The 57,671-nt window shown below is 65.4% G+C and carries 43 protein-coding genes, 1 tRNA gene, 3 rRNA genes and 1 pseudogene (2 of these 48 cut by a window edge); 23 read left to right on the top strand and 25 right to left on the bottom strand.

From position 1 onward, the window contains the following. Positions 1-16: the 5' portion of an MATE family efflux transporter gene (locus ACZ5TV_RS00515; protein WP_379779073.1), read on the bottom strand. 1,772 nt of this gene lie to the left of the window's left edge; only the first 16 of its 1,788 coding nucleotides appear in the window; the start codon lies at positions 14-16; its stop codon lies beyond the left edge, outside the window. A 72-nt stretch (positions 17-88) separates the two neighbouring features. Continuing rightward, entirely contained in the window at positions 89-1,225 is a 1,137-nt protein-coding gene (locus ACZ5TV_RS00510) for a mechanosensitive ion channel family protein (RefSeq protein ID WP_379779071.1), read from the bottom strand. A gap of 142 nt (positions 1,226-1,367) precedes the next feature. On the opposite strand from ACZ5TV_RS00510, the gene ACZ5TV_RS00505 reads away from it, so the two are divergent. The 7 genes from ACZ5TV_RS00505 to ACZ5TV_RS00475 all read left to right on the top strand — a co-directional run bounded on the left by ACZ5TV_RS00505 (position 1,368) and on the right by ACZ5TV_RS00475 (position 11,558). Then, positions 1,368-2,108, top strand: coding sequence for a proteasome assembly chaperone family protein (locus ACZ5TV_RS00505; protein ID WP_379779069.1), 741 nt, complete (start codon positions 1,368-1,370; stop codon positions 2,106-2,108). Positions 2,109-2,226: 118 nt separating this feature from the next. After that, positions 2,227-3,279, top strand: a complete 1,053-nt coding sequence (trmB, locus tag ACZ5TV_RS00500) for an HTH-type sugar sensing transcriptional regulator TrmB (protein ID WP_379779067.1) — start codon at positions 2,227-2,229, stop codon at positions 3,277-3,279. Between the two features lie 212 nt (positions 3,280-3,491). Next, positions 3,492-4,847 carry a 3-phosphoshikimate 1-carboxyvinyltransferase gene (aroA, locus tag ACZ5TV_RS00495; RefSeq protein ID WP_379779065.1) on the top strand — a complete coding sequence of 452 codons (1,356 nt, stop codon included), beginning with the start codon at positions 3,492-3,494 and terminating at the stop codon, positions 4,845-4,847. Between the two features lie 63 nt (positions 4,848-4,910). Next, positions 4,911-5,966, top strand: coding sequence for a DUF7544 domain-containing protein (locus ACZ5TV_RS00490; RefSeq protein WP_379779063.1), 1,056 nt, complete (start codon positions 4,911-4,913; stop codon positions 5,964-5,966). Between the two features lie 389 nt (positions 5,967-6,355). Beyond that, positions 6,356-8,608, top strand: coding sequence for an NADP-dependent malic enzyme (locus ACZ5TV_RS00485; protein ID WP_379779061.1), 2,253 nt, complete (start codon positions 6,356-6,358; stop codon positions 8,606-8,608). A 103-nt stretch (positions 8,609-8,711) separates the two neighbouring features. Further along, positions 8,712-9,509, top strand: coding sequence for a DUF7839 domain-containing protein (locus ACZ5TV_RS00480; protein ID WP_379779059.1), 798 nt, complete (start codon positions 8,712-8,714; stop codon positions 9,507-9,509). Positions 9,510-10,352: 843 nt separating this feature from the next. Further along, entirely contained in the window at positions 10,353-11,558 is a 1,206-nt protein-coding gene (locus ACZ5TV_RS00475) for a Cdc6/Cdc18 family protein (protein ID WP_379779057.1), read from the top strand. Positions 11,559-11,583: 25 nt separating this feature from the next. Here the strand turns inward: ACZ5TV_RS00475 and ACZ5TV_RS00470 are convergent, their stop codons facing one another. After that, positions 11,584-12,144, bottom strand: coding sequence for a TATA-box-binding protein (locus ACZ5TV_RS00470; protein WP_379779055.1), 561 nt, complete (start codon positions 12,142-12,144; stop codon positions 11,584-11,586). Positions 12,145-12,969: 825 nt separating this feature from the next. On the opposite strand from ACZ5TV_RS00470, the gene ACZ5TV_RS00465 reads away from it, so the two are divergent. The 5 genes from ACZ5TV_RS00465 (at position 12,970) to ACZ5TV_RS00445 (ending at position 19,214) form a co-directional block, all read left to right on the top strand. Next, a 16S ribosomal RNA gene (locus ACZ5TV_RS00465) occupies positions 12,970-14,440 on the top strand. A 180-nt stretch (positions 14,441-14,620) separates the two neighbouring features. After that, a tRNA-Ala gene (locus tag ACZ5TV_RS00460) sits at positions 14,621-14,692 on the top strand. A gap of 236 nt (positions 14,693-14,928) precedes the next feature. Next, positions 14,929-17,847, top strand: a 23S ribosomal RNA gene (locus ACZ5TV_RS00455). Between the two features lie 147 nt (positions 17,848-17,994). Beyond that, positions 17,995-18,116, top strand: a 5S ribosomal RNA gene (rrf, locus tag ACZ5TV_RS00450). The 16S, 23S and 5S rRNA genes sit together here with 1 tRNA gene alongside, the layout of an rRNA operon. Positions 18,117-18,335: 219 nt before the next feature. Continuing rightward, positions 18,336-19,214, top strand: coding sequence for a hypothetical protein (locus ACZ5TV_RS00445; protein ID WP_379781086.1), 879 nt, complete (start codon positions 18,336-18,338; stop codon positions 19,212-19,214). A gap of 44 nt (positions 19,215-19,258) precedes the next feature. Here the strand turns inward: ACZ5TV_RS00445 and ACZ5TV_RS00440 are convergent, their stop codons facing one another. Continuing rightward, the gene (locus ACZ5TV_RS00440; RefSeq protein WP_379781084.1) at positions 19,259-19,549 is read right to left on the bottom strand and encodes a hypothetical protein; all 291 of its coding nucleotides are present in this window, start codon (positions 19,547-19,549) and stop codon (positions 19,259-19,261) included. A gap of 141 nt (positions 19,550-19,690) precedes the next feature. Between ACZ5TV_RS00440 and ACZ5TV_RS00435 the strand changes: the two genes are divergently transcribed. Then, positions 19,691-20,557 (top strand): DMT family transporter, encoded by an 867-nt coding sequence (locus tag ACZ5TV_RS00435; RefSeq protein ID WP_379781088.1) that lies wholly within the window; start codon positions 19,691-19,693, stop codon positions 20,555-20,557. A gap of 170 nt (positions 20,558-20,727) precedes the next feature. Here the strand turns inward: ACZ5TV_RS00435 and ACZ5TV_RS00430 are convergent, their stop codons facing one another. Beyond that, positions 20,728-21,228 (bottom strand): SRPBCC family protein, encoded by a 501-nt coding sequence (locus ACZ5TV_RS00430; RefSeq protein ID WP_379781082.1) that lies wholly within the window; start codon positions 21,226-21,228, stop codon positions 20,728-20,730. Positions 21,229-21,321: 93 nt separating this feature from the next. On the opposite strand from ACZ5TV_RS00430, the gene ACZ5TV_RS00425 reads away from it, so the two are divergent. After that, complete coding sequence (locus ACZ5TV_RS00425) at positions 21,322-22,248, top strand: DNA-3-methyladenine glycosylase family protein (protein WP_379781080.1); 927 nt, start codon at positions 21,322-21,324, stop codon at positions 22,246-22,248. A 118-nt stretch (positions 22,249-22,366) separates the two neighbouring features. Beyond that, positions 22,367-22,744: a DUF555 domain-containing protein gene (locus tag ACZ5TV_RS00420; protein ID WP_379781078.1), complete on the top strand. Its 378-nt coding sequence runs from the start codon at positions 22,367-22,369 to the stop codon at positions 22,742-22,744. A gap of 188 nt (positions 22,745-22,932) precedes the next feature. Here the strand turns inward: ACZ5TV_RS00420 and ACZ5TV_RS00415 are convergent, their stop codons facing one another. The 6 genes from ACZ5TV_RS00415 to ACZ5TV_RS00390 all read right to left on the bottom strand — a co-directional run bounded on the left by ACZ5TV_RS00415 (position 22,933) and on the right by ACZ5TV_RS00390 (position 27,536). Continuing rightward, positions 22,933-23,166, bottom strand: a complete 234-nt coding sequence (locus ACZ5TV_RS00415; protein WP_379781076.1) for a UPF0058 family protein — start codon at positions 23,164-23,166, stop codon at positions 22,933-22,935. 115 nt (positions 23,167-23,281) lie between these two features. Further along, the gene (locus ACZ5TV_RS00410) at positions 23,282-23,461 is read right to left on the bottom strand and encodes a DUF7836 family putative zinc-binding protein (protein WP_379781073.1); all 180 of its coding nucleotides are present in this window, start codon (positions 23,459-23,461) and stop codon (positions 23,282-23,284) included. 86 nt (positions 23,462-23,547) lie between these two features. After that, positions 23,548-24,558, bottom strand: coding sequence for a transcription initiation factor IIB (locus tag ACZ5TV_RS00405; protein ID WP_379781071.1), 1,011 nt, complete (start codon positions 24,556-24,558; stop codon positions 23,548-23,550). Positions 24,559-24,874: 316 nt separating this feature from the next. Beyond that, positions 24,875-25,831, bottom strand: a complete 957-nt coding sequence (locus ACZ5TV_RS00400; protein ID WP_379781069.1) for a mechanosensitive ion channel family protein — start codon at positions 25,829-25,831, stop codon at positions 24,875-24,877. A gap of 45 nt (positions 25,832-25,876) precedes the next feature. After that, on the bottom strand, positions 25,877-27,172 hold the full coding sequence (locus ACZ5TV_RS00395) for a hydantoinase/carbamoylase family amidase (protein ID WP_464383993.1): 1,296 nt from the start codon (positions 27,170-27,172) through the stop codon (positions 25,877-25,879). 34 nt (positions 27,173-27,206) lie between these two features. Then, entirely contained in the window at positions 27,207-27,536 is a 330-nt protein-coding gene (locus tag ACZ5TV_RS00390; RefSeq protein ID WP_379781874.1) for a hypothetical protein, read from the bottom strand. Positions 27,537-27,629: 93 nt separating this feature from the next. On the opposite strand from ACZ5TV_RS00390, the gene ACZ5TV_RS00385 reads away from it, so the two are divergent. Both ACZ5TV_RS00385 and ACZ5TV_RS00380 read left to right on the top strand, forming a co-directional pair. Beyond that, positions 27,630-27,845, top strand: coding sequence for a PLDc N-terminal domain-containing protein (locus tag ACZ5TV_RS00385; protein ID WP_379781872.1), 216 nt, complete (start codon positions 27,630-27,632; stop codon positions 27,843-27,845). Between the two features lie 50 nt (positions 27,846-27,895). Continuing rightward, entirely contained in the window at positions 27,896-28,348 is a 453-nt protein-coding gene (locus ACZ5TV_RS00380; RefSeq protein WP_379781870.1) for a DUF7124 domain-containing protein, read from the top strand. Between the two features lie 20 nt (positions 28,349-28,368). Here ACZ5TV_RS00380 and malQ read toward each other — a convergent pair whose 3' ends face one another. The 3 genes from malQ to malA form a co-directional block, all read right to left on the bottom strand. Continuing rightward, positions 28,369-29,865 (bottom strand): 4-alpha-glucanotransferase, encoded by a 1,497-nt coding sequence (malQ, locus tag ACZ5TV_RS00375; RefSeq protein ID WP_379781868.1) that lies wholly within the window; start codon positions 29,863-29,865, stop codon positions 28,369-28,371. A gap of 142 nt (positions 29,866-30,007) precedes the next feature. Next, positions 30,008-32,758, bottom strand: coding sequence for a glucosylglycerol hydrolase (gghA, locus tag ACZ5TV_RS00370; protein WP_464383992.1), 2,751 nt, complete (start codon positions 32,756-32,758; stop codon positions 30,008-30,010). Further along, positions 32,755-34,857 carry an alpha-amylase MalA gene (gene malA, locus ACZ5TV_RS00365; protein WP_464383991.1) on the bottom strand — a complete coding sequence of 701 codons (2,103 nt, stop codon included), beginning with the start codon at positions 34,855-34,857 and terminating at the stop codon, positions 32,755-32,757. Before malA ends, gghA begins: the two co-directional genes overlap by 4 nt. A gap of 174 nt (positions 34,858-35,031) precedes the next feature. Here malA and ACZ5TV_RS00360 point away from each other — a divergent pair, with 174 nt between their 5' ends. Then, positions 35,032-39,813: a DUF7997 domain-containing protein gene (locus ACZ5TV_RS00360; RefSeq protein WP_464383990.1), complete on the top strand. Its 4,782-nt coding sequence runs from the start codon at positions 35,032-35,034 to the stop codon at positions 39,811-39,813. 25 nt (positions 39,814-39,838) lie between these two features. Here ACZ5TV_RS00360 and ACZ5TV_RS00355 read toward each other — a convergent pair whose 3' ends face one another. The 4 genes from ACZ5TV_RS00355 to ACZ5TV_RS00340 all read right to left on the bottom strand — a co-directional run bounded on the left by ACZ5TV_RS00355 (position 39,839) and on the right by ACZ5TV_RS00340 (position 43,100). After that, positions 39,839-40,294: a DUF8009 family protein gene (locus ACZ5TV_RS00355; protein ID WP_379782871.1), complete on the bottom strand. Its 456-nt coding sequence runs from the start codon at positions 40,292-40,294 to the stop codon at positions 39,839-39,841. A 2-nt stretch (positions 40,295-40,296) separates the two neighbouring features. Then, complete coding sequence (locus tag ACZ5TV_RS00350) at positions 40,297-42,072, bottom strand: MutS-related protein (RefSeq protein WP_464383989.1); 1,776 nt, start codon at positions 42,070-42,072, stop codon at positions 40,297-40,299. A gap of 63 nt (positions 42,073-42,135) precedes the next feature. After that, positions 42,136-42,615, bottom strand: coding sequence for a DUF6691 family protein (locus ACZ5TV_RS00345; protein ID WP_464383988.1), 480 nt, complete (start codon positions 42,613-42,615; stop codon positions 42,136-42,138). Beyond that, positions 42,612-43,100: a YeeE/YedE family protein gene (locus ACZ5TV_RS00340; protein WP_379783377.1), complete on the bottom strand. Its 489-nt coding sequence runs from the start codon at positions 43,098-43,100 to the stop codon at positions 42,612-42,614. Before ACZ5TV_RS00340 ends, ACZ5TV_RS00345 begins: the two co-directional genes overlap by 4 nt. A gap of 232 nt (positions 43,101-43,332) precedes the next feature. Here ACZ5TV_RS00340 and ACZ5TV_RS00335 point away from each other — a divergent pair. Then, a pseudogene (locus ACZ5TV_RS00335) lies at positions 43,333-45,015 on the top strand (methyl-accepting chemotaxis protein). A gap of 1 nt (position 45,016) precedes the next feature. Beyond that, positions 45,017-45,745 carry a bacteriorhodopsin gene (locus ACZ5TV_RS00330; RefSeq protein WP_379780651.1) on the top strand — a complete coding sequence of 243 codons (729 nt, stop codon included), beginning with the start codon at positions 45,017-45,019 and terminating at the stop codon, positions 45,743-45,745. 245 nt (positions 45,746-45,990) lie between these two features. On the opposite strand, the gene ACZ5TV_RS00325 is transcribed toward ACZ5TV_RS00330, so the two are convergent. Both ACZ5TV_RS00325 and ACZ5TV_RS00320 read right to left on the bottom strand, forming a co-directional pair. Further along, complete coding sequence (locus tag ACZ5TV_RS00325; RefSeq protein WP_379780649.1) at positions 45,991-47,139, bottom strand: acyl-CoA dehydrogenase family protein; 1,149 nt, start codon at positions 47,137-47,139, stop codon at positions 45,991-45,993. Positions 47,140-47,200: 61 nt separating this feature from the next. Further along, positions 47,201-48,553, bottom strand: a complete 1,353-nt coding sequence (locus tag ACZ5TV_RS00320; RefSeq protein ID WP_379780647.1) for an adenylosuccinate synthase — start codon at positions 48,551-48,553, stop codon at positions 47,201-47,203. 356 nt (positions 48,554-48,909) lie between these two features. On the opposite strand from ACZ5TV_RS00320, the gene ACZ5TV_RS00315 reads away from it, so the two are divergent. Further along, entirely contained in the window at positions 48,910-49,215 is a 306-nt protein-coding gene (locus tag ACZ5TV_RS00315) for a hypothetical protein (RefSeq protein ID WP_379780645.1), read from the top strand. A 100-nt stretch (positions 49,216-49,315) separates the two neighbouring features. On the opposite strand, the gene ACZ5TV_RS00310 is transcribed toward ACZ5TV_RS00315, so the two are convergent. The 4 genes from ACZ5TV_RS00310 to ACZ5TV_RS00295 all read right to left on the bottom strand — a co-directional run bounded on the left by ACZ5TV_RS00310 (position 49,316) and on the right by ACZ5TV_RS00295 (position 54,571). Further along, on the bottom strand, positions 49,316-51,736 hold the full coding sequence (locus ACZ5TV_RS00310; protein ID WP_379780643.1) for a DUF7527 domain-containing protein: 2,421 nt from the start codon (positions 51,734-51,736) through the stop codon (positions 49,316-49,318). A gap of 129 nt (positions 51,737-51,865) precedes the next feature. Then, a complete protein-coding gene (locus tag ACZ5TV_RS00305; protein WP_464383987.1) occupies positions 51,866-52,342 on the bottom strand; it encodes an NUDIX hydrolase in 477 nt (158 codons plus the stop codon). Positions 52,343-52,487: 145 nt separating this feature from the next. Further along, positions 52,488-53,465 carry a transcription initiation factor IIB gene (locus ACZ5TV_RS00300; RefSeq protein ID WP_379780639.1) on the bottom strand — a complete coding sequence of 326 codons (978 nt, stop codon included), beginning with the start codon at positions 53,463-53,465 and terminating at the stop codon, positions 52,488-52,490. Between the two features lie 221 nt (positions 53,466-53,686). Next, positions 53,687-54,571: an IS1595 family transposase gene (locus tag ACZ5TV_RS00295; protein ID WP_379783935.1), complete on the bottom strand. Its 885-nt coding sequence runs from the start codon at positions 54,569-54,571 to the stop codon at positions 53,687-53,689. Positions 54,572-54,830: 259 nt separating this feature from the next. Between ACZ5TV_RS00295 and ACZ5TV_RS00290 the strand changes: the two genes are divergently transcribed. Together ACZ5TV_RS00290 and ACZ5TV_RS00285 are read left to right on the top strand one after the other, a co-directional pair. After that, complete coding sequence (locus ACZ5TV_RS00290) at positions 54,831-56,009, top strand: M24 family metallopeptidase (RefSeq protein WP_464383986.1); 1,179 nt, start codon at positions 54,831-54,833, stop codon at positions 56,007-56,009. A 109-nt stretch (positions 56,010-56,118) separates the two neighbouring features. Continuing rightward, positions 56,119-57,303 (top strand): MFS transporter, encoded by a 1,185-nt coding sequence (locus ACZ5TV_RS00285; protein ID WP_464383985.1) that lies wholly within the window; start codon positions 56,119-56,121, stop codon positions 57,301-57,303. Positions 57,304-57,659: 356 nt separating this feature from the next. Here ACZ5TV_RS00285 and ACZ5TV_RS00280 read toward each other — a convergent pair whose 3' ends face one another. Next, positions 57,660-57,671, bottom strand: the 3' portion of a protein-coding gene (locus tag ACZ5TV_RS00280) for a DUF7120 family protein (RefSeq protein WP_379783148.1). Its footprint extends 225 nt past the window's final position; only the last 12 of its 237 coding nucleotides appear in the window; its start codon lies off the right edge, out of view — the gene reads right to left on this strand; it ends in the stop codon at positions 57,660-57,662.

The following is a 57,671-nucleotide window of genomic DNA, read 5'->3' as shown; positions in this document are numbered from 1 at the left end:
AGGGCTCGTCGCTCACTTCGTGATCCCAGACCATCTCGGCGTATCAGCGTTCCGGTGGCGGCCGAGTCGGCCTCGAAACGGTCCGCGATCAGGGGGGCCGATCGACCGAGTCGTCGGTACCGGACGACTCGGTGGTTCGGTTGACATCGGGTTCGAGACTTCCGTCGGTATCGCGATCGGGTTCGGGGGTTTCTCGGGTGTCGCTATCGGGTTCGCCTCGTCCGTCGACGCCAACGGCTGTTCCCGTCTCTCCCGCGGTCGTGACCTCCTGCTCCCCACTGGGTGTTTCGCCGGTTCCGGCCGCGTCAACCCCGTCCCGGGGCTGGTCCTCCCGGAGGCCGACCTGTGCGACCCCGGACGTGTCGTCGAAGACGAGGTGACGATGGGGGTACGCCATCTCGACGTCCGCGTCCGAGAGTCGATCGCGGATCCGCGTGTTCAGCTCGGACTGTACCTTCGCGAGCTTGTAGGGCTTTTTCACCCAGTAACGGAGCCGCAACAGGATCCCGTTGTCGCCGAACTCCTGGATCCGGCACTCCGGGCTGGCGTTGTATCGGGCCACGCCCACGCGAATATCGGGACCGCCGTTGATGATCGACTCACAGTCACGGGCCGCGCGTTCGATACGCCGACGCCCCTCGTCGATGTCCGACTCGTACGTGACGAGGACGTCCGTGCTCCGACGGGTTCGCTCGTCCTCCGCGGAGTAGTTCGTCACGTCGCGGTCGCGCATGTTCCCGTTAGGGATGACGAGGAACGTGTTGTCGAGGGTGAATATTTTCGTGTACCGGATCGTGATGTCCTCGATGAACCCCTGCGTGCCGTCGTCGAGCTCGATCATGTCGCCGATCTCGAACGGCTGGTCCGCGAGGATAAACAGGCCGTTGATGAAGTTCCCGACGAGCGGAGCGAGAATGATCCCGACCACGGCGGACAACACCGCAGTCCCGATCAGCAGGTCGGTGAACTGAAACCCGACCGCCCAGAGGCCGAACAGGAACGCGAGCGTGATCGTCCCGACGCGGACTCCACGAACGACGGTCTGTGCGACGCTCTGTCGAGAGAACTGTTTGGCGACCGGGCGGCCGATGACCCTGACGACGAACCGCGCCAGCACCGCGCCGGCAACGACCGAGAGGACGACGATGAAGAACCGTACCCCGGGGACCCCCGCTAGCCACGAGGACCACTCGGCAATCGGCGTCGTCGCCTCCAGTGGGGTCATAGCGGACACGCGTCGTCCACCCGAAAAAACGTTTCCTCCCGGATCGACGGATGGAACGCGCTTCCTTCGATCGGTGACTGGGAACGAATCGATCGACACCCCGCTGGACAAACGCTAACACCCTTCCGGTAGAAGCCAACGTATGCGAGAGCACATCACCCCCCGTCCGACCTTCGAGTTTACACATGATTCCGCTCCGAGCGACGTGCTGATCGCCGGGTTCTCCGCGTATGGACTCGGCGGACTCACCGCCGTCGATTACCTCATCGACCACCTGGAGCTGACCGAATACGGTCACGTCAGGACCGAAGGGCTCCCATCGATCACCCCCTTCGAGAAGGGTCGACCGCGACATCCAACCCGGCTGTACTCCGGTCCCGACCTCGATGTCACCGTGCTCGTCGGCGAGCAGTTCGTCCCGTCGGTGCTCGGAGAACCGCTCGCGACCTCGATACTCGAGTGGACTGTCGCCAACGACGTCTCGGAGATCGCCGTGTGCTCGGGCGTGCCGATCCCCCACGGTCCCGACGCCCACCGGACGTTCTACATCGCGACGGACGACTTCCGGGATGCCCGGATCGAGGACACAGACATTCCTCCGATGGAGTCGGGATTCCTCGACGGCACGAACGCGACGCTGCTGGAGCGCGGACTCGACTCGCCGCTTGGCGTAGGCGTGTTCGTCACGCCGGTGCACGCACAAGCACCGGACGTACAGGCCGCGGTCCGTCTCGTCGAAACCATCGACGAGGTGTACGACTTGGGCGTCGACGCCGGACCGCTTGAGGCGTTCGCGGCCGAAATACAGCGATACTACGAGGACCTCGCCGAACGGATCGAGGCGCGGGAACCCGAGGGGGCCTACGACCGGATGTACATGTGACCCGGCAGCCGGAGCCAACCGATCCGGAGCTGCTGCCCGAGAAGTAGACTGTGATATGAAAACGCGTACAACTCGGGTTATAGTGAAAACTATACCGGTGGGGTGTGTCGAGTCAACCATGACTGACGATCTCCGGGCGACGCTCGATCACGTCGGGGACCGGTTCAATCTGGGAGAGTACGAGATCGACGCGTATCTCGCAGTGTTAGCACACGGCGAGCTGACCGCGAGCGACATCGCGGACCGGACGGACATCCCGCAACCGCGGGTGTACGACACCGTCCGGAGCCTCTCCGACCGCGGACTCGTCGAGCTCCGGGAGTCCCGTCCGATGAAGATCGTCGCCGTCGACCCGGCGGACGCGTTCGGCGACCTCCGCTCGTCGTTCGCGGAGATGGTCGACGAGCTCGAAGCGCGATACACCGCGCCGACGCGCGAGACGGAGGCGGTTTCGCTGGTGAAGTCGCGCTCGACGATCCTCCGATACCTTGAGGACGTTATTCTCGGTGCCGAGTACGAGCTCGCCGTCTCGCTCACTCCCGACCTCCTGCGTCGATTTCGGGACGATCTGGCGGGGAAAATCGCGGAGGGCGTCAGCATCGAACTCCTGGTAACGCCCGCCTCACGGGCACCCGACCCAGCGGAGTTCGATTACACCGACGTCTCAACGACGGCGCGCGCGCGACGCGGCATCACGACTCCCGTCCTTGCCGTCGGCGACGGCGAGTACTCCGTATACGCGACACAGGACGCGCTGCGTGACGACCGGGAGCGATACGGTGTCATCTTCAACCGGTCGGCGCTTGGGTTCCTGGTGTCCGGCTTCTTCGGAACCGTCCTGTGGACGACGGCGGAGACGCTCTTCGCGGACGGGAAGGACCGGCCGTTCCCCCGCCGATACGCCTCTATCCGACGCGCGGTGAAGGACGTTCGTGGATTCGACGGGGAGACGTTTTATGCGGCCGTCTCCGGACGCGACATAGAGACGGGAGAGCCGATCACCGTCCGCGGACGGGTCGTCGACAGCGCGTTCGAAGACACCGAGGAGGTCGCCTCACTCGTGGTCGAAACCGAAACCGGTCCCGTCGAGATCGGCGGGCGTGTAGCGGCCTTGGAGGACATCGAAGGCCAGGAGATCGTTATCGGTCGGGGTTCTCCGCCCGAGATCTGAACGGTCGATGCCACCGAGGTAGGTTCCGCTGGTCAGGGTGGATCCGGCTCGGTGGGGCGAATCCGGCTTGTCAGGGTGGATCCGGCTCGGCGAGGCGAATCCGGCTTGTCAGGGTGGATCCGGCTCGGCGAGGCGAATCCGGCTCGTCCGAGATCGGTCGTAGCAGTGCCGCAGCCGGTACCCACTTATCGCCGCGCGCGACAGGGACGGGTATGGATGTCCGCCTAACTCGCTCGAACCTCTCCGGAACCGTCCGTGCACCCCCGTCGAAGAGTTACACCCACCGCGCGTTGCTAGCAGCGGGGTACAGCGACGGCGCGACCGTCGAGTCCCCGCTCGTCTCTGCGGACACTCGGGCGACTGCCCGTGCGGTGACCGCGTTCGGCGGCAGCGTCGACCCGCGGGAGGGTGGCGAGAGTACTTCCGACGACAGTAGCGACCTGCCGGACGCGGACGCGCTCGTCGTCGACGGGTTCGACGGTCGGCCCGATGTCCCCAACGACGTGCTCGACTGTGCGAACTCCGGGACGACGACTCGGCTCGTGACCGCGACCGCCGCGCTCGCCGACGGCGGGACGGTGTTGACGGGGGACGCGTCGCTCCGGTCCCGCCCACAGGGGCCGCTTCTGGATGCCCTCGACGAGCTGGGCGTCCGCGCCGAGTCGACGAGGGGAAACGGCCAAGCGCCGCTCGTCGTGTTCGGCCCTCTTTCCGGCGGCGCGGTCGCACTTCCTGGCGACGTCTCCTCGCAGTACGTTACCGCCCTGCTGATGGCTGGGGCGGTCACCGACGACGGGATCGAGGTGTCGTTGACGACGGAGCTCAAATCGGCCCCGTACGTCGACATCACGCTCGAACTGCTGGAAGCGTTCGGGATCACCGCCGAGCCGGTCGGGAGCGAGACGGCGGCCGGTGCCGAGGGATTCGTCGTTCCCGGTGGGCAGACGTACGCGCCCCCTGACGGCCGATACGAGGTTCCCGGGGACTTCTCGTCTATCTCCTATCTGGTTGCCGGCGGTGCGGTAGCGGCCGACCCGGACGGCTCCGTCCGGATCGAGGGGGCACAACCGAGCGCCCAGGGTGACGCCGCGATCGTCGAGATCGCGACACGGATGGGCGCGTCGATCGACTGGGACCGCGAGGCGGGCGTTATCACGGTCGAGCGGTCGTCGCTGTCGGGGATCGAAATCGATGTCGGCGACACCCCGGATCTCCTGCCGACGATCGCGACCCTCGGAGCGATCGCGGACGGTGACACACGGATCACGAACTGCGAACACGTCAGATACAAGGAGACCGACCGGGTGTCCGCGATGGCCGAGGAGCTCGAAACGCTGGGAGCGGAGACGACGGAGGAGCCGGACGTCCTCACCATTCACGGCTCCGAGAGCGAGCTACGGGGTGCGACTGTCGACGGTAGAGCGGACCACCGGATCGTGATGTCGCTCGCGGTCGCCGCGCTCGTAGCCGAAGGGACGACGACGATCCGGGGCCGTGAACACGTCGACGTCTCGTTCCCCGGCTTCTTCGAGACGATGGCGTCGTTGGGCGCTGCGGTCGAACGATAAGATACGATCCGGATCTCAGTTGACTACCTGATTTATAAGTGATCAGGGAGTTACGGGTTCTGTATGAGTTGGCACGCCGTCGACGCCGTTGACGACGCGGTGGAGGCCACTCGTCGGTTCCTGTTTCCGTTCAGCTTGGTTCGCTGGACGGTCCTGGCCCTCCTCGTCCTCCTGATGGGTAGCACCGTGAACACGAACGCCTCGTTTTCGTTCATCCCGGACGCGGAGTTCACACTGTTTCCGGACGGCGTGATCCCGGAGGCCGTCGTCGCGGAGCTCGATACCGCTCTCGTGGTCGCGATCGTCGCTGTCGTCACCGCCATCGGCGTCGTCATCGCGGTAGCGACGCTTACGCTCCGGCTCGTGTTCTACGATGCCCTCCGGACTAACGAGGTTCGTGTCTGGGGACCGTTCCGCGCGCGATTCCGCCAGGCGCTCGGGCTGTTCGTTTTTTCGACTGTTGCCGGGATCGTTACGGTGCTCCCGCTACTGCTCGCCATTCTGGGGGTGACGACGGTCGGATGGGGGCCGATCGACGCCGTGAGCGAGGCGGTCGCTGGACTCTCGGGTTGGGGACTCGCGGGAGCAGTACTGTTCGGGGGGCTCCTCACGCTGGGTGCGCTACTCGTCGTTCGATTCACATACGAGTTCGTCGTTCCGGTGATGGTTCATCGTGACCTCGGTGTGCTGGCGGCGTGGTCACGGTTCTGGTCGACCTTGCGGGAGTCGTGGACCGAGTTCCTGTTGTATCTCGTCGTCCATTTCTTCCTCGGGGTCGGGGTCTCGGTCGCGGAAACCGTCGTGTTCCTGTTCGCCGGTGGGGCGGTCCTCGTCCTTGGGGGCGTCACGATCCTGATCGCCGCCGGGATCTTGGGTGGACTTTCGGCGGTGACCGGAACCACTGTCGGGATGGTGACGCTCGTCTTGGTCGTGTCGGCCGGCGTGATCGCGTTGCTGCTCGTGTTTCTTCCGGTACGGTTGGTCACGCGAACGTACCTGATCGCTTATGAAGTCACCACCCTCGGCGGGGTTGACCCGGAGTTGGCGATGCTGGACCCAACGATCGATCCGGACGCTGCCGGTCCAACGGAGGGAGATGATACATCCACAAAGCGATAGACTCTGCGGGCCGGAGTGAGTACTGACGAACGTCGGGAGTGGGTGATCGCACGGTATGAGTTGGACACAACACAGTGACTGAGGATCGATGACCGATCCGCCGCGACTATCGACCAACTCCGGTATGAGACTACGTTCTCTCTTTTAGACCGTTATGCTATCCTTCAGACCGTTATGCTATCCTTCAGACCGTTATGCTATCCTTCAGACCGATATGCTATCCTTCAGACCGATATGCTATTCTTCAGACTCCTGTTCGTTCTAGCGCGACGGGGCGGGATGTTTGGGCTGCCTGGATCAGCTGACATCGTCGTGGCTTAGACGACTGTCGAAGTTGGATTTCGACGGCCATAGGTAGTTTTTTACTCCGTTCACGAAAGGGGTCACCCATGGGATTAGACGACGACGCGCGTGAGTACCACCGCGCGGATCCACCGGGAAAAATAGAGATATCCACGACGAAACCGACGAACACACAACGGGACCTCTCGTTGGCCTACTCGCCGGGCGTTGCCGCGCCCTGCCGCGACATCGCGGCGTCACCGGAGTCCGTCTTCGAGTACACGGCAAAGGGGAACCTCGTCGCCGTCGTCTCCAACGGGTCGGCAGTTCTCGGGCTCGGTGATATCGGCCCGTCGGCGTCGAAACCCGTTATGGAGGGCAAAGGGGTCCTGTTCAAGCGGTTCGCCGATATCGACGTGTTCGATATCGAGCTCGACATCGACGCGGTCGACCCGTTCTGTGAAGCGGTCTCCGCGATGGAGCCGACGTTCGGGGGGGTGAACCTCGAGGACATCAAAGCGCCGGAGTGCTTCGAGATCGAGGAGCGACTCCGCAAGGAGATGGATATCCCCGTGTTCCACGACGACCAACACGGGACCGCGATCATCTCCGGAGCCGCACTGATGAACGCGGTCGACATCGCCGGGAAAGATCTGTCCGAACTCGAGATCGTGTTCTCCGGTGCGGGTGCGTCCGCCATCGCGACCGCACGATTCTACGTCTCACTCGGTGCAGAACGGGACAACATCACGATGTGTGACTCCTCCGGGATCGTCACCACGGACAGGGCCGAGGCCGGTGAAGTGAACGAGTATAAACAGGAGTTCGCCAGCGACGTCGACGGCGGCGACCTCGCGGACGCTATGGACGGTGCCGACGTGTTCGTCGGCCTCTCGATCGGCGGGATCGTCTCCCAGGAGATGGTCCGTTCGATGGCGTCGGACCCGATCATCTTCGCGATGGCGAACCCCGACCCTGAGATCACCTACGAGGACGCGAAGACCGCTCGTGATGACACGGTCATCATGGCGACCGGACGTTCTGACTATCCCAACATGGTGAACAACGTTCTCGGGTTCCCCTTCCTGTTCCGTGGGGCGCTGGACGTTCGTGCAACCGAGATCAACGAGGAGATGAAGCGAGCCGCGGCGACGGCGCTCGCTGAGCTCGCGCGTAAAGACGTCCCGGACGCGGTCGTGAAGGCGTATGGTGACGACCCCCTGCAGTTCGGTCCCGACTACGTCATCCCTAAGCCGCTCGATCCCCGTGTCCTGTTCGAGGTCGCGCCTGCGGTCGCACAGGCAGCGATGGACGCTGAGTGTGCGCGCACCGAGATCGATATCAAACGGTATCGCGAGCGGCTTGAGGCACGCCTCGGGAAGTCGCGGGAGATGATGCGAGTCGTGTTGAACAAGGCCAAAAGCGATCCGAAACGCATCGCACTCGCAGAGGGGACCGACGAGAAGATGATCCGTGCGGCCTATCAGCTCTCCGAACAGGGAATCGCGGAACCGGTCCTTCTGGGTGACGCGGACGAGATCACCCGAACCGCCACAGAGCTCGGTCTGTCCTTCCAGCCTGAGATCGTCGACCCCTCCGAACGTGATGTTTCACCGTACGGGGATCGGTTGTACGACCTTCGGAAGCGGAAAGGTATTACCCAGCGTGAGGCACACGAACTGGTCCAGCGGGACACGAACTATCTCGGGAGCGTTATGGTAAAAGCCGGTGACGCGGATGCAATGCTGACAGGCCTCACGCATCATTATCCCTCCGCGCTACGACCGCCGTTACAGGTTATCGGATCCGCCGATGACACCGATACCGTCGCTGGCGTGTACATGCTGACGTTCAAGAACCGCGTGGTGTTCTGCGCCGACACGACGGTCAATCAGGACCCCGACGCGGAGACGCTCGCGGAGATAACCCGCCACACCGCCGAACTGGCGCGGCGGTTTAACGTCGATCCGCGGGCGGCGGTCCTCTCGTACTCCAACTTCGGGAGTGTCGATAACGAAGGGACGCGGAAACCCCGAAACGCGGTCGAGATCCTTCATGACGACTCCGAGGTCGACTTCCCTGTCGATGGGGAGATGCAGGCAGACACCGCTGTCGTGGACGAGATACTCAACGGCACGTATGAGTTCTCGGAGCTCGACGAGGCCGCGAACGTGCTCGTCTTCCCCAACCTCGAAGCGGGGAACATCGGGTACAAGCTCCTTCAGCGGCTCGGTGGCGCGGAAGCCATCGGACCGATGCTGGTGGGGATGGACCAGCCGGTTCACGTCCTCCAGCGTGGCGATGAAGTGAAAGACATCGTCAACCTCGGCGGGGTAGCCGTCGTCGACGCTCAGGAATAGGTTCGCGAAGGGTCGACCGCACAGTTCACAAAGGATCGACCACACAGTTCGCGAAGGGCCGACCACACAAAACGTACTTGTTCGTAAAACCAATATAGTTGGTATGGACGACGGGAACGTGGCACCACGGGTTCTCGACAACAAGCGCGACGCGAGCAAGTATCGGGTACTCGTCGAAATCGCGTCCCGACAACCTGCCGTTAGCCAGGGAGAAGTAGCCGATGAACTGGGTGTTACCTCACAGGCGGTTAGTGAGTACGTTCGTGAACTGGTCGAGATCGGTTACGTTGAGAAGGGCGGTCGTGGCCGATACGAGGTGACAAAAGAAGGCGTGGACTGGCTGATAAACCGGACCGATGCGCTGTCGGAGTTCGTTTCACACGTTTCCGACGATGTTCTCGGTAGTGTCGACGTAGATGCAGCGATCGCAGCAGGGGATCTGTCCGAAGGTGATACAGTCGGGTTAGCTATGCGGGATGGGGTGCTTCACGCAGTCCCGGAAGGGGGGTCGGCGACCGCAGTCGTCGTTACTAACGGGTCAGCGGGAGATGTCGTTGGTGTCACTGACTTCGATGGTGTCGTTGAGTACGACCCAGGAACGGTGACTGTGGTTCCAGTCCCTGTCGTGACCGAAGGTGACTCCCCGAATGTTGACCCTATCGAGGAACGACTCGACTCGAACGGGCTACTTGCTGTTTCAGGAACAGAGGCGTATGCGCTGACGCTCTCGAGTGATCTCGATCCTGACCTCCAGTTCGGTACCGTAACAGGCGTACCACAGGCGGCATTACGGGGACTAGACGTGTTGTTGGTCGTGTCAAGCGACGAGCTTTCACGTCATACGACACAGCTCCGCGAGAAGGGAATCCGATATGAGGTTCACGACCCAGCTCGTGAGTAATTCCTTTGTGATAGTGTTATTTAGTGGAATATTCTCTGTGCTGTCGGTCGTCATGTGCTGTTGGCCTTCATGTGCTGTCGTGAATCGAGTCGGATATCTAGATCTCGAACAATTGTAGGTCGCTAGTATCTATCGTGATGTGGTCAGTGACACACCGGGTTTCCGGTGAAATCGGGTTGGGCGGTAAGTCTCTGGTAGTTAGGTGTGAACTGGGTAGCCTACAGACGGATCTTCACTATCTTGTCTTACTCTTGTAACACGACATATGCTGTACTGCAAAAGAAAACGATAAATACATTGTTTGTGTACCGACCACTAAGTCAGACGCAGGCTAATATTTTAATAGGTGCATTTCGTCGTATTTTACTAGATATGAGAATGTATTCAGATTTGTGTATAGAATCGCGTCCACGTTCGTGTATAGGATAGGAAGACCGATACACCCGAGCTTTCAAGCAGTACGATCCGCTCGTATTGACTAGACAAAACCGACGTATTCTGCGTATCTGTTCGTTTTACCGTGGCTATTCTTTAGTAGGCAATCAGCTACTCGCGTATTCGTTGTTGTGACCGATTGTGGTTGATAGCACGACTTTGTGACCGATTGTGGTTGATAGCACGACTTTGTGACCGATTGTGGTTGATATCACGACTGACGGCTACTGGATGCTTCTCGCCCATCCCTGCTCAGCTCTTATCGGATCCCACACCGGGTTTCCGGTGAACTGCCACCCACCACGGACCCCGTTTCACCGGAAACCCGGTGTGTGTCTCAACTACCTCTCGACAGAGCTCCGACGATCGAAGCAGAACGTATTTCACCGGAAACCCGGTGTCTCATCTATGGACGCAGCGGACGACCTCTTCACGAGAGAGGATCCAATATTCGCCAACAAGGAGCTCCTCGAGATCAGCCACCTTCCCGGAGAAGGTCGGATCGTTGGCCGCGATGACGAGATCTCCGATCTCGCTACTGCGGTAAACCCCGCGATATTCGGACAGAGCCCCAGTAACGTCCTTTTGTACGGAAAGACAGGGACCGGCAAGTCGCTCTGTGCGAAATACGTCTCCAAGCGACTAGTGTCGACCGCGGGCGAGGAGGGAGTCAACGCGACGTTCGCATACGTCGACTGTGCGCAGGACACGACCGAAACACAGGCGGTTCAGACGATCGCTGAGGGCGTCAACGATCCCGAATTAACGGGGATCAACGTCCCTGATAAGGGGCTCTCGACTTCGACCTACTACAAGCGTCTGTGGCGGATCCTCGATCAGCGATACGATGTGGTGTTGATCATCCTCGACGAGATCGACAAACTCGACGACGACGCGATCCTGATGCAGCTCTCACGCGCGGGTGAGGCGGGGAAGATCACCGACTGTAAACTCGGTGTCGTCGGAATAAGTAACAAGATCCAGTATAAAGACCGCATGGACGAACGCGTAAAATCCAGTCTCTGTGAGCGGGAGTTCGTGTTCCCGCCCTACGATGCCAACCAGCTCCGAGAGATCATGCAGGCGCGTTCGGACGCGTTCCACGACGACGTTCTCGAACCCTCGACGATCCCTCGCGCTGCAGCGCTCGCTGCACGGGAACACGGGGACGCCAGAAAAGCGATCGACATACTCCGGTACGCCGGCGAGATCGCGCAAGCGAACGGCGAACCGACGGTTCGTGAGGAGTTCGTGACACAAGCACGCGAGCGGGCGGAGACTGATCGCTTCCGTGAGCTCATCCGCGGATCGACACCACACTCCCGATACGTGCTCCAGGCTCTCGCGCTTCTCTCGCTGTCGAACGAGCGGAAAGACGGGTTCCGAACCAGCCGCGTGTACGAGATATACGAGAACATCTGCCGTCAGGAGGGGTCGGACAGCCTCTCGTTGCGTCGCGTTCGCGATCTGCTCAAAGAACACGCGTTCCTCGACATCATCGAACAGTCCAAACACAGCGGCGGAAGCGCGGAAGGGAGTTACACGAAACACCAGCTGCTCGAGGATCCGGGCGTCGTCAAGGAAGTGCTCGTCGAGGACTCAACAAACACGTAAGCGCAAACGGGGCCAGCCGTCCAACTTAACCCAGCAGTCCGAGGCCTTCGATGCGTTCGACGATCTCCTCGACGGCTCCTTCCGCGTCGTCCGTTCGCTTCCCGCCGGTGATAACGATCTTCCCGCTGCCGAACAACAGGATCACGACTTCGGGCTCGTCCATTCGGTAGACGAGTCCCGGGAACTGTTCGGGCTCGTACTCAACGTCCTCCAGTCCCAGCCCGATCGCGAGCGCGTTGAGATTGAGGTTGTGTCCGAGGTCGGCGCTCGACACGATGTTCTGGACGGTGATTTCAGGGTCCTCCTCGACCGGGATCTGCAGCCCACGGAGCTTCTCGAAAATGATCCCCAGCGCGTCGTGCACGTCATCGATGCTTTTCGCGCCGGTACAAACGATCTTCCCCGACCGGAAGATCAGCGCGGCGGCCTTCGGTTCTTGCGTCCGGTAGACGAGTCCGGGGAAGTTGTCCGGATTGAAGTCCGCGCCCGGAAGGTCCTCCGCGAGCGCTTCCAAATCAAGTTCCTGGCCGATCCCCGTCGATGCAACTACGTTCTGGATCTCGATCGAATCTGCAGGGTTCGTCATCGTTCGCTTTTATATGTGTCCCCCTCCCTTATAAACGCCCGTGGTATAAACGACTCTGGTTCCGACTACCGGCTTACACTGCTGCTCTATGGGTTACCAGGTCCCTACGACTACCTGTTCTTCTCGACTTTCCAGTCGACTTGTCCCGTCGCTCTTGTGAAGCAGATTGTTGATATTGCTCGCTTCAGAAGAATCGGAACAGAAACCAGTCGCTTGAGCGCCTGAAGTCTGGAATCTCATTCAATTACGAAGAGCGTGAAACCGCAAGAAGACTCTACATCAACAATGTACTACGCAAGAGCGTGTCCCGTAGAACCTCTGTACCGACCCCGATCCGTTGGCTGGAATCCTCTCGGCGTATGATCCCAACCATCACGATTTTACATTGCGCCGAATTCCCATGAAACTGCCTCACGTAGCGGCTCTCGTTCGACGGAGTTAAACGTACACCTCCCATCCGATGAAATGCGAAGAGCCCCCGTCGAGGTGGGCACCGCCGGCCGTGAAATCGGCCGGCCAAAGCGTTCCGACGTGCTTAAGTGTATAAGCACGTTCGGATGGAATGCGAAGAACGCACCGCGAACTCGAGCCGTTCAACCCGGTTCGGTTTCGCTGAGTCGGCAGCCGTCGACTCAGACCAATGAGGATCACGCCCGCTGCGCTCCGGCGTAAGAGGTGATCTGATGTGAGCCTTGGTAGTTCGGTGTCATCCGGAACGCCGGTGACACTGGACACCATATTGGACCATGCAATGGTGTGTTGACACTACGTCAACACCCGCCAACATAACCCCCCTCGCACCGGGAATCAGGTACGAGGGTATTCATTCCGGTTGATCCTGCCGGAGGCCATTGCTATTGGGATCCGATTTAGCCATGCTAGTTGCACGAGTTCAGACTCGTAGCGAATAGCTCAGTAACACGTGGCCAAACTACCCTTCGGAGCACCATACCCTCGGGAAACTGAGGCTAATAGTGCATCTCACACTCACCCTGGAATGGCGAGTGTGTCAAACGCTCCGGCGCCGAAGGATGTGGCTGCGGCCGATTAGGTAGACGGTGGGGTAACGGCCCACCGTGCCGATAATCGGTACGGGTCATGAGAGTGAGAACCCGGAGACGGAATCTGAGACAAGATTCCGGGCCCTACGGGGCGCAGCAGGCGCGAAACCTTTACACTGCACGACAGTGCGATAAGGGGATCCCAAGTGCGTAGGCATAGAGCCTACGCTTTTGTACACCCTAGGGAGGTGTCCGAATAAGGGCTGGGCAAGACCGGTGCCAGCCGCCGCGGTAATACCGGCAGCCCGAGTGATGGCCGATCTTATTGGGCCTAAAGCGTCCGTAGCTGGCCGTGAAAGTCCATCGGGAAATCCACCCGCTCAACGGGTGGACGTCCGGTGGAAACTTCACGGCTTGGGACCGGAAGGCGCGACGGGTACGTCCGGGGTAGGAGTGAAATCCCGTAATCCTGGACGGACCGCCGATGGCGAAAGCACGTCGCGAGAACGGATCCGACAGTGAGGGACGAAAGCTAGGGTCTCGAACCGGATTAGATACCCGGGTAGTCCTAGCCGTAAACAATGCCTGCTAGGTGTGGCTCCCACTACGAGTGGGTGCTGTGCCGTAGGGAAGCCGCTAAGCAGGCCGCCTGGGAAGTACGTCCGCAAGGATGAAACTTAAAGGAATTGGCGGGGGAGCACTACAACCGGAGGAGCCTGCGGTTTAATTGGACTCAACGCCGGACATCTCACCAGCATCGACTGTGGTAATGACGGTCAGGTTGATGACCTCGCCACGAGCCACAGAGAGGAGGTGCATGGCCGCCGTCAGCTCGTACCGTGAGGCGTCCTGTTAAGTCAGGCAACGAGCGAGACCCGCATCCGTACTTGCCAGCAACACTGCGAAGTGGTTGGGGACAGTACGGAGACTGCCGTGGCCAACACGGAGGAAGGAACGGGCAACGGTAGGTCAGTATGCCCCGAATGTGCTGGGCAACACGCGGGCTACAATGGTCGAGACAAAGGGTTCCTACTCCGAAAGGAGACGGTAATCTCAGAAACTCGATCGTAGTTCGGATTGTGGGCTGCAACTCGCCCACATGAAGCTGGATTCGGTAGTAATCGCGTGTCACAAGCGCGCGGTGAATACGTCCCTGCTCCTTGCACACACCGCCCGTCAAAGCACCCGAGTGAGGTCCGGATGAGGCGCGTTCCACGCGTCGAATCTGGGCTTCGCAAGGGGGCTTAAGTCGTAACAAGGTAGCCGTAGGGGAATCTGCGGCTGGATCACCTCCACAGACCCGAGACTCACCCACACGGGTGAGCTCACCTTTCGACCGTCACCACGACGGTCACTACTCATTCGCACGGTCCACGTCCACGTCACCGCCATTCCGGGCACCTACGAACTACCACGGCTCACACCACACACGACACACACACACCGACCACCAACTCCTTCCCACGAGGGGAGGTGGGCTCATAGCTCAGCGGTAGAGTGCCTCCCTTGCAAGGAGGATGCCCTGGGTTCGAATCCCAGTGAGTCCATGTCCGTTCGGTCGGTTCGAAACGCGCCCCTTATACGGGTGGCGACGAACCAATCGAACACGACGACCGATGCACCATCCCGGGAAACCGCGGATGGGAAGGGTTCGACGAACACCCCGCCAGGGTGATTCGATGACGACCGTGTATACGTGCGATCCAGACGTCCACTGAACTCATCCGAGTTCGTGGAACGTCAGTAAACCATATACAGTCGGGTGACACTATGTCACTTGACACACTACTGGCTACTGTGCCAGCTGGTGAATGGCTCGGCTCGAGAGCCGATGAAGGACGTGCCAAGCTGCGAAAAGCTCGTGGGACCCGCATGGAGGGAAAGAACACGAGATCTCCGAATCGGAATCCGTCTACAATTGCCACGCGCAATAGGGAACCCCCCGAATTGAAACATCTCAGTAGGGGGAGGACAAGAACGCAACAGCGATGTCGTCAGTAACCGCGAGTAAACGCGACACAGCCCAAACCGAAGGTCTTCGGACCAATGTGGTGTTCGGGTTGACAATCAAAACGCGAGCTCTCATTCGAAGTCTCCTGGAACGGAGCGTGAAACAGGGTGACAACCCCGTAGAATGAGACAGTACCGTTGGCGTCAATACCAGAGTAGCAGGGGTCGGATATCCTCTGTGAACACCTCAGGCATCCCCTGAGAAGGCTAAACACTCCTCGAGACCGATAGCGAACAAGTAGCGTGAGCGAACGCTGAAAAGCACCCCGAGAAGGGCGGTGCAATAGGGCCTGAAATCAGTTGGCGATCGAGCGACAGGGCGTACAAGGCGTCTCTTGAAACGACCGAGAAGCGATTCTCTAGTAGGAAAAGAGACGAGCCGGCGTCGTGTCGTGCGTTTTGAAAAACGACCCAGGGAGTGTACTTACATGGCGAGTCTAACTCGTGAACCGAGGAAGGCGCAGGGAAACCGATACGGCCGCAGCACTTTGTGTGAGGGCCACCGTGTTCAAGCGCGGGGAGTCATGTGGGTACGACCCGAAACCAGGCGATCTATACGCGAGCAAGGTGAAGCGTGGCGAAAGCCACGTGGAGGCCTGTTAGAGTTGGTATTCTACAATATCCTCTCGTGACTCGTGTATAGGGGTGAAAGGCCCATCGAGCCTGGCAACAGCTGGTTCCGACCGAAACATGTCGAAGCATGACCTCTTCCGAGGTAGCCCGCGGGGTAGAGCTACCGATTGGATGACCCGCCTCCGAGAGGAGTCGGCCATCCTGTCGAACTCCAAACCCGCAGGCGCTGTAGACGAAGGGAGTCCGGTGCGCGGGGTAAGCCTGTGTACCGTGAGGGGAACAACCCAGAGCCGGGTTAAGGTCCCAAAGTGTAGATTAAGTGCGATTCGAAGGTGGTCTCAAGCCCTAAACAGCCGGGAGGTGAGCTTAGAAGCAGCTACCCTCTAAGAAAAGCGTAACAGCTTACCGGCCGAGGTTTGAGGCGCCCAAAATGATCGGGGCTCAAATCTACCACCGAGACCTGGCCGTGCCCGTAACAGGGCAACCGCGTAGGTCGGCGTACTGTCCGGATGGAAGCACGGGTGAGAACTCGTGTGGACCGTTCAGTAACGACAATCCTGGTCACAGTAGCAGCGATAGTCGGGTGAGAACCTCGACGGCCTGATGTGTAAGGGTTCCTCGGCACTGCCAATCAGCCGAGGGTCAGCCGGTCCTAAGATGCACCGCAACTCGACTGCATCAACGGGAAACTGGTTAATATTCCAGTGCCATCGTGCAATAAAAGTCGACGCCGTGTGGAACGCTGAGCCGGGCTTTCGCCCGGTCAAATCATGGAAGCTCGTGGACGCCGTCACGGCACGAAGCGAGCGAAACGTGAGATAGCGCAAGTCAGCCGTACATAGGGCCCGTGAAAAGACGAGCACGATGTCCGTACCGAGATCCGACACAGGTACACTGCCAGCGCAAGGCAAGGCCTGTCGGGAGAACCGACGTTAGGGAATTCGGCAAGTTAGTCCCGTACCTTCGGAAGAAGGGATGCCTGCTCTCGACGGAGCAGGTCGCAGTGACTCGGGCGCTCCGACTGTCTAATAACAACACAGGTGACCGCAAATCCGCAAGGACTCGTACGGTCACTGAATCCTGCCCAGTGCGGGTATCTGAACACCTCGTACAAGAGGACGAAGGACCCGTCAACGGCGGGGGTAACTATGACCCTCTTAAGGTAGCGTAGTACCTTGCCGCTTCAGTAGCGGCTTGCATGAATGGATAAACGAGAGCGCCACTGTCCCAACGTTGGACCCGGTGAACTGTACGTTCCAGTGCGGAGTCTGGAGACCCCCAAGGGGAAGCGAAGACCCTATAGAGCTTTACTGCAGGCTGTCGCTGAGACGTGGTCGCCGATGTGCAGCATAGGTAGGAGTCACTACACAGGTACGTGCGCCAGCACGCCACCGAGACAACATTGAAATACTACCCGTCGGTGACTGCGACTCTCACTCCGGGAGGAGTACACCGGTAGCCGGGCAGTTTGACTGGGGCGGTACGCGCTCGAAAAGATATCGAGCGCGCCCGAAGATCATCTCAGCCGGGTCGGGAATCCGGCGAAGAGCGCAAGAGCACAAGATGGTCTGACAGTGTCATTCCCAACGAGTGACGCTGACGCGAAAGCGTGGTCTAGCGAACCTACGAGGCTCCGAGATGGGGCCCGTAGATGACAGAAAAGCTACCTTAGGGATAACAGAGTCGTCACCCGCAAGAGCACATATCGACCGGGTGGCTTGCTACCTCGATGTCGGTTCCCTCCATCCTGCCCGTGCAGAAGCGGGCAAGGGTGAGGTTGTTCGCCTATTAAAGGAGGTCGTGAGCTGGGTTTAGACCGTCGTGAGACAGGTCGGCTGCTATCTATTGGGGGTGTTGTGGTACTTGACGTGAACGAACGTATAGTACGAGAGGAACTACGTTTGGTCGCCACTGGTGTACCGGTTGTGCGAGAGCGCAGATGCCGGGTAGCCACGCGACACGGGGTAAGAGCTGAACGCATCTAAGCTCGAAACCCACATGGAAAAGAAGTACCGTAGAGGTCACTCGTAGAAGACGAGTTAGATAGACTCGGGATGTACGCGTCGAGGCAACGAGGCGTTGAGTCCACGAGCACTAACAGACCGAAGCCACAGTCATAGGTTGACTGGCTTCCACACTCGCATGAGTTCAGGCGGTAACTGGATCGCACGTAAACACGGTAGTCCGGTCGAGAGACCGGGACCACCGACACAGGAGTCTCTCTGTTCAAGACGGAGAGTCTCGGTTCGATTCCGAGAGTCGGCGTAAGGGCGGCCATAGCGGTGGGGAAACACCCGTACCCGTTCCGAACACGGAAGTTAAGCCCACCAGCGTACCGGGAAGTACTGGAGTGCGCGAGCCTCTGGGAACCGCGGTTCGCCGCCCACCCATTCATATGGGAGAATTCTCCCACCGGATCCGTCGGTTACGACGGATTCGACAGACGTTCGACGTGTGAGCAACGGCTCTCGGCAGCGACTCACTTCTCAGTCTCTGTATCACCAACTACATCTGCATACCACAGACCGACCACTATCGTCTCCTGGTCTCAATATTGATACTTTACCCGTAAGTTTATCACTTTTCTCGATGAAGTGAATAACGAAGATGACCGTTCCCTCGACGGACAACGTGGACGTGACGGTACGGGTGGCTACGGAGGGTGGCCCGACCGTTCGTGACCGATCCTCGCCGGAGCACGTTGTCTCGGTGTTGTTCGGAACGGATCTCGAAGAGTGGCGTCGTGGTTGGCAGAGCGCGGCAGCGGGAGAACCGAGACGGGAGACTATCATTGTGGCGAGCGATCACTCCCGTAGCGCCGTTGCCGGCACTTCGACAGGCGTTGTCCCGAATCGCGGCCTTGCGTACTCCGTTCTTGGACCGAACCCCGACGGAGATCGCGTTTTCACCTCAGTTTCGGAGGCTCTCTCGGAGTTTCCAGGCGAGGCGCCGACGGTTCTGATCGACGACCTCGAACCGTTCGCAGCGCGGATCGGCGCGATGGCTGCAGGAGAGGTCGCAGCGAGGGTCGCCGACGTGACGACGGGACTCGGTGGGTCACTGTCTATTGGCTGCTCGTTAACACCAGAGACTGTGTCGTCGCTCGTTCCCTTGGGAGATGTCGCGGATCGGGTGCTGGGTACCGACCCGGAGGCGATAGCAGCGGTGGAGCGGCTTCATCAAACTGACCCGACCACGTTCGGGTACACTCGTCGATACTGGGCGGAGGCACAGCGTGGTATCGAGGCGTGTTCGCGAAACTACCCGCAGTCGAAGCAAGTCCATGCGGCCCTTTCCGAACCGGACACGACGCCTCGTACGCTCGGTGCGACGCTATCGGGACTCGTCTCGCTCGACGTACTCGATGTGTGGGGCGAGACTGTCGGCCCGACACGATACGACCTCACCGTGTACGACCGGGCGCGGCTGGCTGCCATCGGTAGCGCCTTCACGGCCATCGTCGACGAGGATCGGGACGGCGGGTAGGAACGTTCTCAAGCGGGCCGACTGATGATGACCGATCCGGTGGGTCACTGACGTGCCTCGTCGTCGAACGCCTCTTCAAGATTGTACTCGACAATCGTTCCGTCGGTTTCCAAGGTGACCGTTCCGAGTGTCACGGTGTCGCCCGCCTCATGCTCCGTTGCGATCCCCGATAGGACCTCTTCCCTGTCGAGACGCTCCCACATGGCGTCCGCAACGAGTGACTGAAACGCCTCTGGATCCGTCCATCCGGGGTCGATGTTCGATGGAACGTGGACGATCAGCCGGAGCTCCGCGTCAGTGACGTGGACGCCGACGCCGAAGGTATCCGCACACATAGCGTCGCCTTCGCGCGCGCACCTCAAAGCCGCACCGAACTCCCTGGCTCGACCCAGCCGTTGCGCTTCTATGGCGTCGAAAGCAGTAAGCACCGGTGGGTCGAAGTGGGTTTCGTGGCGACGAGTACCGAAGACCCGTACATGCCGGCCGAAATCGGGCTCGTCATGGCGGTTGCCGCAGTCAGCGTGGGGGCGATCCTCGTCAGGTGGAGCCACGCTCCGAGCTCGGTGGCGGCGTTCTATCGTGTGCTGTTCACGACGCTGCCGTTGATACCGGTCGCAGTGTGGCGGTACCGAGAGGAGTTCCGCCGTATCGGTCGGCGGGACCTCGTGTTCGCGACCTTGTCCGGTATCGCATTGGCATTACATTTCGCAGCGTGGTTCGAAAGCTTGGAGTGGACGAGTGTCGCCGCGAGCGTCACGCTCGTTCAGGCGCAGCCGGTCTTCGTTGCGCTGGGCGCGTGGCTGCTGCTCAGTGAACGGGTCACCCGCCGGATCGCTGTCGGGATAACGGTCGCTGTCGGAGGAATGGCGGTGATGTCCCTCGGGGACCTCCTCGGCGGTGTCCTCGTCGGACCGAACCCGCTGTACGGGAACTCGCTCGCCCTGTTCGGTGCGGTGATGGCGGCCGGCTACGTTCTCGCCGGGCGGTCCCTGCGACAGCGCCTCGCACTGATACCGTATGTCGTGGTCGTCTACGGGGTCTGTACGGTTTCGCTTCTTGCAATCGTCATCATCGAGGGACATCCCCTCACCGGGTATCCGACGAGGGAGTGGCTCGTGTTCGCCGGCTTGGCGATCGGTCCCGGGCTGTTCGGTCACACCGTTATCAATTGGGCGCTTGCTCACCTGGAATCGAGCGTGGTTTCGGTGTCGCTTTTGGGTGAACCGGTCGGGGCAACGATACTCGCGCTCGTCCTCCTCTCGGAGGCACCCACTACGTTCACCGTCGTCGGTGGGGGGATCGTTCTCATCGGGATCTATCTAACGACGTCAGGGACCACGTAGGCAGGCTCGTTCTCACTACCGATAGTTCCGTCTCACGACGGTCAACGTACACGCCACGGGCGGGATCTTCTTGGGCCCGAACCAGTATTCGCTCGGACCGAGCACACCAGCTGCTCGCAAAGAACCGCGTCGTGTCGCCGCATCGCTCCGTAGGTGCCGTAGCAGTCCGGCTACTCCCCGCCGAACCGCCGGTCGGTACGTGTGTGGCGGTCCCGAAACATTCCTTCGAACCCGACCTTCGCAAGCGGACCCACAGCGTCGCCGAGCGGGCCGAGGGGGAGCCGGTACTCTACCGTATCGACGAGGTGCGTCTCGTCGCCGTCGGCGTAGAAGGCGTGTGTGTGCTCCCACTTCCTGAACGGGCCGTCGATCATGTCGTCGACGAAGTAGGCACTTCCCTCGACAGGGTCTGTCCCGTCGGGTTCGCGCTCGACGATCCGGGAGATCCATCGCTGCCGGGGGACGATACCGAAGGGGGCGACGGACATCCGGATCCGTGACCCTGCGGACAACACCGCCGGATCGGGCTCTCCGTCGGGCCCCTCGACACTCGCGATCCGCATGTTCATCCACGTCGGCGTGAGTTCGATCAGTCCATCGATGGTGGAGTGAAACGCCCACACGTCCTCGATCGGCGCCGGGATCCGGGTCGTCCGCCGGTACGTCGGCATACCGAGTGATACGACCCGAGCGGGCAAAAACCCCCCACGCTCCGAGTGCTGCTACCGAAACCCCGATACCGTCTCGGTACTGCTGTTCGGTGGATGGAACGAGGCGCGATCGACGTCGGCGAACTGGCGGGGCCGTTCGATCTTCAGGCGACCGTTGAGAGCGGGCAGAGCTATCTCTGGAACCGTGCCGATGGCGGGACCTACGAGGAGCTTCACGCGCACGGCGGGGACGCTTGGTACGAGACGGTGGTCGACCCGATCCCGGGTGTTACCGAGGACCGCGTCCCGCTCAGGGTCAGACAGCGGGGTGGGGTCCACGAGGGAACCCTCGAATGGGAGTCGTCGATCGACGCGGTACCCCTGCTCACCCACTTGCTCCGTCTCGACGACGACCTCGACGCGATCTTGCGTGCCACCCCCGAACTCCCGCTGTTGGAGCGGGCGTACGAGACATATGAGGGAATGCGACTGACTCGGGACCCGGCCTTCCCGTGTCTCGTATCGTTTATCTGCTCCGCTCAGATGCGGGTCGCCCGGATCCACGGGATGCAACGACGGCTCAGGGAGACGTACGGGGACGCGGTCACGCTCGACGGCGAGACGTATCACGCGTTCCCGACGCCGGAGTCGCTTGCGGCGCGATCCGAGTCGGACCTGCGTGACCTCTCGTTGGGATATCGCGCTCCCTATGTGCGACGAACGGCGGAGATGGTAGCGACCGGCGAGGCTCACCCCCGGGAGGCGGCCGACCTACCGTACGAGGAGGCGCGCGAGTTCCTCACCCGGTTCGTCGGCGTCGGCGACAAGGTCGCGGACTGTGTCGCGCTCTTCTCGCTCGGGTTTCTGGAGGCAGTCCCGCTGGACACGTGGATCAACACGACCATCGAGGAATACTACCCCCACTGCGATCGGGGGTCGTACGCGGCGACATCGAACGCGATCCGCGAGCAGTTCGGCGGCGAGTTCGCCGGATACGCACAGACGTACGTGTTTTATTACCTCCGCGCGGGTGGCGAGTAGTCGCCGAATCGGTCGTCTCTCGGTCGGTCATCCTTGTGTCAGTCGTCCTTGCGTCGTTTCGGGCACGAGACCTGTCAGCCAAAAGTTCATAGTGGTTCGCGTGGTAGGCGGTAGCGTGATGGACTGCCGAGTCGTCGTCGAGGCCGCCGTTCCGGTGTACGACGTGGAGACCGCCGACGAGGCGGTACGGATCGCCATCTCGAAGACCGGCGAGATGCTGAACCCGGACCTCAATTACGTGGAGATCGAGATGGGGAGCCGGGTGTCCCCGGACGGGAAGGAGCTGCCGCCGGCGTTCATCGCCGCCGACGAGGCGCTCGTCGCCCTGGAACTGCAGATGGACGTGTTCAACGTCGACCGGGAGGAACACGCCAGTCGGATCGTTCGGAAAGAGATCGGCCAGCGGCTCCGGAACATTCCGTTGAAAGTGCTCAACGTCGAGGAGATCGACGCCGACGAGACGGATGGAAAAACCTCGCGGACGAACAGTGGGTAGGAAAACCACGACAGTTAATAGCCTCTCCGCGGCCTGCCGTCCCCCGAATGTACCAAGGCTATCGCTCCGCTCGAGTCGTTGCTGAACCGCTCACGGTATCGCCCTGCTCACGGCGTCTCGCCCGAGTCATCGCCGTACCGTCGTTGCCACTCTCGTCTTCGCGGTCGTGACGGCGTCGATCGGAAGTGTTAGTCCGCAGTGGGGGCCAGCGGTTCGGACTCGGCTTCGTCCATCGGCTCGGTGATCCCCTCAGTCAGCTTGAAAACGGCGGCCTTGTGGTCGGTCTTCGACTTGTGGATCGATGTCGGTTTTACGCCCAGTTCTTCATACGCATCGAGATCGAGGTCGTCGTCCCAGAACTCGCACTGTTTTCGTACCTCCGCGAGAAGGCCGTGAAGATGGATGAGCTCCTGTTTCTTCATGAGTAACGGTTCTTTGCTACCGGAGGTTTATATTATTATCTTGAGTCGCGTTACCATGGACTGTGATCCGCTGTGTCCCCCGACATGGTGGGTCACCGCCGAGCCCGATCCGCGATCACTGGAACGCTTTCACCGCTTCGAGGTCACGTTCGGTCCGCATGAACTCCGTAAGCCGCCGGGTGGCGTGACAGTGAGGACAACTGAAATTCGTGCGTAGTTGCGGCAGCTCCGCCGGAGTGTCCTGCCATTCTTTATCGCACTCGGGACAGACCAACCTGACGAACGCTTCGACCATGCGCGGGTGTACAGACTACCGGGACAAAAACGTATGTGACAACTTCGCTCGGATCGTGGGGCGCGTGTCCTCGGCCGTCACCGCGATCAGGCGGTGAGGTGGTCGTTGGCTTCGAGGAGTTCCTTGTATCGGTTGCGGATCGTGACCTCCGAGATGTCGGCGACTGCTGACACCTGACTCTGTGTCACCTTCTGGTTCGACAGAAGTGCAGCGGCGTAGACGGCGGACGCCGCCAGGCCGACCGGCGACTTTCCGCTCGTGATCCCGGCTTCCTTCGCGCCGACGAGGAGCTCGCGGGCGACCCGCTCGACCTCGTCGGACAGCTCCAGCCGCGAGACGAACCGTGGCACGTAGCTCTCTGGGTCCGCAGGCTGCACTTCGAGCCCGAGTTCGCGAATGACGTACCGGTACGTCCGCGTGAGCTCCATCTTGTCGACGCGCGAGACCGCAGTGAACTCGTCGAGGCTACGCGGGTTCCCGGCCTGTCGCGCGGCGGCGTACAGCGCGGCGGTCGCGACACCCTCGATCGAACGGCCGGGTAGGAGGTTCTCGCTCAGTGCGCGGCGGTAAATGACGCTCGCAGTCTCGCGTACGGTCTCCGGGAGGCCGAGTGCGCTCGCCATGCGGTCGATCTCGCCGAGCGCCTGCTTGAGGTTGCGCTCCTTCGAGTTCCGCGTGCGGAACCGCTCGTTCCAGGTGCGGAGCCGCTGCATCTGTCGGCGCTGGCGGCTCGACAGCGACTTGCCGTACCCGTCACGGTCCTGCCAGCCGATGTTGGTCGAGAGCCCCTTGTCGTGCATCATGTTCGTCGTTGGCGCGCCCACCCGCGACTTGCTGTCCCGCTCGGCGGAGTCGAACGCGCGCCACTCCGGCCCGCGGTCGACCGAATCCTCCTCAACGACGAGTCCGCAGTCCGTACAGACCGTCTCGCCGTGCTCCGTGTCCGTCGCGAGCCGGCCGCCACACTCGGGGCATGTCGTCGTCCGCTCGTCGTCGGTTCGTTCGGTCGCTGCGGATTCCGTCTCGGTTTCACGCGAGGCCGCCGTTCGCTCGATCTCTTCGCCGCCGTCGTAGCTCCGGATGCGTGTCTCTGTCATGGGTGTTCTCCGATCGAACTCCCGACGAAAATGCTGGGCCGGGTATGCCCGATTCGTTAACTAACAGTTAGTGGTAAGAGTATATAAATCTTGTGTTACCCGCGGGTGTATGAACACCTGAGGACGGTGTTTACCGGTGTCTGAATCGTATACGGCTCAGCGGTGTCGGCTTACACTGGTTCCAAAATACCGGCGTATCGATTTGAACTATATAAACACACTGGCATCGATCAACACGCACACAAGCGACCCCAATCGAGCGCGTCCGTCTCCGCCGAGCGTCCTCCTATCCCGTGCCGTTCCACCCGAGCCGGTGCTACCGGCTCCGACTCACCGGGAACGCGACACGGTCGGGGTTCTCGTTGAATCGGTCGAGGACCCGTTCGTACAGTTGGTTTTTCACTCGCTGTCCCCGTCGCGGGTGCGTGAGATACCTGACACGCAGCTCCATCCACGACTCGCCCTGACTCACGTTCACGGTCGGGTGGTCGTACACCTCCAGTTCGACGGGCGTCTCCGAGAGCGCCTCCCGGTATCGGCGGATCCCTTCCGCCATCTCGTCGCCGACGAGCGCGGCGGCCTCCTCGCGCATGACCGCACGCGCGAAGTCGAGATCGGTTTCGTAGGCGACCTGTACCCCGAGCTCGTTCCAGACGTACGCCGAGCCGCCGCCCCCGAAGTTGACGACGTTCGAGGAAAGCACCACGCTGTTGGGCACTGTCACGACCCGTCCGGACGGCTGGTTGGTGGTGACGAGCTCGCCGTTTATCTCCCACAGCGTCGTCACGAGGAAGTCGACCTCGATCACGTCGCCTTTGGCGTCGTCGATCTTGACCCGGTCCCCGACCCCGTACGGCTGTTTCACCGTGATGTACACCCACGCGATGAGCGATAAGAGCGGCTGCTGGAGCGCGAACGTGATAGCGAACCCGATAACGCCCAGCGAGAGGAGCAGCCCAAGCCAGTTCTCCGTCAGGACGGCGAGGACGGCGATCGTGCTAACGAAACCGAACACGAGCCGCATGAGGTTCCGCGTGTTGTGGGCGCGCCGCTTGTTCGTCGACCGCATCAGGACCTCCACGAGCAGCTGGTACGTACCGAACGACAGGCCCACGACCGCGGCGACGAACAGGGACCGACTCACCACGAAGTCGGCCGGGTACTCGAGGATCATCGGCCACGTCGCGAGCGGGCTCGCGGTCGTCACAAACGCGCCGCCAACCGCCGCGACGAGGCCGATCGCGACGGAGACGATCGCGACAGAACGTCTCACGACCGGTCCTCGCCGGGCACCGACAAAACGGTTGTGACACTCATCTTATGTGGTGCCGGCTTCGGTCCCCGTCGCGCCCGCAGCTCCCGCCATCTCCGCGAGCGCCCCGGCGAGCACTTCGGTCGCGGCCGCACAGTCCGCCCAGTCGGTCCACTCGCGCGGGTTGTGTGAGACCCCGTCGCGTGAAGGGGCGAACAGCAGCGCGGCGTCGGTCGCGCCGGCGACCCGCATCGCGTCGTGTGCTGCCCCCGAATGGAGGTCGATCGCGCTCCGGCCCGCGTCGGCTGCGGCGTCGTGAGCGACGGTGCGGAGCCGATCGCTCATCCCCGTCGGGTCGACGTGGAAGGGGCGGTTCAGCGTCGTCTCTACCCCACGGTTGCGCTCCAGTCGGGCGAGCGATTCGTGTGCGGCCGAGGCGATCTCCTCCATCGATCCCCGCGTGACGTCCCGGACGTCAACCCCGCACGCCACGCGCCCGGGGACGACGTTCGTCGCGTTCGGCGAGACGGACAGCGATCCCACGGTCCCGACCGCCGTCTCCGAATCGGTCTCCACGATGTCGTTCGCCGCGGACTCGACGTCGAGGACGAACTCGCTCGCGGCCGCCAGGGCGTCGGTTCGGTCGTCCATCGCCGTCGCGCCGGCGTGGTTCGCTTCGCCCATGATCTCGACGACACAATGAGTGATTCCCGTGATCGTCGTCACGACGCCGACATCGACGCCGGCCGACTCCAAGACGGTATCCTGTTCGACGTGGAGCTCGAAGAAGCAATCCCAGCCCGCGGGATCGAGGAGTCCCTCGCCCCGATACCCGATCCGTGAGAGGGCGTTGGCCAGCGTCTCGCCGGCGTCGTTCTCCAACGCGAGTGCGGTCTCTGCGTCGGTCTCCCCGGTTGCGACGCTCGACCCGAGCAGACCGTCGCCGAAGGTCGACCCCTCCTCCTCGGTGAAACTGCTGACGAGAACCGGCCGGTCCGGCTCGATTCCGGCGTCACGCATCGCTCGCACGGCCTCAACGGCGGCGTACACGCCAAGCGGGCCGTCGAAGATCCCGCCATCGGGGACGCTGTCGAGATGGCTCCCCGCCGCGACGGGTGCCGCGTCGGGGTCCGCGCCGTTCGGCACCCACCTCCCGGCGACGTTGCCGACGGCGTCGACAGTCACGTCGAGGCCGGCGTCCCGAAGGCGTTCGACGAGGTGGTCGCGGGCCTTGCGGTTCGCCTCGGTGCCGGTGCGGTTCGTCCGGCCGTGCGCCTCTGGATCGTCGGTCTCGACGCGGCCGAACGCGGCGTTCGCCTCGATATCCGCCCGAAGCCGATCGGCGTCGACGGGAAGTCGCATACGGATCCCGTCGGCCGCCTCCCGGGAAACCCTTTCATTCGCGGCGAGCGAGCCAGTAGGCGGCGGAGCCGAGGTTGACCCCGGCCGCGAACGCCCGCCTCTCGCCGCGATCGCCCGCGGACCGGTCGATCGCGATACAGATCGGTGTCCACACCGCTGTGAGCGCCGCGTTCCGCAACGGCGACGCCCGGAACCCGCCACCGATCACGCTCGTCTGTGCGTGTCTGTAGAGGAACCCGCTGGCGAAGCCGACGGCGAGGTACTCGACGTCGACGCCGCCGTCCGTCACCCGCGTCAACCCCACCAACGCCAGCCCGGAGAGGAGCTCGACGACTGCCTCCACCGCTCGGAGTCTCCGTCCCATACGCGGGTGTTCCACCGAACCCCACTATTTCTTTCCCCGGTCGCCCTCGCGGCGGTCACAAGACCTTTGCCCGACCGGCGAGTCAGCCCGGGTATGCTGTCCACCCTCCCGCTACAGGCGGCGGCGTCGGGGATCGCCTTCCTCTTCGGGCTCCTGATGTTCGTCGTCTACGTGGCGATCATCGTCTGGACGTACAACGATGCCAAACAGCGGAGCGATCACCCCGCGTTCCTCTGGGCACTCGTCGTGTTCTTCGCGCCGTTCCTCGGGCTCGTGCTGTACTGGATCCTCGGCCGAAACGCGTACTGAACCGACGCACGGGGTTATATACTGCGACGACTCACTCGTGAGTACGAGGGATGTCAGTCGTCACTACAGACCCCGACTCCGGCGGCGAGCTCACGCTTCTGTTCTCGCTCGGGGCCGTCCGGTCGCTCTCGGACCCCGCTGCGGCTGTCACCGACGCCCGAGAGTGGAGCCGGTACGTCGGCGTCATCGCCAACGACGCGAACGCGGTGGATCGGTTCTGTCGCCGACATGGGATCGAGAACGACTACGCGCTCCGCGACTGGGACAAGACGGTGACGACCGGCGAGATCCGCGAGGCGACGGACACCCCGCGACACGTGTTCGTCGGCACGAGTGACGCTGACCGTCGATTAGCGACGGACACCGGCTGGGAGTACCGATCGATCGAGGAGGCCGCCGAAAAGGCCGGGTGGACGCTCGGTGACCCGGCCGACCGGGTCACGGACACGGACGCAGGACCGTTCGAGCGGATCCGACGCTGGATACACGGGCTGCTGCCGTGAGGACCGCTGATCACGGCCGTCTACCGGACGTGAAACGCGCCGAGCTCCCGCAGTCGACCCGCTAGCTCGGTTGAGAGTGCGTCCCGTTCGACGCGCCACTCCCAGTTGCCGTCGAGCGTGCCGGGCTCGTTGAACCGGGCGTCGCTGCCGAGCCCCAGTAGGTCCTGTGTCGTCGTCATCGCGAGGACGGCCTCGGAACTCCACACGTCCTCGATGATCCCCCACTCGATCGGTTGATCGTCGTCGACGCCGAGGTTGTAGTGGAGGCAGTCGCGTTGCTCCGTGGGGAGGTCCGCGTAGTAGCCGACCCACGTGTCCGTGTCGTGTGTCGAGGTGTAGCCGACGACGCCTTCGGGGTAGTTCATCGGCTGGTACTCGTTGCCGCCCTCACACCAGTTCGCGTACTGCGGAACGCGCATCCCGGGGAACCCGAACTCCGTCATCAGGTCGTCCATCCGCGCGTCGTCGAACCCGAGGTCCTCCGCGATGAACGGGGCCTCGCCGAACTCGCGTTCGACCGTCTCGAACAGCTCCCGTCCGGGTCCGTCGTACCACTCGCCGTCGGCGGGGTCGTCGGATTCAGCCGGGATCCCCCAGTACCGGACGAACCCGAGGAAGTGATCGAGCCGTGCGACGTCGGCGAGGTCGAACAGTCGGCGGAACCGGCGGGTCCACCAGTCGTACCCCGTCTCCGCGAGCCGGTCCCAGTCGTACACCGGGTTCCCCCAGCGCTGGCCGTCGTCGCCCGGGTTCGGCGGGACGCCGGCCACCACGGTGGGCCGGTTGTCCTCGTCGAGCCGGAACGCCTCGGGGTTCGCCCACACGTCCGCGGAGTCGAGCGCGACGTAGATCGGGACGTCGCCGACGAGCTCGACCCCCTCGGTCGCCGCCCGCTCGCGGAGCGCGGCCCACTGGCGGTCGAACGTCCACTGCACGAACTCGTGGTATCGGACCGTCTCCGCGTGCTCCTCGCGGGCCGCGTCGAGCGCGCCCGGCTCCCGCGTTCGAAGCGGATCCGGCCACTCGACCCACGTGTCCTCCGGCCGTGCCGCCGAGATCGCGCGGAACAGGGCGTACTCCGTCACCCACGGCTCCCGCTCGCGGAAGGCGTCGAGGTCGGCGGCCGCCAGCGACGGCTCCCCGTCACCCGCCTCGAACCGCTCGAACGCCCGCCGCAACAGCGGCTGCTTGTACTCGCGGACGCCCGCGTAGTCGACACGATCGGTCGGGAGCTCGGGCACCGGTTCGATGTCGTCGCGCGTGAGCAGGCCGTCCTCGACCAAGCCGTTCAGGTCGATCAACAGCGGGTTGCCGGCGAACGCCGACGGCGACTGGTACGGCGACTCCCCGGCCGCGCCGATCGTCGGCCCGATCGGACAGATCTGCCAGTAGTCGACCTCGGCGTCGCCAAGGAACGAGAGGAAGGCGGTCGCGCCCTCGCCGAGGTCGCCGATTCCGTGTGGCCCCGGAAGCGAGGTGACGTGACAGAACACACCGTCGGAGCGATCGAAGGTCATGGCTACGCCTCAGTCCCCATCGACTCAAGCGTTGCGTCCGCGAACGTCTCGACGGGCCGGAGACCCGAATGTGCGACGCCCGCTACTTCCGAGTCCCCAGGATCCCCGCGCCGGTCACGATGCGTCGGTCACGATGCGCCAGTCACGACGCGTCGGCGTCGGTCAGCCGCCACACCACGGCGTCGGCGGTCGCGAGCGTCGCTTCCGTCGCCGCCGACCCGGGATCGACGTCCGCTTCCGGCGGCGCGAGCGCGACGGACCACCGTTCCGACCCGTGGTCGGACCCCCTATGGATATCTCCCTCGTCGCTCTCGGCGTCCTCGAGCAGCCCCCCGACGCTCACGTCGACAGGTACCCCCTCGACATTACAAGCGACGAGGAGCGTCTCCTCGCCGTCCGGCGACCGTCTGACCGCGTAGTACAGCACCGTCCCCTCGGTCGGGTGTCGGTAGCCGAACGCCTCCCCCGTCTCCGGATCGATGTCGGCACGGAGCCACGGACGTTCCTGACGGAACTCGCGGACGGCCCGGTCGAACGCGGTTCGGGTGTCATCCTGGCCGTCCGCCCAGCGGTCGAGTACGAGATACTCGCTCACGTCCGCGCTCCACGCGAACGAGAACGTCTGGAGGTCGCTCGCGGTGAGTTCCGCGTCACCTTCGCTTCCGCCCATCGGCGTCCCCTGGACTGAGAGCAGCGTCGCGATCAGGTCAACGTCGTAGTCGGTCGCGTCGACGAGCGCGGCGAGCGTCGTCACGAACTCCTTCAGCTCCGCCCGTGTCTCGAACCCGAGCGACTTCAACCGCGGGAACGCGTCCGCGTCGGCGAACGCGCCCTCGGGGACGTGCCAGTCGATCCACGGGGCCTCCTCGGCGACGACCTTCACGTTCCACACGGGGTCGGTATCCCGGACGAACCCCCACGGCGCACGGTAGTTGGCGTGAAGGAAGTCCATCGGTACGCCCGGCATCGCGACGTGGAACCAGACGAGCGCCGCGGGGCTGTCGTACGCCTCCCGGATCGTCTCCGGCGGGCTGTCGGCGAGGTACGGGTTGATCAACGCGCCGCCCCAGTCGTCGGTTACTTCCACCTGGGATCCGCGCCGAAGCGTGTCGTGATTCGCGACGCCGGTGATCCACTGGCTGCCGAACTCGCCGACCTCTCGCATCCGCCACCACTTCGTGGCCCAGAAGGTGAGAAGCGCCGGCTTGTTGTGCGCGAACGTGACCGGCGACCACTGGAACGCGTGCGGATGCTGGTCGATCAGCGTGCGATACGTCGAGGCCAGCTCCCAGTCCTCTCGGGGCCACGGTCGGCCGTCCTCGTAGATCATCCAGGGACGGTACGCGGTTCCGCCGACCTCGTGGACCACGCGGTCCATCTCGGCGAGGAACGCGTCGTCATGGACCTGTTCGCCCGTCTCCTCGTCGTGATACGTGAAGTCCTGTGCGCCGTCGATCCGGATCCCGTCCGCCCCGAAGTTCGCCTTCCGGCGTTGCAGTTCGAGGAGTATCGCCCGGACGACGGGCTGTCGGTAGTTCAGATGGAGTCCGTACATCCCCGGGCCCTCGAAGAAGGGTTCGGGGAGGAGCTCTGCGGCCGCGTCCTCGGCGTGGCCGAGTGCGATATCGAAGACGACACGGATCGGGTCGGGCATCGCGTGGCAGGCGGCGATGAACTCGACCAGCTCGTCCGGCCGTCCCGTTTCGAGCAGCGCCGGGTTGGCGGCACCGAAGCCGCTGACGACCACGTCGTAGCCCCAGTTCGTCTGGTCCGGGCGCGTGATCCCGACGGTCACGCGCTCCGTGTCGCGGTCGCGGTCGAACACCGAGACCGGGTCGACCGGGGCAGACGGATCGTCGTGCACAAGATCGGATCCGTCAGCGCCGTCGAACTCGCCAGCGCCGTCGAACTCGCCAGCGCCGTCGAACTCATCACCGGTATCGGACTCGTCCACCTCGTACGTCCCCCCGGGTCGCCAGTACCACTGCCGTCCGTACGCTTGCGTCAGCGGTTCGACCGGCATCAGCTGGACCGCGTCGTAGCCGACGTAGTTGCGCTCGTGGGGGTCGAGCGGCTCGCCGGCCCGGAGCTTCCGCCCGATCCGACGCAACCGGTCCGCGAGCGCCCCGAGCGATCCCTCGGACGTCGACGTTCCCGGATGGATCTCAAGCATGCTCGTCGCCGGATCGACGCGGGGGAGGCCGTCGTCGACCGTCGTCGGGATCGGCTCGGCGTCCGTCCCCAGCGACGCGAAATGCTCTCGGTCGGGGCGGGTCGCGTCCAGTCGGTCCCAGTCGTACACTTCAGCCGGCGCGAAGACGCCGAACGGCACCGAGTACGCGAGGGGGTCGCGGACCGTCCCCCACGCGTCGCCGCCGTCCTCTTGTCCTTCTTTCCCGTCGTCATCGCTCCCCTCCGCGGCGGGGCGGCGATATACGAGCTGGTACAGCGCACCCAGTCGGTCCGCGGTCCCGACGCGCACGTTCTCGGCGGCGACCCAGTGGAACTCGCCGTCGCGCTCGACCGGCAGCCGGTCGACGCGGAACGTCGCAGTGCGGAGGTCGTCGCGTCCCGGGTCGATGTCGCTGGCTTCGTCCGTGTCGCCCTCCGCGACCGGCGTGAACACCTCCAGCGCCACGTCCGCGACCGGTACCCCCGCGCCGACGATATCCGGGGTCCAGAACCCGAACTCGACCCCTTCGGGTGGATCGACGGTCGGGTCCGCGCCGTCGCCACGGATCGGCCGTGCGCCGAGGCGTTCCGCGATGGAACGGGCGGCGTCGAACCGACCCTCGCCCGCCTCCCGGTCCTCCCGTGCTCGATCACGGAGCCGCGCGGTCCGCTCCGGGAGGATCGCCGGCGGGTCCGCGTCGGCTCCCGGCCCCGGAGTCACGACTCCTCCCCGATCGGGACGACAGCGACGTCGGTCACCGCGATCCGTTCGGTCCCGTCGCCGTCGGTCACGACGCACGCCTCGCCGGTGACGACGTTCGTCGTTCCGTGGTCCACGTCGACCGCGACGGCGGCCTCGGCCGGCGCGAAGTTGAGGACGACGACGAGCGCCTCCGTTCCTCGCCCCCGGCGGAACGCGACCACGTCGTCCGGGTGGACCTCCTCGCCGTCCGCCTGGATCGGCCGCTCGGTGAGGTCTCCGCTGGCGACGTGGTACCCCACGCGTTCGAGATCGCTCTCGGGACCGAGCGCCGGGTGCTCGGCGTGAGTCCGGAGTAATCGTTCGTAGCGCTCGCGCACCTCACCGCGCGCGTGCTCCCACGCGATCGCGTCACGCCGACCACGCTGGCCGATCTCCTGGCCCGCGTACACCATCGGGACGCCGGGGAGCGTGACCGTCGCCGCGCCTGCGGCCGCCGCCGCCGCGTCACCACACTCGACGCGGTAGCGCGTCTCGTCGTGGTTCTCGATGTACTGGAGGAAACCGGCGTGGTCAGGAAAGCCGATCTCCGCGCGCTGTTCGACGGCGTCGATCACCGACTCGGCGGGGGCCGCCCCGCGGCCGACCTGCCGGAGCTGGAAGTACAGCGTCGCGTCGAAGTGGACGTCGAACATCCCCTCGTGGAAGCCGGGGATGTACGGGATCGTCTCGTCCATCAGGAGGAACTCCCGGTCGATATCCTTCACCCGGTCGCGCAGCTCGCGCCAGAACGAGTCCGGCACCGCCCACGCCATGTCACAGCGGAAGCCGTCCACGAGCGGGGCCCACTCGTCGATAACGTCGAGCAGGAAGCGTCGAACGTGGAGGTTCGCGTGATTCAGATTCGCTATCAGCTCCCAGTCGAAGTACGTCCCCGGCTCGCCGGACTCCTGCCACTCGTACCGGTCGCGGTACGGCGACTCGGAGTTCTGATACGCGTCCTCGAACCACTCGTGGTCGCGGGCGGTGTGGTTCGCCACGAAGTCGAACAGCACGCGCATCCCGTTGTCGTGGGCGGCCTCGACCATCGCCTCGTAGTCGTCTCGATCGCCCAAGTCCTCGGCAACGTCGAAGAAGTCCGTGATGTTGTACCCGTGCGGCTTCCCGTCGTGTTCGAGGACGGGAGTCAGCCACAGGGTGTCAACGCCGAGGTCGGCCAGGTCGGGGATCCGGTCGGCGATCGCGTCGAACCGCTCTCCGGCCGGAGCGTCGGAGAACGTCCGGACGTACACCTCGTACACGCGGGCGTCCTCGGTCCACGCGGGAGGTTGGTTGAGCCGAACCGTCTCGAACCCGCCGGCGGTCGTCGATCCGTGGGCGACCGGATCGGATCGGCCCTCGCGCTCGACCGCGACCGCGTCGGCGACGCTGATCCGAACCTCCCGGCCCGGCTCGCGCGCGACCGCGACGGCGTGGACCCGCAGCCTGTCGGGGACCGTCGCGGCCGGGACCCGCAGCGTCGCCTCCGCGCCCTCTCGGTCCGTCGTCATGGCGTCTCGCGGGTTCGTCCGTCCGGCCGCAATCGCGCTCGCGACGTCCCGGTCGTCGACGACGAACGCCACGCCGAGCTCCTCGGCCGCGAGATCGGAGTCCGGGTTCGGCGTCGGCGTCGCCCGGACGACTACGTCGCCGCCGTCGCCGGCCCCACCGACCCCCTCGCTCACGTCGTCGCCCGACTCGACCGTCGCGTCCACTCGGACCCGCGGCGGGCCGACCCCCTCGTGGGCCGCGTCCGCGGTGTACGGGATCTCCGCGTGGTCGGCGTCGCGGTCGCGGATGGCCTCCCCGCTTCCGCCGGCGACGTCGACGCCCTCGTAGGCGGCCGGGAACGCCCGGATCGTGAGCGCGTGGTCGCCGTCCGGTGCGGCGAGACCGATCCGGTATCGGCCGGGGACGTCCGGCGTGAACTCGGTGACGGGAGTCTCCCCGACGGTCGCGTCGCTGTCCGGCGGTGCGGTGACGACCCGCCACTCGTAGCTGCCCCCAGGGTCCGGGTCCCGGGGGGCGAGCTGTGTCGTCTCTCCCGTCGACATGAATCGCGGCGGTCCAGGGTGGTGCATGATGGCCACATCGGTAGCCGGGGTCTTCGGTGTTGCTCTCCGTGCGAAGCTGCCGGTCCGACGCCCCGATCGACGCTACCGCGGTTTTAGCCCCTGAAAAACACCGATTTCGGTCGGTTACGTAAGTTCGCCCGGTCCGTCAAGGCTTTTGCCCACGCGGCCGCGAGATTCGCCATGCGACTGCGAACTGCGATCACGGAACACAAACGCCGCCGCGGGGAACGCTACCCGACGGAACGCCCCACGACCGTCGGCGCGTTCACCGGTGACGGCGGTCGGTTGGTGCACGTCGGGCCCGACGGTGCCAGCCACGACTGCTCGTACGCGCTCTCGGGCGTCGGCGGAACCGACCGTTTGCGGATCGGTATCGCCGGCGGTGGGGGGATCCGGTGGCTCGACGAGCTCGACACCACGCGCCAACACTACGACGGCGGGTCACCGCTCGTCGAGACGGAGTACGACGCGGGACGCTACACCGTCCACCAGTTCGACCTCGTCGTCGACGGCACCCACCTCACGCACGTCGAGCTCCGCGGCGCGCCGCCGGCCAACGCGGACCTGGTCGCGACCTGCGCGTTCGCGCCGGACATGGTCGAAGGGCGCGTCGGCAACCTGGTTCACGAGGCCGCCGGCCCGAACGACGGGGACGTGGTCGAGGTGTACCATCGTCAGGAGCACGACTTCCTCGCGGCCTCGAACGGCCTCTCGGCCGCGCACGGCCGTCGGCAGGAGACGATCGCCGAGCTGCTCGGCGAGGACGACGGCGGCTTCCCGCACCGCGGGGAGATCGACGAGCGCGAGGACTCGCGGCTCACGCCCGACGTCGTCGTGCGCGCGCCGTTCGAGCGCGATGCGCGGACCGAACGAGTCACCCTCGTCAGTCGGACCGTCGTCGACGACCGGAGTCGTTCCGGCGACGAGGCTCGGTCGGCCGGGGAGCGCATCGCGGAGGACGCGGACCGGGGCCGTCGGATCGACGCCGTCTCGCGGATCGCGGCCGACTACCCGAGCGCCGACGAGGTTCGCGACGCCGCGGCCGACCTCGCACCGGTCACCCCGGAAGGTCTCCCACGCCGCGCGCTGGTCGAGAGCGACCTCCGGGCGCTCGACCTCCTCACTGCGGACGGAGGCGGCCGCCTCGCTGGACCGGAGTTCGACCCGTTCTACGCGACGTCTGGTGGGTACGGCTACACCTGGTTCCGCGACGAGGCGGAGACCTCGAGCGCGCTGCTCGACGCGAGCCGCGAGCTCGGCTTGGACGCGACCGAGGAGCTGATCGATTCGGCCGCGTTCCTCTGTCGCACACAGGACGCCGACGGGAGCTGGCCCCACCGTGTCTGGGCGGACTCGGGGAAGATCGCTCCCGGCTGGGCGAACGCCCGGATCGAGTCCGCAGACGGAACCGGCCCGAACGACCAGCTCGACCAGCCGGCGTCGGTGATCGCGTTCCTTGCCGAGCTCCGCCGGACGACGGACGTCCCAGCCGACCTCCGAGGACGTATCGACGACGCCATCGTCGACGGGGTGGGGTTCCTCCACGAGACGCTGGAGGCGGACGGGCTCCCGCGTCGCTGTCAGAACTGCTGGGAGAACGCCCTCGGTCGGTTCACACACGCGGGGGCGGCGTATCTCCGGGCGTTCGCCGCGGTCGCACGGTCGCCCATCGACGACGACGCGGTCCGCGAGCGGGCTGCCCACGCGGCGGACGCGGCCGTCGAGGGGCTTGAGGACCGCTGGATCCCCGAGCTCGAACGGTTCCCGCAGCGGGCGAACGGGACGGGTCGCGACGAGCGCGCGGATGCCAGCACGTTCGCGCTCGCCGAGGCGGCCGCCGAGTACGAGGCGCTCGCGAGCGAACGGGCGACTGACGACGGCTCGACGGGAGCGCTTCCGCCGCTTCCGGACGACGTCGACCTCGACGCGTTCGTCTCCCGTGTCGCGACGCACGTCCGGACCACGATCGACGCGCTCACCCGCGAGACGGCGAACGTCGAGGGGTTGGTGCGGTTCGTGGGCGACGACTGGCGAACCGCGGAGCAGGGCGGCGCGAAGGTGTGGTCGATCGCGACGCTGTGGGGTGCCACCGCGGCCGCGACCGTCGGCGGCCTCCTCGACGACAACGGGGGAGATCCCGACCCGCTGTTCGCTGACGCGAAGGCGCTCTACGAGCGCTGCGAGCCCGATGGGCCGTTCACCAACGAGGCGGGGCTGCTCGCCGAACAGGTGTTCGACGACGGTGACCTCGACAGCGCGACCCCCATCGCGTGGGCTCACGGGCTCCGGATCGACGCGACCGCGACGCTGGCGCGACACGGCGCGCTACCGGTCCCCCACGAGCGCCCCACCGGCCCCGAAGCGCCGCATTGGACGACCGGTCGGAAGTTCGGCGTTGGGACTCCCGCTGACCACGACGCTGCCGACCCGGTGCCGGTCTGGTTCACGCTGACCGAAGGGGCGTTGACGGAGGCCCGATTCCCCCGGATCGACGTGATGAACCTCCGGACGTTCGACTTCCTCGTCACTAACCCCGAGAAGGGATACACGGTTCGGACGTTCGACGAGACGAGCCACCTGACGACAACGGAGACGATCACCCGGACGACGGAGCCGAGCGCCGACGACGCGCTCGCCTACACGCAGACGATACGGGAGACCGGCGACGGCCACGGCCACACGTGGACGCTGACCGTCGAGTACGCCGTCGATACGACCGGGAACGCGATCCTCGCAGACGTCGAATTCGAGGGCGGCCGGGAGTACGACGTGTACGCGCTGGCCGACACGACGCTGACGAACGTCGGCACCGACGATCACGGGTCGCGGGTCGGCGACGACCGGTACCATCTCCTCGCCCGCAACGAGGAGACGGACCGTCCCCCGGGGAAGCTGGTCGACGACGACGGCGAACCGTTCGAGGTCGCGCTCGCGCTCACGGCCACGGACGGGTTCGACTGGGCGAGCGCGCTGGCGGCAGGCGACGAAGCACTGGACGAGCTGTTCGCGGGCGGAGCGCGGGGACAGGGATCGACCGAGGCCACCGGAAACGTGGTGCTCGCGGGGCTCGTCGGAAGCGGGACGACGGTCTCCGACACCGTTGCGCTCGGGTTCGCCGAGGAGTCCGACACTGCGGCCGCGCTCGGGGAGGCACAGGGCGCGCTCGCCGAGGGGTTCGCCGACGTCTCGGCCGCGTACGCCGACACGTGGCGCGAGTGGCTCGCTGGCCGCGAGTTTCCCGCGTCCGTGACCGGCGACGAGGACCTCCTGACGCAGTACCGGTTCGCGCTCATGACGCTCGCCGCGGTCGAGGACAAACGACAGGACGGCGCGGGGATAGCCAGCCCGTCGGTGCCGTGGGGTGAGACCGAGTACGCCGCGGAGGACCGCGGCTACGGTTACAACTTCGTTTGGTCGCGTGACCTGTATCAGGTGTTCACCGCCCTCGTCGAGGTCGGCGAGGTCGAACGCGGGGCGGACGCGCTGGCGTACCTCTACAACGTCCAGCAGGACGACAGCGGGTTCCTCCCCCAGAACTCCTACATCGACGGGCGGACGCGGTGGGGTGGCGAGCAGATGGACAACATCGCGTACCCCTCGGTGATGGCCTGGCAACTGTACGAGGCAGGGGTGTCGCTGTCGGACGCCGACTACACGTACGACCAGGTCCGGCGGTCGCTCGGCTACGTCGCGCGAAACGGGCCGGAGACCGCTCAGGAGCGCTGGGAGGAGGAGGCCGGCTACTCGCCGTCAAGCATCGCCGCGGAGATCGCCGGGCTCTGTTGTGGGGCCGCGCTCGCGCTCGCCGAGGCCGATCGGATCGCGGGAACGGGCGGCGAGCCCGCCACCGCGGACGGTGGCCGGACGGGAGTCACGGTCGACGGGGCGGACGACACGGGCACCGCGTCCGGGAACCCGACGGATGTCGATCCGGACGGTCCGGGAATCCCGAATCCGGTCGAACTCCGCGCCGACGCGCTCGCGTGGCTGGCGCTCGCCGACGACTGGACCGACCGGATCGAGGAGTGGTGTGCCACGGAGACGGGCACCGAACGGCACGCGGAGACGCCGTATTACCTCCGGATCACCGCCGACGGCGACCCGGACACCGGGCGTCCCCGCACCATCGCCAACGACGGCCCCACGTACGACGAGCGCGAGATCGTCGACGGCGGCTTCCTCGAGCTCGTTCGGTTGGGCGTGAAACCGGCCGACGACCCCGTCGTCCGCAACTCGGTGGCGGTCGTCGACGACGCGATCCGCGTGGACACGCCACACGGCCCCGCGTGGTACCGCTACGTCGGCGACGCTTACGGCGAGCTGGGCTCGGAGGACCCCGGTGCGCCGTGGGCCGGCATGGGGAACGGCGAGGGTCGGCTCTGGCCGATCTTCACCGGCGAGCGCGGGGAGTACGAGCTCCGCGCTCGCGCCGACGGCCCGGACGGCTTCGGCGGCACTGACGAGGACGCGTTAGAGCCCGACGCGCTGTTGGAGACGATGGCCGGCTTCGGCAACGACGGTCGGATGCTCCCCGAGCAGGTGTGGGACCGTGAGCACCCGACGGAGTACGGCTGGGAGTTCGGCGAAGGGACCGGTGGGGCGACGCCGCTCGCCTGGTCGATGGCCGGGTTCATCCGGTTGGCGCACGGGGTCGACGCGGGCGAGCCGGTGGAGACGCCGGCGTTCGTCCGCGACCGCTACGTGGAGTCCGACCGGCCGGACGGGCCGGAGCTCACGGCCGTCGCCGACGTCGTCGACGACGAGCTCGTCGTCTCCGGCGAGACCGACGGGGCGGTGGTCGCCGTCTCCCTCGAGGGACGATCCACCACGGTCACGCCGACGGACGGGGAGTTCGAGGTACGGCTCGACGCCGCGATCGGCGCACATACGATCGTCGTCGCCGCGGCGACCGACAAGGCACTCGCGGAGTCCGGCACCGCGGTCGAGCGGATCCGTCGCTGACCCGTTCGACCCGCTCTCCCGTTTCTCAGCCGAGTGCGACGACCGCTACCTCGTGTGTTCCGTCGGCGACCGGGACGGAAACGGTTCCGCCGACCGCGTCTCTGACCGTCTCACGCCACGCCTCGACTCGCTCCCCGTGTCGCTCGCGGCGCGCCTCGACGTCGTCGCCCGGACCTTCCGCCGTGGTCTCGTCGACCTCCGGGTACGGTGGGTACTCCTCGACGAGCGCGCGGGGGTCGAGGTGGATCGGCCCCGTCGGTCCCGCGGGGCGTGTCGCCCCGTCGGTCGACCCCGTCTCGGGATCGGCGTCGACGCTGTGGAGCCGTGCGCGCATCCGCCCGGAGAACGGCGGCGTCACCCGCAACACCACGACGCGGTCGCTCCGCAGGCTCGCCTCCAGCGCGTTCGCGACGTCCTCGCGGTGGACCGCCACTGATCGGATCCGGGCCGGGTCCGATTCCCGCTGCGTGTCGTCCGCCATCGTTACTCACCGTCCGGGGACCAGCGCGCGTCCGAGAGCGTTCGCTGTACCGCTTCTTCGCCGACCGCGGCCGCGAGGTGTTCGAAGCCGCCGCGGACGGTCCGGTCGGTGGCGTTGGCGACGAGCCGCGAGACGATGAACTCCGGCGTCGACTTGCCGAGCGTGCCGAACCGCGGCTGATAGTCGACCCGGAGCGCGAGGTCGTTCGTGAGTCCCTCGGCGAAGATGCCGTCTATGCGGGCGGCGTCGGGTAGCGGGCTCAGGTCTTCAGCGAGGTGGGTGACGTACACGCCGAGCGCCCCACGCTCGACGGTCAGATCGACGAGTCCGTTGAGGAGGTCGGCCGCCCGCCCCGGCTCCGTGATCGCCTCGAACTCGTCGACGAGCATGAGCGTGCGCCCCTCCTCGACCAGCGGCGGGACCACGGACCGGAGCGTCGACTCCAACACCCCCGCGTTGAACGAGGCGTGTCGGCGATGGAACACGATCCGGTCGAACGATCCGATTTCCGCCTCGTCCGCGGGCACGGGTAACCCCATCGACGCGAGCAGCGTGACAGCACAGACGGTCTCGAGGAGGGTGGTCTTCCCGCCGGAGTTCGCGCCGGTGAGGACGCTCACGCGGTCGCCGGCCGGCGGGCGCTCGGACGACTCCCACCCGCCCTCGTCGAGGTCGTGATCGCCGACCGCGTACGACACCGGCTGGACCGGGTCGTCGATGAAGGGGTTTCGGGCGTTCCTGACCGCGACGCCGTCGTCGACGAGTCGGGGACGGACCGCGTCGTGTGCCGCTGCGAACCGTCCGAGGGAGAGGTCGACGGCGACGTCCGACACCGCCTCGACCGCCCGGACGACGTCGCCGTCGGCGTCGCCGATCCGGTCACGGAGCGCTTCGGTAACCGTCGCCTCGCGCTCGGCGACCGCGTCCTCCAGCTCGGTCACTAGCTCGCGGAGGGTCGCCGAGACGAAATCGGCGGCGTCGAGCGCGTCCTCTGGGGCAGCCGCTCGTACTGTTGCGGGGTCGACGCCCGTCTCGCTCGCGACGTGATCGATAGTGGCGGCTTCGAGCGCCTCGAAGTCGCGGAGCTCACCGTCTCGGACCCGTTCGAGCACGTCGAACGCGGAGTCCGAGAGCTCACGGGCCGCGCCGAGCCGGTCGCGCCGGCGGTCGAGCTCCGCGTCCGCGCCGCTCGCCACCGTCACGTCGCCGTCGAGTGACCCTCGGATGTCGCCGAGGGCTTCGGCCGCCTCGCGGAGCGCGTCGTCGTCGAGGGCGGCGAGGGCGTCGAACGTCGACCCGTCGAGGCCGACCTCGCGGAGCGCGAGCGCGGTCTCGACCGCTGCGCGGTCGGTCCCGCCGGCCGCGTCGTACTCGGCGAACGCCTCGACGACCCGGTCCCGATCCGCGTCGCTCAGTCGCTCCCAAGCGTCGCGGGCGGCGACAACGCGGTCGAGCCGTGCTTCGACATCCGCGCGGTCCGGACACGGCGTGAGTACCCGGATCCGGTCGGCGGCGTGGTCAGTGAGCGCGTACCCCGCTGCCAGCCCGAGCAGGTCGTCGTACACCGAGCGCGTGTCGCTCGTCGCGAGGACGTCCATCGCGGCCGCGCCGGTCGCCCGGCGGAGGATCCGGGTGGCGCGGCCGCGGTGGAGCCCGGCGTCGACGAGCGCGCGCACGTCGGCCGACTCGATCGCCTCGACCGCCCGTTCGGTGCCGAGCTCGGCCGTCAACAGCTCGCTCGTCTTCGGACCGATCCCCCAGTAGTCCTCGAGTCGCATACGTCGGGGTGTCGCCCCGGCGTCTTGGCGTTTTCGTCCACGCGGCGCCTCGGGACTCGCGACTCAGTCGGCGGTAGCCGCGGCGGGCGTTTCCGTCCGCGACTCCCGGAGGTACCCCTGGAGATACGCGCCGAGGAACATGCCGGCGACGCCGTAGAGGATGACGACGTTGCCGATCCCGAGGCTGGCGTACGCCGCGCCCGGGCAGATCCCGGAGAGTCCCCAGCCGACGCCGAAGACGCCGCCGCCGACGACGACGTCCCGGTCCAGCGACTTGAGCCGCCGGCCGAACCGCTTCCCGGTGAGCGGGGCGCTTCGACCCGACAGCGTGAGCGCCCAGAACGTCACGCCGACGACGACGCTCGCGCCGCCCATCACGAACGCCAGCCCGAAATCACGGAACTGGAGGAACTCCAAGACGATCTCCGGCCGGGCCATCTGACTGACCGCGAGCCCGACTCCGAACACCGCCCCGCCGAGGAAGACGAGCGGGAGGAACAGCGGGTGGCTCTCGTGGTCGGCGACGACGCCAGCACCGCTCATGGCGTCACCCCCGCGGCCATCACGAGCTGGGCGACGCCGATGGCGACGAGCATGAAGATCCCAACGTTGAGGATCGAGCTCCGCGAGCCGGAGCCGACGCCACAGACGCCGTGACCGGAGGTACACCCCTTCCCCAACCGGGTCCCGATCCCGATCAGGACCCCGCCGAGGAACAGCCGCCACGGCTGGACTTCCGTCGTCCATCCGAAGTCGCCGAGGGCGATCGAGTAGCCGGCCGCGCCGGCGACGATACCGAGCGTGAACACCACCCGCCAGTCGCGGGAGGCGACGAATTTCGGCTGCTGAAACCGTTTGAGCTTCGATCCGTACGACAGCGTCGATTCGAGGAAGGTGCTCGCGCCGGCGTGGATCCCGGTTCCGACGTAGATGATCGCGGTCCCGAGCCCGATGAGCACCCCGCCGATCAGGTACTGCGTGATCCCCCGCGGAAAGAGGGTCTCGACCAGCAGGACGGCTTCGTTCATACTTCCCGTGGGTGGTCTGTCGGCCTAAACTTCCCGCTCCCGGGCTCTTCTTGCCGGTCTCTCGCACCCTTCTTGCCGGTCTCTCGTACCCTCCTTGCCGGTCTCTTGAACCCGCCGGGTCAGTCGAGGGGTTCCAAGGCCGTGGTCGCTCCCGTCTCACGCGGCGCGTTATCGCTTCTGATACGCGGGGGTTGGCGCTTATATGTGAGATATTCGTACAGTTCTTCGTCAAATGACGGTACAACCGGTATCCCGGATCAGAAGCAGTTACGGCGTGAAGCTCGCGTCGTCGCTGATCGGGGTGATGGGTGTTTCGGTGGCGTACGGGGTCGTCGTGTACGGGTAGGCGGCCGAGTTGGGTCCCGCGGGCGACGAGCTCCGTTCCGGCCTGATCGGAATGACGCTGCTCGCCGTTATCGGTATCGCGCTCATCGGCGTGACGGTGGGGTCGAACACCGTCATCTCGCTGCGCCAGCTCACCCGGAAAGCCGAACGGATGGCTGACGGTGACCTCGATGTGGACCTCCGGACCGGCCGAACCGATGAGATCGGGCGGCTCTTCGTCGCCTTCGACCGGATGCGCGAGTCGCTCACACGCGAGATTACCGAGGCTGAGCAGGCCCGCGCGGACGCCGAAGCGGCTCGGCGGGAAGCGGACGAACGCGCCGCGGCGATCGAGCGGAAGGCGACCGCATACGAGGAAGCCATGCGCGCGCTGGCCGACGGAGATCTCACCCGTCGGGTCGACCCCGACTGTGAGAGCGAGCCGATCCGACGCGTCGGCGTCGCGTTCAACGAGATGGCCGAACAGCTGGAGGGGACCGTCGCGTCGGTCGGGACTGTCGCCGAAGACACCGCCGCGGTCGCCGGTTCGGTCAACGAGCGGACCGACGACCTCCGCTCTACGACCGGGACCGTCTCCGGTGCAGTCACGGAGATCGCTGAGGGGGCACGCACCCAACGCGACGATCTACAGGCGACGACCGACGAGGCCGAGTCGCTCGCCTCCTCCGCGGAGGAGGTGGCGGCCACCGTCACCGAGGTCGCGGAGACGGCCGAGCACGCCGCGCGGGTCGGCGAGGAGGGCCGCGAGGCGGCCGAGGCCGCGCTCGACGAGATGGACGCGGTCGAGACGGTCACCGCCGAGACGACGGCGGAGATCGAGACGCTCGCCGAGGAGGTCGAGGAGATCGGCGAGGTGGTCGACACGATCGCCGAGATCGCCGAACAGACCAACATGCTCGCGCTCAACGCGTCGATCGAAGCGGCTCGATCCGACGCCGACGGTGCCGGGTTCGCGGTCGTCGCCGAGGAGGTGAAAAACCTCGCCGAACGCACACAGGAGTCCGCGGGCGAGATCGAGGAGCGTATCGGGGCGGTGCAAGCGCGCGCCGAAGCCGGCGTCGACTCTATCGCCGAGACGGAACGGCGGATCGAGACCGGGGTCGAGACGGTCGAGCGCTCCATCGACGCCCTCGAACGGCTCGCGGAGGCCTCCGAACGGACCGACACGAGCATGGCGGAGATCACCGAAGCGACGGAGTCGCAGGCGCGGACGGTGGACACCGTCGTCGGCCACGTCGAGGACGTGTCGGCCATCAGCACGCAGACCGCCAGCGCCGCCGCCGATGTCACGAGCGCGGTCGACGAGCAGGAGCGGACCCTCGCCGCGGTCGAGAACGCGGCCGAGTCGCTCTCGAACCGCGCGGGATCGCTTCGTGACACCGTGGGACGGTTCGAGTACGACGCCGACGCGGCGGAGACCGACACGCCATCGGGCACCGACAGTCCGTCCGCGAGTGTCGAAGGCGGGTCCGGTACCGTCGCGACGTCCGACGGTGGAACCGACGTAGCGGAAAGCGCGGGGCCGGAGCGGTCGGCGTTCGAGTTCCGCGACGACGGCGGGGTGAACTGAGATGCTCGCCGACGCGACACTATGGGCGTGGATCGGCGCACTCGGGATGTTCGCGGGAACGATCCCGTCCCTGTGGTTGTGGTATCGACGCCCGTCGGAGTGGGAGTACTACGCGACGCTCGCCGGCGTCACCGGGATCGCGGCGCTCGCATACGCCGTGATGGGGTTCGGTGCCGGAAACGTCGCCACGGGAGGCGGTGTCCTGCCGGTCGCGCGATACGTCGACTGGCTGCTCACCACGCCGCTTTTGATCCTCTACCTCGCGTTGCTCGCCCGGCCGTCCCGGCGGGTCATCGTCGCGCTGATCGCGGTCGACGTGGTCGTCATCGCGGGCGGCACCGTCGCCGTCGTCACGACCGGGTTCGTCTCGTGGGCCGCGTTCGGCGTCGCGACCCTCGCGTACGTCGGACTCGTCTACGGGTTGCTCACCGTACTTCCGCGTTCGGCGGCGAGCCAGCCGGACCGGGTACGGGCGGTTTTCGGAACGCTCCGGAACATCACGGTGGTCCTGTGGACGCTGTACCCGGTCGTCTGGCTGCTCGCGCCGACCGGGCTGGGCCTGTTGACCGCCTCGACGGAGATGCTCGTGTTCGTCTACCTGGATTTCGTCTCCAAGGTCGGCTTCGCGATCGTCGCCGTCGCGAGCGCCGACGCGATCGGCTACGTCGACACGGTCGACGGCGACCGACCGGCGGCGGTGACCGGGGCCAGCGCCCCTGCGGACGACTGACGCTCACGGGCCGATCCGCCGCCGGGCGGCGGTGTCATCGAGCCCCGAGTGAATCGACACTAGTTATAACCACTCCCGATCCGGGAGTGAGTTACTGATAACCGCCCGTCACCGGACCGGAGACGTACGTATAAACAGCCGTCATCGAACGGAGGATCCACGTATAAATGGCCGTCACCGCCCCGGAGATGCGTTTATAAATGGCCGTCGCCGGGTGGGCGGGTACTGATACCCGACCGCTGACCTCAGCGCGACTGCCGGTAGATGAGGTTGCGCTGGATGTCGTTCGCGCCCTCGTAGATGACCGGGATCCGGACGTCGCGGTACACGCGGGCGATCCGTCGGTCGGTGAGGATCGAACGGCCGCCGTGGAGCTTCATGCCCTTCTCGGCACAGTCCGTGGCGACTTCCGTGGATTTGGTCTTCGCGAGGGCGGCCCAGTAGCCGGCGTTCTCGTGGTTCGCGACCTTCTCGCAGGCGCGCCAGTTGAGCGCGCGGGCGGACTCGAAGCCGATCCGCATGTCCGAGAGCGTGTGTTGGACCGCCTGGAACTCGTTGACGGTGCGGCCGAAGGCGTTGCGGCCGTGGACGAACTCCTCCGCCTCCTCGATGGCCGCGGCGGCCAACCCGAGCCCGTGGCCGCCGACGACGATCCGGCCGTGGTTGAAGAAGTCGGCGAGCACGTAGAAGCCGCCGCCCTCGCTACCGACGACGTTCTCTTCGGGGACGAAACAGTCGTCGAAGACGATATGACCCTGCTTGGAGGCGCGCATCCCCATCTTCTCCGGGATGTGTTCGGCCTCGTAGCCGTCCGAGTCGGTCTCGACGATGAACAGGGTGTAGTTGGAGTAGCGGTCCTCGCCGTCGCCCGTCTTGGCGTACACCGTGAGCCAGTCGGCCTCGACAGCGTTGCCGACCCAGTACTTCTCGCCCGTGATCTCGTACCCGCCGTCGACTTTCTCGGCGCTGGTCGTCATCCCCGCGAGGTCCGAGCCAGTCTCGGGTTCGGAGACCGCCAGTCCGGAGATCTGCTCGTTTTCGGCGACCGGCCGGAGGTACTCCTCCTTCTGTTCGTCGGTGCCGTACTGTTCGACCATCTCACAGCCGAAGCTCGCGAGCTGGAGGGTCAACGCGATCCCCGCGTCGGCCCGGTAGAACTCTTCCGCGATCGCGAGGATCTGTGCGAGGTCGTACCCCTTGCCGCCGTACGCCTCGCCGATGTCTTGTGCGACGAGCCCGGCGTCCATTCCGGCCTCTAACACCTCCCACGGGTAGTCGCCCGACTCGTAGTACGCCTCCGCGTTCGGGGCGATGTACTCCTCCGCGAACTCCCGCGCCTCCCCTTTCACGTCCCGGGCGTGTGCCGGAACGATACTCTCGTCCAGTAGCTCCATACGCTCCGTGTGGAGCCCGTGCGAATAACCTTCGTGGAACAACGAAGAACGAACGGTTAGTTTATTCGTCGAACGGGTTGACGAGCTCGATCGTCTCCTCCCGGTCGGGGCCGACGCCGACCGCGTAGACGGCGGCGTCGACCTCTTCGGCGACGAACTCGACGTATTCGCGGGTGGCCTCGGGAAGCGCGTCGTACCCCGTCTCGGCGACTGCGGCCCAGTCCACCGTCTCCCAGGTGTCGAACTCACGGTACACGGGCTCGCACCGCTCCCAGCGTTCCGTCGTCGTCGGCACCGTGTCGATCCGCTCGCCGTCGAGCTCGTAGCCGACACAGACCTGTAGCTCCGGGAGGTCGGCCAGCACGTCGACGTGGTTGATCGCCACCCCCGTAAAGCCCGACACTCGAGCGGCGTGTCGCAGCATCGGGAGGTCGAGCCAGCCGATCCGTCGTGGTCGACCAGTGACCGTGCCGAACTCTCCGCCCTTCTCGCGGATCTCGTCGGCGAGCGCTTCCTCGTCGGCGTCGCCGTCGAGCTCCGTTGGGAGCGGTCCGGACCCGACCCGCGAGAGGTACGCCTTCACGATGCCGACGACCTCGCCGGCACCGACGGTCGTCACGCCGAGCCCGGAGCCGACCGCGGCCCCGCCCGCCGTCGGGTTCGAGGAGGTGACGAACGGATAGTTGCCGTGATCGATGTCGATCGACGTTCCCTGTGCGCCCTCGAAGAGGATCCGGTCGCCGGCCGCGTGACGGTTGTACAAGAAATCGCTGCAGTTGACCGTCATCCCGTCGGCCGCGAGTCGCTCACCGACGCCTGCAAACTCCTCGTGAAGGGCGTCGACATCGAACGCGTCGGCGTGTTCCGACTCGTCGACGTCGAGACCGTACACTTCCTCGGCGACCGCCCGCTGGTGGGCGACGACGTACTCGAGGCGGTCGCGGAGGACCTCGGGATCGAGCAGGTCGCCGATGCGGATCCCCCGCCGCCCCGCCTTGTCTTCGTACGTCGGACCGATCCCGCGGCCGGTCGTGCCAACCTCGACGCCGGAATCGTCCTCGGCCTTCCCCGCCTCCTCGATGCCGTCGAGCACGCGGTGATACGGGAGGATGACGTGCGCCCGGCGCGCCACGCGCACGTCCGGGTCGAGCCCGCGTTTCCGCAGCGCGTCGATCTCCTCGAACAGCGTTCGTGGGTTGACGACGCAGCCGTTGCCCAACACCCCGACCGTCCCGCGAACGGCCCCGCTCGGGACCAACGAGAGCTTGTACTCCTCGCCGCCTTCGACGACGGTGTGGCCGGCGTTATCGCCGCCCTGATAACGGACTACGACGTCCGCGTCCCCTCCCCACCGGTCGACGAGCGCGCCCTTGCCCTCGTCTCCAAGCTGGGAGCCGACGATGGTGACTGTCATACCGCTACCCCCTTCCGACCGGGGGGTAAAACAGATTACGGTCCGTGGGCGACGTTGTTCCACGAACGTGTACTGATTCGCCGTCCTGTTTCCGTGGGTATCGTCGTTTGTGTATCCGGATGGGGATCGAAACGCCCGTACTTCGGCGGGACATCGGCCGAGATACCGCCGGCACACCGGATCTGACACCCCCACCACGTCTGGCGTTCCGCTCTCCCTCTCTCCCCTCCCGCGTGCCTCGAGGTCACACGGAGATCCGAACCGTTAACTACTGACACGATGTACCGCAAAGGGAAGCAGCAGCCGCCCCGTCGACAGCAACTTTTAAAACGGGGCATGACGAGTTAACATATGGCATGATAGATAGACTCGAGAAAGAGGTAGACATGTTGGAACGACACCTCCAAGTGTTACGGATGGTCATCGACAGCGAACCGATCGGTATCGTGAAGATGTCCAACGAGACGGGATACCCTCATCACAAAGTGCGGTACTCCCTTCGCGTCCTCGAGGAGGAGAACCTCATCGAGCCGTCCAGCCAGGGGGCTATCACGACGGAACGGACCCACGAGTTCGTCGACGAACTCGACGAGAAGCTCGACGAGACCGTCGAGAAGCTCGGATCCATGCGGATCGACGACGCCGCCGAAGTCGAGAGCTAACTCTTCGAGATTGGACGTGTTTTCGCCGTCACAGTAGGACGACGCCCTCGTTGGACTCGACCCGGCCGACGCGAGCGACGGTGCCCGGAACGATCACCCGTTAGAGGTCCGGCACGGTCAGGTGGAACCCGCCGTCGCGCGACTCGACCAGACACAGGTGGTAGCCGCGCTTTCGAGAGAGTTTCACGAAGCTCTTGCGTTTCGACCGGTTGAACAACCCTCCGCCGACGGCGTCGCTCGCGGCCTCCAGCGCGTCCGGCTCGAAGAAGCTCGCCGTCACCGCGAACACCCCGGCGAACTCGTCGTTCGACTCCGCGATCGTCCCTCCGTTGGCGACGAGCGATTCCAGGGTTCCCCCTGCCGTCGGGGCCCGCGTGTCGTTCAGGTCGGCGACGAACAGCGGGTTCCCCATCCGGTCGCGAAGGACGAGGTCGAACGGCCGCTGTTCGCGGACCTCCTCGCCGTCCTCGACGCTCACGATCGAGACGGCCCCGCCGATCTCGGCGCGGTCGATCTCCGGCAGCGCGTCGTACAGCTCGCGGAGCGCGCTCGCGTTCCCGGTCTCGCCGACCTCGAACGGGAGCTCCTCGACGAGCCATCGAGTGAACCCGAACTCCATCGTATCCCGGAGGAACGCCCCGTAGGGTCGGCCGTCGACTTGGAGCCCGTCCGTCTCGAAGCTCGTGTGGTGTTCGATCCGGAGGTTGTCCCGCAGCTCCTCGCGGCTGACCGAGCCGTCGTGGGCGTCGTCGAGCGTGGCACCTCCCTTGGAGTCGTATCTGATGAACAGGTTCGTCCCCTCGCGTGCCTCCGCCGGCGAGATGGTCCGGTCCGCGTCGGGGAGCTGTGACTCGGCCTCCGCGAGGCGGTCGCGCAGGCGCTCGACCTCCGAACGGAGCTCTTCGACTTCGGCCTCCAGTCGGTTCCGCTCCGTCTCGAGCTCGTCGCGTTCGGCCGCTATCGACTCCCGACGCTCCGTCGCCGCGTCGAGCTCCGCTTCGAGCTCGTCCCGCTCCTCCGCGAGCGACTCGCGCTCCGCGGACAGCTCAGCGAGCGCGGACTCCAGTTCGTCGATCCGTTCGCGGGCGGCCTCGCTTCCCCCAGATGACTTCGATACGGCAGCCTGACTCGTTCCGCGTCCGGTCGATCGGGGCTCCGGGGACGACCGATCCCCGCCGGCCTCCGACCGTCTCTGATCCGACCCCGACCGGCCCTCGCTTGACGGGCCGGTCCGGGTTCGGCCGCTCGTGTTCGCTCGCTGTCTCCCCTCCCGTCGCGAGCCGTCCGTCCCATCCGACCCACCTTCCCCGCGGACGTTCGTCTCCGAGGGGTCGAGCGCGGGGATGGATTTGGCCTCCCGCCACTCCGCCTCTTCGGAAAACACGTCGTCGTCCGGGTTTACAGGCGCCCCTCCATCACCGGAGTCCGTGCGAGTCGACGCGTCCGTCTCCCGGCCGCTCGACGCCGAGACGGATCGGTTCTGGGTCCGTTCGCCGCCCGTGTCGGAGTCGTCGCCCACGCCGGTGGACCCCGCGGTCGATTCGTCTCGTTCCGCTCCGTCCGCTGCCGACGCGCTCGTCCCCGCTTCTGTAGGGTTCGACGCTCTGGTCCCCGACCCGTCACGACCGGACGAAACACCGTCCGTCCCCGCCGTGTTGCCCGCGGCGTCGACCGACTCGGACGATCGATCACTTCCGGATTCCTCGCCGGGGACGACAGGTTCCTCCTCACTGGCCGGTCCGTCGGAGTCGCTCGAGCCAGCGACCGTGTTTCGCCGGCGGCCTGGATCGGTGTCGGTCGCCGCGTCGGTGTCGCTGTCCGTCGACACGTCGGTGCCGCTGTCAGCGTCGCTGCCGGCGTCATTGCGGTCGGCGTCGTCGGCTCGCGGTTCGGCGGGTGCGATCCCGAGGTCGTTTCCGGCGTCGTCCGCGGACTCGCCGTCGTCACCGTCCGCTTGTTCCTCGCCCGACCCGGTTTGCGTCCCTGCAGGGAGCTCGCGAACGTCGAGATCGACCTCGTACACCGTGTATATCCCGACCTCGTCGTCGGCGAGGTCGAACGCCTTCTCGCCGGTTTCGAGCCGTCGCGAGTTCCCGACGTACGCGGCCGCCATCGACTCGCCGGCGGCGTACGCGACGTAGTAGTCGCCGGAGAGCACGTTCTCGGCGAGCTCGACGTAGCCGGTGAACCCGCCCTCCGAAAGCTTCCGATCGGCCGCCGACAGCGGGGTGTCGTTCGTGTAGTACTGTGCCCGTTTCTCGCCGCCCTGCTCCTGCATAGCGAACAGTAGCGGCAGTGCCTCGTCCGGTGCCTCGTACGCCGTCCCGGAGGCGTCCGTGAACGCGTCCAGGTCGGCGTCGACGGTCCCGACGACCCGACCGTCGAGGAAGAACAGCCAACCGGTGCCGTCGGTGGCCGCTCCCGAGAACCCCCGGTCCGTGAACTCGCGGAGCCCGTCGAACCCGTCGGAGAACGTCCGGGCGTCCCATCCCGTGACCTCCTCCTTTCGCTGTGCGTCCATTCGTTGGATTATCTCGCCCGCAGCGACCCAAATACTTTCCGGACCGTGAGACGGCCGTCTGACGCGTCCTCGGGGAGACTACTGCGGTTCGGCGACCCCAACCAGACTGCGCGCGCCCCCGCCCGCCGGTCAGTCGGCGTCGCCGACGACCGCTATCGCCTCCCGCCCGAGCGCGACCACGTCGGCGTCGAACTCGCCCGCGGCCAGCTGGTCGGCGGTGTACCACGTCCACGCGTCGGCGTCCGCCTCGTTGTCACCGAGGGGATCGATATCCCGGGAAGGAACCCGGGCGTAGTAGAGGTGGTCGATGTGCTGGTGGCCGACCGACCCGTCCGGGTGAACGTTGATGTCGTGGAGCATCAGGTGGGCCGGCTCCGGAAGCGGCCGCCCGTTCGGCGTCTCGACGTCCGCGCGGTCGGCGACGAGCCGCGCCTCCAACCCCGTCTCCTCTCGCACCTCCCGACGCGCGGCTTCGTGGGGGAGCTCGTCGCGATCGACGTGGCCGCCCGGCGGGAGTCGGATCCCGAGCCGCCCGTGCTCGTGGAGGGCGGTTGCCCCGTCGTTGACGATGTACGTCGTGGCCGTGAAGTGGCGAGTCGTCTCCATACCGTCGGCTCGGCGCGGGTCGGCTTGTATGATCCGGGACGAGATCGTCCTTCGGTTGGGACGGAACAAAGCGCCACGGGCCGACCTAGTCGATGACTGAAACCCGATGGAAACGCGAGAAACCGACGGTGCTTGTGTACTCCGCTCAGACGGCGATCTCGTCTTCCGCCTCCAACAGTTCGTGGTACCGGTTGCGGATGGTGACCTCGCTGATGTTGGCGACCTCGCTCACTTCGCTCTGAGTCACCTTCTCGTTGGTGAGCAGCGAGGCGGCGTAGACGGCGGCCGCGGCGAGCCCCACCGGCGACTTGCCCGAGTGGATCCCTTGTGACTTCGCCGTATCGAGCAGCTGGCGCGCACGACGCTCGGACTCGTCGGAAAGCCCGAGGTCGGAGGCGAACCGGGGGACGTAGCTCTCGGGATCGGCCGGCTGGATCTCCAGTTTGAGCTCGCGAACGACGTAGCGGTACGTCCGGGCGATCTCGTCCTTTTCGACCCGGGAGACGCCAGCGATCTCGTCGAGACTGCGCGGCGTTCCCGCCTGTCGGGCGGCCGCGTACAGCGACGCGGTCGCCACGCCCTCGATCGAGCGGCCGGGTAGGAGGTCCTCGTCGAGCGCGCGGCGGTAGATGACCGAGGCGGTCTCGCGGACGTTGTCCGGGAGGCCGAGCGCGCTCGCCATGCGGTCGATCTCGCCGAGCGCCTGCTTGAGGTTGCGCTCTTTCGAGTCGCGGGTGCGGAACCGCTCGTTCCAGGTGCGGAGCCGCTGCATCTTCTCCCGCTGGCGGCTCGACAACGACTTGCCGTAGGCGTCCTTGTCCTGCCAGCCGATGTTCGTCGAAAGCCCCTTGTCGTGCATCATGTTCGTGGTCGGGGCACCGACCCGGCTCTTCTGGTCCTTCTCCGCGGAGTCGAACGCGCGCCACTCCGGCCCGCGGTCGATCTCGTCTTCTTCGACGACGAGTCCACAGTCGGCACAGACCGTCTCACCGTGTTCCGTGTCCGTGGCGAGCTGGCCCCCGCACTCGGGACAGCGGAGCTCCTCGTCGGTCGCCGTTTCGGTTTCCGATTCGGTGCTGTCCTCGACGTGTTCCGCCGTATACGTTCGAACGTTATCGCTCATTGTGTTGTTTCTGAATGGAGGGAATCCGGGGGACCGACAGATAGGTCTCGGATCAGTTTCCTCACTACCGGGTAAGGACTGAAGATACTTAAATGTGTGCGACGGTATCGGATCCGAAAACGGCCGCTAAACCCGATCTTCACCGTGCGTATCGTTGATATCGCGGGCGAAACTGTATCGGAGTTATACGAACGTCGCTCTTGTGTAGCACATTGTTGATTTCAGAGAGTTGCTTTGATGGCGTGTTTGAGCGCTTTTCGTCCGGGTTTGCGGTAGAGTTCTCGTCTGAGTTGGAACGCTCGGAGATACTGTGTGAGGCGGTCTTTTGAGATGCCTCGATGCGGCGAGAGCCACCGTCGCGCCAGCGACGCGTGGCTCTCGCAGGTGTTCACGTGGATCGTCTCGTCGGCGTACTCACCGTCTCCGTGAACGACGTATTCGCGGTCGAATTGGTCGTCTTCTGTAAGCGGATCGTATGCACGAAATCCGTCGGTATAGACGGTGAGAGGCTCCTGCTGGCGGTCAGCCAGCAGGAGCCGGATCGTTGATTCGTCTGCGGATTTCGCTGGCACAACGTACCGTTGCTCGGTGCCGCGATCCACGAGTACGAATACGGGCGGTTTGTCCTGTTCATATGTTCCGCGCCCGCGTCGGGCGAGGCCGCGAGAGCGCGACCAGCGGTCGCGCTCGCGGCCTTTCAGGCCGGCAGAAACGTAGAACTCGTCAATTTCGACCGGTCCACGGAGATCGAGTGACGGCGCGTCGAGCGCTTCGGCAAAGCGCTCGACACGCCTGTGGATCGTTTTGTAGGTGACACCGATTTCGCACTGTAACTGCCTGAGGCTGGTGTTAAACCGCAAAAACGCGTAGATCGAGAACAACCATTTGCGGAGTGCGATCTTCGAGTGAGCGAAGATGGTGCCGGTCTTATCGTTGAACGTGCGGTCGCAATCCTTACAGAGATACCGCTGAAAGTGCCCATAGCTGCCGTTTCTGACCGTTCGGTCAGAACGGCAGCGAGGACAGGAAACGCCGTCACGCCAGCGAACCTGTTGGAGCAGGTCCGCTGCGACCGATTCCGACCCAAACGCATCTAGCGGAATCATCCGTGTCGGACACCGCTGACGCGGTGTCCTTGTCCTCTTCGACTCGACAGCAGCAGCTCAGCAGTATCAACAATCTCCTACAGAAGAGCGTACGAACGTTCGTGTTGGTTCCCGGAAACGGCCGAGTATAAATCGGTTTCGTACGTGTTTCTCGGCTGGACCGCCGTGTCGACTCCACCACGGCGACCGCCCTTGGTCCCCGCACGACCCGGGATCCGCGAGGACAACCGCTTTGGTCCCCGGCGGGACACGAACTGGTATGCATCGATCCCGACTCGACGAGATGCTCTCCGATATCGAGGCCGACGGTTACCTCCTCGACGCCTCACAGGACGACGCGAACCAGCTGTACCTCTCCGGGTTCACGGGCCCGGACCCGTTCGTGACGCTGTACGCCGACGGCGAGATCCACGTTCTCGTCAGCGGCCTTGAGTACGGACGAGCCCGGAACGAAGCGCTCGCCGACACGGTCGAGCGGCACGCCGACTACGACTACGAGTACGGGGGCCGCGAGGAACGGAACGACATGTACGCCGCGTTCGTCCGCGACAAGGGCGTCGACTCCGTCTTGATGCCGCCCCGGGGACCCGTCGGGACCGCCGACGCGCTTCGTGACCGTGGGATCGACGTGACCGTCGACGCCGACGATCGCATCCAAGAAGTCCGCGCCGTGAAGACCGACGAGGAGGTGTCCGCGATCCGCGCGGCGCAGGCGGCAAACGAGGCGGCGATGCGTCGGGCCGAATCGATGCTCGCCGCCGCCGACGTGGCGGACGAGAGCGACGACGCGGCGGATGCCGGCGTCCTGCTTCACGACGGCGACCCGCTCACCAGCGAGCGCGTGTCGACAGCGATCGAGACGACGCTGCTCGAACACGGCTGCGCGCTCGACGAGACGATCGTCGCCGGCGGCACGCAGGCGGCCGACCCACACGACCGCGGCTCCGGACCGCTCCGCGCGAACGAGCCGATAATCGTCGACATCTTCCCGCGGTCGAAGGAGACGAAGTACAACGGCGACATGACCCGCACGTTCTGTGTGGGCGAGCCGAGCGACACCGCCCGGGAGTGGTACGATCTCACCGAGCGGGCGTTCGAGGCCGCCCTCGACGCGATCTCACCCGGTGCGACCGGCGAGGACGTCCACGACGCTGCCTGCGAAGTGTACGAGGCGGCCGGCGAGCCGACGTTCCGGACCGACCCCGAGACGGAGACGGGGTTCATCCACTCCACCGGTCACGGGATCGGCCTCGACGTTCACGAGTCCCCCGGACTCTCCTCGGGCGGCGAGGAGCTGGAGCCCGGCCACGTCGTCACCGTCGAACCCGGCCTCTACGACCCCGCGGTCGGGGGTATCCGGATCGAAGACCTCATCGTCGTCACCGAGGACGGGTACGAGAACCTGACCGACTACCCGATCGAGTTCGTCGTCGGCTGATCGGGAGTCCGGGGTCGGACGCTCGGGGTGACGGCGCGGTCCCGATCGAACTCGCGGCCCGACTGACCGCGATCGGAAGCCGCTTTGACACCCACCGGATACGACGACCGTGAACTGGCGGTACGCCCACACGACGCTCGCGCTCTGTACGCTCGCGTTCACCGCCACGATGGTCGCGCGGCTCGCTATCAGCCCGCTCGTCCCACAGATCACCGAGACGTTCGCCGTCACGAACACCACCGTCGGACTCGCGCTCTCGGGAATGTGGCTCGCGTACGCGCTCTCGCAGTTCCCGTCGGGCGTCCTCGGCGACCGCTACGGGGAACGCGCGGTGATCCTCACGGCGGTCGGCTCGACGCTGCTCGCCTCGGTGCTCATCGCGGTCTCGCCCTCGATCGTCGGCTTCGCGCTGTTCACCGTCGTCCTCGGCGCGGGCGCGGGGCTCCATTACTCGGTCGCGACGACGTTTCTCACCCGACAGTTCGACGATATCGGCCGCGCGATCGGCGTCCACGTCGCTGGCGGGCCGCTGGCCGGCCTCGTCGCCCCGCCCGCGGCCGCGCTCGTCGGGGCTCGGTACGGCTGGCGCGTCGGGATCCTACTCGGGGCGGTCGTCGCCGCGCCCGTGTTCGTCCTCTTCGCGTGGCGGATCCGCCCCACTGAACCGCGGCGGCCCGACCAGCCGATGGGCGAGCGGTTCGCGCTCGGCCCGCTCGCCGAGCTGCTCTCGCGGCCGCCGATCCTGTACACGACCGCGCTGGCGACGCTCGGCGCGTTCGCTTGGCAGGCGACCGCGTCGTTCCTCCCGACGTTCCTCGAGGTCGGCGGCGGGCTCTCCACCGCGCTCGCCGCGGCCCTCTTCTCGCTGTACTTCGTCGTTCACGGCGGGACGCAGCCGCTGACCGGGTCGCTGTCGGACCGGATCGGTCGCGACGCCGCGGTCACGCTCACGATGGCGGTCGGCGTCGTCGGCTACGGGCTCCTCGTGGTCGGCACCCGCGACGGGGCAGGTGTCGTTCCCGTGATCGCCGGGGTCGTCCTCGTCGGGCTGGCGATGTCGTGGGGCGCGCCCCTGCAATCGCGGTTCATGGACCTGCTCTCGGACGCCGAGCGCGGGGCCGGGTTCGGGCTCGTCCGGACCGTCTACATGGTGTTCGGCGCGTCCGGCAGCGTCGTCGTGGGGGCCGTCTCCGACCTCGCGGGATGGCCCGTTGCCTTCGGGTTGCTCGCCGCGGTGATGGCGCTAGGGCTGGCCGCGTTGCTGGCGAACCGCCTGCTCGGCGGCGCGTACTGACCGCGACCGGTGTGCGGAACGGCCACAACCGACTGCAGAGAAGCCACCGAGCTGCGGGACAGACACGTCGCATCCCGGCGGATACGGCACGCCTCGGCGGATGCGACGCACCCGACGGCGGATGCGACGCACCCGACGGATACGCCACGCCCGATCGACTCGGTGAACGGCTTATATACGCCGGTGAACGGCTTATATACGCGCACCGGCCGGAACAGGACTCTTTCTCCACCGAATTCGACCCGGATTGGTGGAAAGACGAGCTGTCGTGGAGCGACTCCGCGACCCAAATATAAATACCTGCCACACGCGTCGCTACCGACTGATAACCACTCGTCGAGTATTCCGGTGTCGATTTATAAGCGGTC

It is taken from the genome of Halorubrum tibetense (genome assembly GCF_055396225.1).
This window is presented reverse-complemented; position numbering and strand designations above follow the sequence as displayed.

What these genes read in the sequence shown, in the direction of transcription:
- ACZ5TV_RS00510 (WP_379779071.1), bottom strand. Translation starts at nt 1,225, where the DNA reads ATGACCCCACTGGAGGCGACGACGCCGATTGCCGAGTGGTCCTCGTGG.
- ACZ5TV_RS00505 (WP_379779069.1), top strand. Translation starts at nt 1,368, where the DNA reads ATGCGAGAGCACATCACCCCCCGTCCGACCTTCGAGTTTACACATGAT.
- trmB (WP_379779067.1), top strand. Translation starts at nt 2,227, where the DNA reads ATGACTGACGATCTCCGGGCGACGCTCGATCACGTCGGGGACCGGTTC.
- aroA (WP_379779065.1), top strand. Translation starts at nt 3,492, where the DNA reads ATGGATGTCCGCCTAACTCGCTCGAACCTCTCCGGAACCGTCCGTGCA.
- ACZ5TV_RS00490 (WP_379779063.1), top strand. Translation starts at nt 4,911, where the DNA reads ATGAGTTGGCACGCCGTCGACGCCGTTGACGACGCGGTGGAGGCCACT.
- ACZ5TV_RS00485 (WP_379779061.1), top strand. Translation starts at nt 6,356, where the DNA reads ATGGGATTAGACGACGACGCGCGTGAGTACCACCGCGCGGATCCACCG.
- ACZ5TV_RS00480 (WP_379779059.1), top strand. Translation starts at nt 8,712, where the DNA reads ATGGACGACGGGAACGTGGCACCACGGGTTCTCGACAACAAGCGCGAC.
- ACZ5TV_RS00475 (WP_379779057.1), top strand. Translation starts at nt 10,353, where the DNA reads ATGGACGCAGCGGACGACCTCTTCACGAGAGAGGATCCAATATTCGCC.
- ACZ5TV_RS00470 (WP_379779055.1), bottom strand. Translation starts at nt 12,144, where the DNA reads ATGACGAACCCTGCAGATTCGATCGAGATCCAGAACGTAGTTGCATCG.
- ACZ5TV_RS00445 (WP_379781086.1), top strand. Translation starts at nt 18,336, where the DNA reads ATGACCGTTCCCTCGACGGACAACGTGGACGTGACGGTACGGGTGGCT.
- ACZ5TV_RS00440 (WP_379781084.1), bottom strand. Translation starts at nt 19,549, where the DNA reads ATGTGTGCGGATACCTTCGGCGTCGGCGTCCACGTCACTGACGCGGAG.
- ACZ5TV_RS00435 (WP_379781088.1), top strand. Translation starts at nt 19,691, where the DNA reads ATGCCGGCCGAAATCGGGCTCGTCATGGCGGTTGCCGCAGTCAGCGTG.
- ACZ5TV_RS00430 (WP_379781082.1), bottom strand. Translation starts at nt 21,228, where the DNA reads ATGCCGACGTACCGGCGGACGACCCGGATCCCGGCGCCGATCGAGGAC.
- ACZ5TV_RS00425 (WP_379781080.1), top strand. Translation starts at nt 21,322, where the DNA reads ATGGAACGAGGCGCGATCGACGTCGGCGAACTGGCGGGGCCGTTCGAT.
- ACZ5TV_RS00420 (WP_379781078.1), top strand. Translation starts at nt 22,367, where the DNA reads ATGGACTGCCGAGTCGTCGTCGAGGCCGCCGTTCCGGTGTACGACGTG.
- ACZ5TV_RS00415 (WP_379781076.1), bottom strand. Translation starts at nt 23,166, where the DNA reads ATGAAGAAACAGGAGCTCATCCATCTTCACGGCCTTCTCGCGGAGGTA.
- ACZ5TV_RS00410 (WP_379781073.1), bottom strand. Translation starts at nt 23,461, where the DNA reads ATGGTCGAAGCGTTCGTCAGGTTGGTCTGTCCCGAGTGCGATAAAGAA.
- ACZ5TV_RS00405 (WP_379781071.1), bottom strand. Translation starts at nt 24,558, where the DNA reads ATGACAGAGACACGCATCCGGAGCTACGACGGCGGCGAAGAGATCGAG.
- ACZ5TV_RS00395 (WP_464383993.1), bottom strand. Translation starts at nt 27,172, where the DNA reads ATGCGACTTCCCGTCGACGCCGATCGGCTTCGGGCGGATATCGAGGCG.
- ACZ5TV_RS00390 (WP_379781874.1), bottom strand. Translation starts at nt 27,536, where the DNA reads ATGGGACGGAGACTCCGAGCGGTGGAGGCAGTCGTCGAGCTCCTCTCC.
- ACZ5TV_RS00385 (WP_379781872.1), top strand. Translation starts at nt 27,630, where the DNA reads ATGCTGTCCACCCTCCCGCTACAGGCGGCGGCGTCGGGGATCGCCTTC.
- ACZ5TV_RS00380 (WP_379781870.1), top strand. Translation starts at nt 27,896, where the DNA reads ATGTCAGTCGTCACTACAGACCCCGACTCCGGCGGCGAGCTCACGCTT.
- malQ (WP_379781868.1), bottom strand. Translation starts at nt 29,865, where the DNA reads ATGACCTTCGATCGCTCCGACGGTGTGTTCTGTCACGTCACCTCGCTT.
- malA (WP_464383991.1), bottom strand. Translation starts at nt 34,857, where the DNA reads ATGCACCACCCTGGACCGCCGCGATTCATGTCGACGGGAGAGACGACA.
- ACZ5TV_RS00360 (WP_464383990.1), top strand. Translation starts at nt 35,032, where the DNA reads ATGCGACTGCGAACTGCGATCACGGAACACAAACGCCGCCGCGGGGAA.
- ACZ5TV_RS00355 (WP_379782871.1), bottom strand. Translation starts at nt 40,294, where the DNA reads ATGGCGGACGACACGCAGCGGGAATCGGACCCGGCCCGGATCCGATCA.
- ACZ5TV_RS00350 (WP_464383989.1), bottom strand. Translation starts at nt 42,072, where the DNA reads ATGCGACTCGAGGACTACTGGGGGATCGGTCCGAAGACGAGCGAGCTG.
- ACZ5TV_RS00345 (WP_464383988.1), bottom strand. Translation starts at nt 42,615, where the DNA reads ATGAGCGGTGCTGGCGTCGTCGCCGACCACGAGAGCCACCCGCTGTTC.
- ACZ5TV_RS00340 (WP_379783377.1), bottom strand. Translation starts at nt 43,100, where the DNA reads ATGAACGAAGCCGTCCTGCTGGTCGAGACCCTCTTTCCGCGGGGGATC.
- ACZ5TV_RS00330 (WP_379780651.1), top strand. Translation starts at nt 45,017, where the DNA reads ATGCTCGCCGACGCGACACTATGGGCGTGGATCGGCGCACTCGGGATG.
- ACZ5TV_RS00325 (WP_379780649.1), bottom strand. Translation starts at nt 47,139, where the DNA reads ATGGAGCTACTGGACGAGAGTATCGTTCCGGCACACGCCCGGGACGTG.
- ACZ5TV_RS00320 (WP_379780647.1), bottom strand. Translation starts at nt 48,553, where the DNA reads ATGACAGTCACCATCGTCGGCTCCCAGCTTGGAGACGAGGGCAAGGGC.
- ACZ5TV_RS00315 (WP_379780645.1), top strand. Translation starts at nt 48,910, where the DNA reads ATGATAGATAGACTCGAGAAAGAGGTAGACATGTTGGAACGACACCTC.
- ACZ5TV_RS00310 (WP_379780643.1), bottom strand. Translation starts at nt 51,736, where the DNA reads ATGGACGCACAGCGAAAGGAGGAGGTCACGGGATGGGACGCCCGGACG.
- ACZ5TV_RS00305 (WP_464383987.1), bottom strand. Translation starts at nt 52,342, where the DNA reads ATGGAGACGACTCGCCACTTCACGGCCACGACGTACATCGTCAACGAC.
- ACZ5TV_RS00300 (WP_379780639.1), bottom strand. Translation starts at nt 53,465, where the DNA reads ATGAGCGATAACGTTCGAACGTATACGGCGGAACACGTCGAGGACAGC.
- ACZ5TV_RS00295 (WP_379783935.1), bottom strand. Translation starts at nt 54,571, where the DNA reads ATGATTCCGCTAGATGCGTTTGGGTCGGAATCGGTCGCAGCGGACCTG.
- ACZ5TV_RS00290 (WP_464383986.1), top strand. Translation starts at nt 54,831, where the DNA reads ATGCATCGATCCCGACTCGACGAGATGCTCTCCGATATCGAGGCCGAC.